Below are 56,378 nucleotides of genomic sequence, written 5' to 3' on the forward strand. Positions count from 1 at the left end.
CCCCTCGACAACCCCCGCCACGTCACCGTCCAGCACCCCAGCCGGCCCCGCGCCAACGACGCTGCGTGAACCAGGACTTCAAGCTCGTCACCGCCACCCTCGCCGTTTCGACGCTCAGCATCTGCGCCGCCGCACTCCTCTGCTGGCCGATCCATGACGGGCCCCTCGGGCCCCAACTCCTCATCTCCGGAGTGGTCCTCGCGACCGGCGTCGTCGCCGGCCTGCCCGCCTGCTTCACCTGGCTGTCGAAGCTCACCCCCGGCCGGTGACCCCCGAACTCCCGCGTGCGGTGTGGTGCGCCACGCGGGACGACGCCCGGTCCGGCTCGCGACCCCAGCCGCGAGCCGGGCGGGCACTCATCGACTCCCACCGAAAGGAACCCCGCGATGCTCTACCCCCTGCCCGAGATCCTCACCGACCCGCCCCGCCGACGCCTCGGCCACCAGGCCCTCGTCCTCAACACCGACGGCGCCGTCCTGCTCGTCGAGACCACCTACAAGACCGGCTGCACCCTCCCCGGCGGCAGCGCCGAACGCAACGAACTCCCCCACCTCGCCGCCCGCCGTCACACCGAGACCGAAACCGGCCTCGTCCTCCCCCTGCGCAGCATCCTCGCCACCGACTACGTCGACGCCCGCCTCCTCCCCGAAGGCGTCAACTTCGTCTACTGGGGCGGCCGCCTCACCCGCGCCCAGGAAACCACCGTCACCCGCCACCGACCCCCCGAGCGGATCATCGCCCTCCACTGGGTCCAACCCGACCGACTCGCCGACACCATGGCCACCGACCAGCACCGCCGCGTCACCCAGGCCCTCACCGCCCTCGCCCGCGGCGCCCACCTCCCCTTCCTCCTCCGCGGCATCCCCGCCGAGTAGCCGTCCGGCGACGTAGGCGTCCGGCGACGTAGGCGTCCGGCGGCGGAGGCGTCCGGCGGCGGAGACCCCGTTGGACGGACTCCCGCACCCACGGCCCCCCTGTCGCGAGGATGCTCGCCCCACGGCCCCGTCCGGGCCGCCACCGACCGGCGCTCAGGCCGGGGGCAGGGGCGCCGGATTGTCGAGGAGGAGGTCGTGGCCGACGTCGGTGAGGCTGTGGCGGACCTGCTTGCCCTCGCGGCGGGTGGCGATCAGGCCGGCCGTGCGCAGGGCGCCGGCATGGGCGGAGGCGGAGGGCGGGGTGACGCCGAGCCGCTGGGCGAGCTCGGTGGTCGAGCAGGCGCCGTCGGCGACGGCGCGCAGGACGCGGGCGCGCGCGGGGCCGAGCACAGCAGCGAGGCCGTCGGCGGCCGGTGTCCGGGCCGCGGGATCGGCGGTCGGGGCGGCGATCGGGTGCAGCAGCAGGCTCTGACGGCCCGGCTCGGCCAGCAGGCTGATGCTCCGCTGGACGAAGTAGTTGGGCCGCAGTTCCAGGCCCCGGCCGCCGAGTTCGAAGGAGCCCTCCAGGTCGCCGAGGGTGCACTCCAGCACTCCCTCGTCCCGCCAGACGGCGTTCGGGTGGAGCGAGTCGAGCATGTCGCCGATCCCGGAGCGGGCGGCGGTGCGGGCCCGGACGGCGATGTCGGCCTCCAGCGCGCGGCGGATGTCGGGCCAGTCCGGGGCGAGGCAGGACCGGAACAGCGCCCAGGCACCGTCGCTCACCTCGCGCAGACCCCGGCTGCCGTCCTCGCGCAACCGGGCCAGGGCGGCCGGGAGTTCCGGGCCGCTGCCGAACACCGCGACCCCCTCCTCCACGGCCTGCTGCGGGACGGAGAGGAGCGCGTCGAGCTCGTCGGTCAACTGCCGGCGGACGGCGTCGAGGTCCGCCACCATGAAGTCGGGGACGCCGATCGGGGTGGCGTTGACCACCTCCAGGAAGCGCACGGCCCGCTGGGGCACGTGGCGGCGGACGTCCCGCCACCAGCGCTCGCTGCGCGACCCGTTGCCCTGGTGCACGCCCAACCGGGCCGAGCCGGCCAGCAGGTGGTCGAGCGGGGATATGACGAACCGGGTCCTCGCGAGGTCCGCGACCCCGAACTTCAGTGCGATCACGAACCTTCCTCCGGTTCCCCGCAGCCGTTCTGACCTGCCGCGTTGTTGACTATTAGGCCCAGAGGCTAATACATGGCCGTCCGGCCGTCCCCGTTGGCATGCTCTCTCTCGTCGGCGCGGCTGAGGCCCGCTCCGGCCCCCACCACGAGGGGAGTGGGGGCCGGAGCACGATCCTCGACCGGGCGTTCGTCGATTCGAACGCCCGGCGTCGCCCGGCGAACCCTGCGTCACATGAGCGACCGGAGGCCCCTGCTAGGGGACGAGGACGACCTTGCCGAGGTTGCGGCGCTGCTCGATGAGGGCGTGGGCGCGGGCGGCATCACGGAGGGGGATCTCCTCGTGCACGGCGGTGCGCAGGGTGCCCGCGTCGCGCAGCTGCCAGAGCTCGCGCCGCCAACGGTCGTAGAGTTCGGGCTTGCCGACGGCGACGGCCCGCATCTGGAAGCCGATCACCGAGGTGCCGCGGACCAGGAGTTCGTAGGCCTCCACCGTGCCGCCGCCGGAGCTGAAGGCCACCAGTCGGCCGCCCGTCGCCAGGGCCCGTACAGCGGGGCCGAGAAGGTCACCGCCGACGCCGTCGAGGATCACGTCGTACGGGGCGCCCCAGTCGGCGTCCTGGTAGAGGACGACCTCGTCGGCACCCAGCCCGCGGACGAAGTCGGCCTTGTCGGCGCTGCTGACGGCGGCGACGACGCGGGCCGCCCCGCCGGCCTTGGCGTACTGCAGGGCGAGCGTGCCCACCGCACTGGCCGCCGCCGTGACCAGGACCGACTCACCGGGCTCCGTGCGCGCGGCCTCGTAGGCACCGCGCGCAACCAGCCCGCTGCGGACCAGCGCGACCGCCTCCACGGCGGTCGCGCCGTCCGGGACCGGGGAGGTCATGGCGGTGTTCAGGATCGCGTACTCGGCGTAGGCATGGGCGAAGCACAGCCCGGTGACGCGGTCTCCGACACCGAAGGCGGTGACTCCCGCGCCCAGGGCGACGATCTCCCCGGCGACCTCGCCGCCGAACGGGACCGGCTCGCTGCCCTCCCGCACCTTGCGCACGGCGGGCAGCGTCACCCCGACCGCCTCGACCCGGATCAGCACCTCCCCGGCGCCCGCCACGGGCCGGTCGACCTCCTCGGCGAACAGCACGTCCGGTCCACCGTTGACCTCATGGCGAATGCGCAGCACAGGACCTCCCCGATCCAAATTCATTGGGCGCCCCAACGATAGGCCGAACATCGTTGGGAAGTCCAATGACTTTTGGATAGGCTGAGCACATGACCTCGGAGCTCCAGCGCATCCAGTCCCTGCCGACCTGGCTCGTCGGCCGTGTTGCGGCGCGCGGCCGGGGCCTGGTCGCCGACGCGATCGCCGCGGAGGGGCTGAAGCTCATGCAGCACGCGGTACTGGCCGCGACGGCCGAGTACGGGCCCGCCACCCAGGCCGACCTGAGCCGTCGGCTGGCCGTCGACCCCAAGGACATGGTCGGCATCCTCGACCACCTCCAGAAGGCGGGCCTCGTCCTGCGCGCCCCCCACCCCTCCGACCGCCGCAAGAACGCCGTCACCCTCACCCCGGAAGGCACGGCCGTCCTGACCCGCTGCGGAGCCCTGGCCGAAGCCGCCAATGCCGAACTACTGGCACCGCTCGCCCCGGACGAGCAGCGGCAGCTGTTGGCCCTGCTGGCCCGGATCCACGAAGCGCCGGAGCTCCCGGCCTGATCGCGCCCGGTCGACGCGGTCGACCCGCGCTCCCCGCACGACCCGGACGACACCCGGGGCCGGCCGAGTAGCAGCCGCTACGCCCGGCCGTACGGGCTCCGCATGGTCAGGAAGCGGATCTCCAGGTCGCCGGCCAGGTAGTCCAGCCGGCTCTCCCAGAACGCGGCGAGGTGCGGCAGGGCCAGGTGGGCGTCGAGGTCGGCCTGGCTGCGCCACACCTCGTAGAAGACGAAGACGCCGGGCTCGTCGCGGTCCTCGTGGAAGTGGTACTCCAGGCAGCCCGACTCCTGCCGGGTGGGCGCCACGAAGGAGAGCAGCAACTCCTTGAGCTCCTCGGCCCGTTCGGGCTTCGGGCGGGCGATTCCGACGAGCGTGACCAACTGATCCATCCGAGCTCTCCCTCGATCGAGGTACGACTCCAGTCGTACCTCGCGGACGGTACCGCGCTCGGGAGGTACGATTCAAGCCGTACCTGAGGGAGGTCACCATGCCCGACGAGGAAGGGCACCCGGCCGTCGAGGAGATCGAGCTCGGCAAGGTGCTGTCCGCGCTCGCCGACCCGCTGCGCCGCCGGGTGGTGCGCGAGCTGGCCGGCGCGCCCGACGGCACGGCCCGCACCTGCAGTTCCTTCGCGCTGCCGGTCTCGAAGGCGACGGTCACCCACCACTTCCGCACGCTGCGCGAGGCCGGGCTGATCAGGCAGGTCGACCGGGGGAACAGCCGGATGGCCGACCTCCGCCGGGCCGACCTCGACGCCCGCTTCCCCGGCCTGCTCGCCATCCTGGCCGCCGAGGCCGATCCTGAGGCCGAGCCCGAGCCCGAGCCCGAGGCCGCGACCGCGCCCCGGACCGACGCCGACGGCTAGGAGTGCGCGCGGCCCGGTACCGGGCCCCGGGGTTGTGGACTCCTGCGGACGCGCGAGACCGTCCGGGGCGACGCCCCCGTCGCCGCCTGTCGGAGGACCTCACCCCTGGGCGCAGAAGCGCTACTGGGCGGAGAGCGTCGCGTCGCCGAAGACCACCGTGCCGTACTCGGAGTTGCAGTCCGCGCCGTAGCTGACGGTCAACCGCAGGACACCGCGGACATCGAGGTCGAGCTTCTCCGACCGACCGAGGTGCAGGTCCCTGGTGACCAGCACCTTGCCGTCTCCGATGATCCTGATCTTTCCGTCCGGCTTGGACGAGTTGTCCTCGATCCCGGCGGTCAGGGTGAGTCGCGACCAGCGCTTGCCGAGGTTGTAGTCGGCGCCCTTGAAGTAGTTGCTGTACGGTCCGCACGTACTGGCGTTGCTCAGCAACGACGACGGGAAGTCGACGCCGTCGACGGAGCCCCCGCCCGACGTGAGCTCCTTGTCACCCGACAGCGGCGTCAGGTCGCCCAGGAACGTCCGGCCCGGAGTGGTGGCGGTGGGCCCCGCACCGGTCGCGGAGGTGGCCGGCGACGGCACCCCGGACGAGGGCACGGCCGGCGGACCGGACGAGGGCACCGCCGGCGAACCGGTCGAACCGCTCGGTGTGACCTCGCGGGTGACGGTGACCGTGGGCGCCGGCAGTGCGTCGCCGCCCCGATCGTCGACCAGCCTGGTCGTCCCGTAGACGACGGCACCGACAACGACACCGACACCGAGCCCGACCAGCACGGACGTGGTCCAACGGGACTTCCTGCGGGCGGGGTTCGCGCCGGACGCCCCGCCCGTCGTGGGCACGGTGGGCGCCGCGGAGGACGGCGCCGTGGTGGGAAGCGGCGGAATCAGTGGTGGAGCCGTCGGCGCGGGCCGCGGTTCGGTGACCGCGGTCGGCGGCCCCGGCGGGTGGGCGTGCTGGGCGGCGGAGAACACGGTGATCTCCGCCGCCAAGGCCGGGGACAGCCACTGTCCCGTGCGTCGGAGCTGGCTCTCCCGGGAGGCCCGCGCACAGCGCTCGACGATCTCGGCGGGCGACGGCCGCTGCCCGGGATCCTTGGCCAGGCAGGCCTGCAGGACGTCGAGCAACTGCGGCGGGCAGCCCGTGAGGTCCGGCTCCTGGTGGACCACGCGGTAGAGCATGACGGGAGCGTGTCCTTCGCCGAACGGGTGGCGGCCGGTCAGCGCCAGCTGCGCCAGCACGCCGAGCGAGAAGACGTCGGTGGCCGGCGAGACCGTGTCCCCGCGGGCCTGCTCGGGCGACATGAAGCCCGGCGAGCCGACCTGAACGTGGGTCTGGGTGATCACCGTGCCGTCGACCGCCCGGGCGATGCCGAAGTCGATGACCTTCGGCCCGTCGCCGGCGAGCAGCACGTTCGACGGCTTCAGGTCACGGTGGACGACACCCGCCCGGTGGATCGACTGGAGCGCCTCCGCGACCCCCGCCAGCAGCAGGATGCCGGGTTCGACGGCCAGCGGGCCGTGTGCGTGGAGCATGCGGGCCAGCGAGGGCGCGGGCACGTACGCGGTGGCCAACCAGGGCTGCGCACCGTCGGTCTCGCTGTCCACGACCGGAATGGTGTAGGCGCCCTGCACCTGTCTGGCCGCCGCCACCTCCTGGGTGAACCGCCGCCGGAACTCCGGATCCAGGGCGAACTCCGGGCGGATCACCTTGAGGGCGAGCGGCTGACCCGCCCGCGTGTACGTCAGGTAGACCACCCCCATGCCCCCGGCGCCCAGGCGCGCCCGCAGGCGGTAGCCGGCCACGTCGGCGGGGTCCCCCGGCTGGAGAGGCAGGAGCGGCCCGCCGATGCCCCCCGGCTCTGCCGCACCCGGTCCTGGCTGCCCGTACGATTCCGACACGTACGCCCCCTGCTGGTCGGCCCGGCCTCTTCCTGTTCCTGGTGCGCGATCGCGGTTCAGCGTAGTGGCGGTGGGGCTGCGTGTCTGCAGAACCGTCAAGCGCCGCCGGGGGGTTGCTCCGGCCGGGAAGGCCCGCCGGTGGCGGCCGCTGGTGCGGGGCGCGGAAATCCGTTTCGGGCATCGCCCCGGTGCCCCTACTGTGGCGCGGTGATGACTCAGGTGATCGTTCTCAACGGTGGTTCAAGCTCGGGGAAGTCCGGGATCGTGCGGTGTCTTCAGGCGGTCCTGCCGGACCCGTGGCTGGCCCTCGGGACGGACACGCTGGTCGAGGCGATGCCGGCGTCCATGCAGACGTCGGACGGCGGGATCGCGTTCGCCCCGGACGGCGGGGTGACCGTCGGGCCCGAGTTCCGGGCGCTGGAGGCGGCATGGCTGGAGGGGGTCGCCGCGATGGCCCGCGCGGGCGCCCGGATCGTCGTCGACGAGGTCTTCCTCGGCGGAGCGGACTCGCAGCGGCGATGGCAGAAGGTGCTGGGCGACCTGCGGGTGCTGTGGGTCGGCGTCCGGTGTGACGCCGCCGTTGCCGCGGGCCGTGAGGTCGCCCGAGGCGATCGGATCATCGGCATGGCCGCCTCCCAGGCGGAGGTGGTGCACCGGGGCGTGGCCTACGACCTGGAGGTGGACACCGCGCATGCCGAGTCGATGGAGTGCGCCCGCACCATCGCCGCCCATGTCGTGTGACGACCCCACCGCCGCCGGTCCCGGCGGACTTTCCTGGTCGCCGCTCCGGTCGCCGGCGGCCGGGCGGCTCCGCGCTGTGTGACACGGGGCCGGTCCCGGCCCGCCGTGTGACACGGGGCCAGGTCCCGGCCCCGATGCCCCTGCGGGCCCTCCTCCACCGCCCGGCGCCCCCGCACCGCCCCCCACGGCGGGCGCGGGCGTGCGGATGCGAGGGTAGGGCTCGTGAACGAGACGATCATGGTGGCCGCCCGCGAACGGGCCGCCGGACACCGACGCCGGTTCGACCTCCGCTTCGAGGCCTACTTCGCCGCCCTGCCGCAGCGCCTCGACACCCCGCCGCTCAGCCGCTTCACCCCGCGCTGCCTGGAGCTGCTGCGGGACCTCTCGCTGCGCGGCGGCAAGCGGCTCCGGGTCGCCCTGCTGTACGAGGCGGCCCGGCTGGTGACCACCGAGCCGGTACCCGGCCTGGCAGAGGCCGCGCTGAGCATCGAACTGCTCCAGACGCACGGGCTCGTCCACGACGACATCATCGACGACGCGCCCGTACGGCGCGGCGGCCCGTCCACCTACTACGCCTACCGCCGGGAGTTCCCGGCGGCGGACCGCACCGCGCTGGGCCTGGCCGTGCTGGCCGGGGACCTCGCCGCCTTCCTCTCGATGCGGGTCCTGCTGGAGGCGGACGTCCCCGCCGAGCTGCGCCAGGCCATGCTGGAGGTGCAGCTGGACGCCGGCGCGGAGACGGTCACCGGCCAGATCATCGACCTGGAGCGCGACTTCCTCGCCATCCCGGACGAGGAGTTCCTGCACACCGTCTGCGAGTACAAGTCCACCCGGTACTCCGTCCTCGCCCCGCTGCGGCTGGGGCTGCTGGCCGCTAGCGAGGACGTGGCCGGGCACGACGCGCGGCTGCGCCGGTACGCGACCCTGGTCGGCATCGGCGGCCAGCTGCGTGACGACTACCTCGACCTGTTCGGCGACGAGGCCGCCACCGGCAAGTCCACCGGCGCCGACCTGCGCGCGGGCCGCCGCAGCTACGCCGTGAGCGCCCTGCTCGCCGCCGCGAACGAGGCGCAGCGGGCCGTGGTGGAGTCCGCACTCGGTGATCCGCACTGCCCCGCCGGGACGGTCGAGCGGGTCCGCGAGCTGGCCCGGCACCTGGGCGTGGACGGCAGGCTCCGCGCCGACATGCGCCGCTGCGCCGAGGCCGCCGGGGCCGAAGCCGCCGGCTGGCGCCCGCACTGGCGCGACGAGGCGGTGGCCTTCTTCGAGGGCCTGCCGCTGTCCAACGTGGTGGCGGGCGGCTGAGGACGGTTCGGGCTCCGGCGGACACTCGGTGGCCGGGAGCTGACACCTCGCCCCCATCAAGGGCGACAATCGTGGCATAACGGTACAGATGTACCGGTCAGAACGTATCGTGCCAAGGACGGCGCGGGTGATCGCCGACCGGTGCGGCGGCGGCGCCGTCCACCGGGAGGGGAAGCCCGCGGACAGCGGTCCGGGGGCGCTCCGAGCGCGGCCCGGTCCGACGACGACCCGCCCGACGGCGCCCGGGTGCCCGAGCAGCACCGAGGGCGGCCGGACACCCGAGCGCCATACGACACAACACCGGACAAGGGGGCACCACGGGGTGGTCGAGCCGCAGCTGACACCCGAGGTCTTCGATCGGGCGATCGTGGCGATCGCCCTGACCGCGGGCCGGGAACACCGCCTGGTCTACCGCAACGACGCGTTCCGCGACCTCTTCGGGCCCCGATCGGTCGGCGTGCCCGTCCGGGAGCTGTTCAGCGAGCCCGGTGTGCAGCGGTTCTTCGACACGCTCGACCTCGTCCTCGCCGACGGCACCGCGCGCCAGGTGACCACGCCCCGGACGGTGGAGCGGCCGGGGGACGACGACCACGACGACCACCGGCACTTCGTCTACAGCTGCTCGCCGATCTCCTCCCGCTTCGGCCCCGGCATCCTGATCGCCGCGATCGACACCACCGCCGAGGTGCACGCCGCCCAGCAGGCCGAACAGCTCTCCACCGACCGCCTGCGCACCCTGGAGCGCTACGAGGCACTGATCTCCGCCGTCTCCCAGCTGGTCTGGATCGTCCGCGCGGACGGCACCATGGCCGAGCTCGTGCCCGGCTGGCAGCGGCTCACCGGGCAGCCCTGGCGGGACACCATGGACGCCGAGTGGTTCGACCTCATCCACCCCCGGGACCGCGCCGGGCTGGCCGAGCAGTGGACGAAGGCGTCGACCGGCGAGCCGTCCATGTTCGAGCACGCCTTCCGGGTGCGCACCACCTCCGGGGGGTACCGGCACATCGCCGCCCGCGCGGTGCCGATCGTCCGCGAGGGCAAACCGGTGGAGTGGGTCGGGGCCACGTCCGACATCGAGGACCGCTGGCGCAACCGGCTGCGCGAGCGGCTGCTCGCCGGCGCCCTCGCGGTGACCGAGACCGCCCGCCCCGACGACGCCTTCGCCGCCGTCGCGGACCTCGTCGTCCCGGAGCTCACCGACGCCTGCACGGTGTTCCTGCTCTCCAGCCGCGAGCACACCACCCGGCCCGACGAGATCCTCGGCACCCGGATCGCCTCCACCGCCCGGCCGGGCCTGCCGCCCCTGCCCGCGCTGCGCCAGCAGAGCTACCGGCTCGGACCGGCCGCCCTGCGGGTCGTCGCCCGCCAGAGCCCGGCCCTGCTCACCTTCCCGGTCGGCGGCGTCCCGCCCGGCGTCGTCCCCCGGGAGTCCGCCCAGTGGCTGACCAGGGCCCGCGCCACCAGCCTCACCCTGCTGCCCATCGTCATCGACGGCACCACCGTCGCCCTCGCCGCGGCGGCCAGCTGCGAGGACACCCCGCCACCCGGCCGGCCCGACATCGACCTGCTCCAGGAAGTCCTCCAGCGCGCCCAGGCGACCCTGCGCCAGACCCTCGAACTCCAGCGCACCCGGCAGGTGGCGCTCGTTCTCCAGCGGGCCCTGCTCACCGCCCCGCCCGCCGTCCCCGGCGCCGAGCTCGCCGCCCGCTACCAGCCCGGCAACCGGGCCGCCGAGGTCGGCGGCGACTGGTACGACGCCTTCCTGCTGCCCGACAGCTCGCTCGCCCTGACCATCGGCGACGTGGCCGGGCACGATCTGACCGCGGCCACCACCATGGGGCAGCTGCGCAGCATGCTGCGGTCCGTCGCCTACAACCGCACCCACCTGCACACCCCCGCCGACACGCTCACCGCGCTCGACACGGCCGCCGACGGGCTCGGCGTGGCCGCCTTCGCCACCGCCGTCCACCTGAACCTGACGTTCGGCGGCGACGGCTGGCGGGCGGCCTGGTCCAACGCCGGGCACCCGCCGCCGCTGCTGGTGCCCGCCGCGGGCGAGCCCCGGTTCCTGACCACCGAGGAGAACGACGTACCGCTCTGCGTCGCCCCCGCCGAGCCGCGGCACACGCACTACACCGACATCGGGCCCGGGGACACCCTGCTCCTCTACACCGACGGGCTGGTCGAGGTTCCCGGGGAGAACCTCGCCGTCGGCCTGGATCGGCTGGCACTGGCGGCGGGAGAGGCCGGCCACCAGCCGCTGGACGAGCTCTGCGACCACGTGCTCGCCCAGGTCGCCGACACCCGCGACGACATCGCCCTGCTGGCCTTCCGCGTGCTGCCGCCGGCCGACCGAGCCGACTGAGCCCGCGGAGGCGACCGGAACGCCCGGGCGGACCCTCGGGTGCCCGGCCGCGGGTGCTCAGGTACGGGTGCTCAGCCGCCGCGCGGGAAGGACCGCTTCACCGTGCCCTTGGTGTCGGCGGAGAGGTAGCCACCGCCGTACGCGCCCGAGAGGTAGACGCGGATGCTGGGCGCGCCGTCACTGCTGTCCGGGCCGATGATGAGGTAGCGGCTGGTCGGATTGGGGACGTTGAGGGTGTCCTGGGCCTTCTGGAGCAGCGCCGGAATGATCTCCCAGTCGAAGCTCCGCAGGTCGACCGTCTTGTCACGGGACGTCATGGTGCCGCCCGGGGTGCGGGTGACCTTGCCGTCGCGGTAGTCCAGCCGGTCGTACACCGTGGGGTCGGCCGCCGTGGGCCCCGAAGCGCTCGCGTAGCCGGGGTAGACGGTGAGCGTGGTGATCCTGGAGTCGGCCAGGTACGGGCGGACGGCGTCGACCGTGGTGCGGACGCCGGCCGGGGTGAGGAAGTCCGGTGCGGCGGACGGCGGCGCGGACTTCGTGGTCGCCGGCGTGGAGGGGGCGGACGGCGGAGCCGCCGGGGTCGACACGGTGCTGGTCGCGGTGGGGTCCGGGACGGCGGTCGCGGCCGGGTCGGACACCGCCGGGCCCGGGGCGGCGCCGTGGCCGCCGTCGTCACCCGCGTCGGGCCAGAGGTTCCAGGTGAGGACGCCGGTCAGCGCGAGGGCGACGACCGAGAACGTGACCGCCCGCACCCGCCTGCCGCGCGGCGCGGGCGCCGGCCGGCCGTGCGGCGTCGCGTCGGTCGGCCGGCCCGGGTGCACCGGCCCGGTGGGGCCCGCGTCGACCGGGCCGGTGTGGCCGACCGCGTCGGCCGGGCCGGGACCGTAGCCGGGGCCGTAGCCGGGGCCGAAGCCCGGGCCGTAGCCGGGGCCGTAGCCGGCGCCGGACGTCGAGGCGGGACCGGACCGTGCGAACGTCCCCGAATCGGCGCCCGGCCACGGGGGCGGCGTGGGCCGCGGGGTGTCGAAGCCCGCGGGCCGCGGGGTGTCGAGACCCGTGGGCGACCAGGTCACCGCACCGGCCGCCGCACCGGTGGCCGGCCCGGCGGCGGCCCCGGCCTCGGCGGCCGCGAGCGCCCGGTCGAGCTGCTCCGCGTCCGGTCGGGCCGCCGGGTCCCTGGCGAGCAGGGCGGCCAGCAGCGGGCCGAGCTGCCCCGACCGCACGGGCGGCGGCAGCGGCTCGTCGAGGACGGCCGCGAGGGTGGCGAGCGTGGTCGCGCGGCGCAGCGGGTGGTGACCCTCGACCGCGACGTACAGCATCATGCCGAGCGACCACAGGTCGGAGGACGGGTCGCCCTCCCTGCCGCGGATCCGCTCCGGGGCGATGTACTCGGGCGACCCGATCAGGGCTCCGGTGCTGGTGAGGGAGGTGGAGTCCTGCATGGCGGCGATGCCGAAGTCGGTGAGGACGGGCGTGCCGTCCGGCCGCAGCAGGACGTTCCCGGGTTTGACGTCGCGGTGCTGGATGCCGGCGGCGTGGGCGGCGCGCAGCGCCGCGAGCACACCGCGGCCGATCCCGGCCGCCTCGGGCACGGTGAGCGGGCCCCGGGCCAGCCGGTCGGCGAGGCTGCCGCCGGCGACCAGCTCCATGACGAGCCAGGGGTGGGGATGGTCGGCGGTGTCGACGATGTGATGGATGATCACCACATTGGGGTGCTGGAGCCGCGCCAGGGCCCGGGCCTCGCGGAGCACCCGCTCGCGCAGCTCCCGCGCGCCCTCGGGGTCGGCGGCCGCCATCGCCGGGTCGGGCGGGCGGACCTCCTTGAGCGCCACCTCGCGGTGCAGCGCGTTGTCCCGGGCGCGCCAGACGAGGCCCATGCCTCCACCGCCGAGCCGTTGCAGCAGTTGGAATCGGCCGTCGATGAGCCGTGCGTCCGACCCCTCAGCGTTCATGCCCGTCATCGTAGGAGACGCCGCCGACACACCGGTGGCCGGGGACCGCCCGCGCCCCGGACGCCCGGGCCCCGGACGCCCCGGCCCGGGGCGGTGGACCGCCGCCGGTGGCGGGTGCCGACCGGTCAGACCTTGGCCCGCACGCCGTCCAGGGCGATGGCCAGGACCCGGTCGCGCTGCTCCTCGTCGGGGAACGCGACCGAGCTGACGCCGGAGACGAGGCGCAGCAGGTCGTCGATGGAGATGTCCGCCCGCACCACTCCGGCGTCCTGCGCGCGCCCGAGCAGCGGCCCGGCCGCGTCGAACATCGACTGCCGGCAGGCCAGGAAGATGTCCGACTCCTCCCCTTCCAGCGCCTCGCGGATCGCCCGCTTGGTCAGGGTGTAGGCGACGAACCGGCGCAGCCAGCCGGCCAGCGCCTCCCAGGGCGACTCGTCGGACAGCTCCCGGGCCGCCAGGGCCAGTTCGTTGACCTCGTTGGCGTAGACCGTCTCGAAGAGGTGCCTGCGGGTGGGGAAGTTGCGGTAGAGGGTGCCGATGCCGACGCCGGCCCGGCGGGCGATGTCCTCCAGCGAGGCCTCGGCGCCGTGCTCGGCGAAGGCCTCGCGGGCGGCCACGAGCAGCGCGTCGAAGTTCCGCGCGGCATCGGCGCGGCGGGGGCGCTGGGCCGCGAGGAACTCGCCGACCACGACCTGTTCCGTCACTGGGGATCTCTTTTCGGACACCGGGTTGAAGCGGAGGTGTGCCTCCGCTAATCTGGAGGCATGCCTCAACTTTAGCAGTGAGGCCCCGGCCCTGCTCCTGCCGCAGTATCCGGCAGGGCCATCAGCACCTCCGTCGATCCGGCACCGGATCCCGCGCACCGCCGGCCCGCTCCCCCTACATCCGTCCAGCACCCAGCGCTTCTCGACGCACCCGCCGCACGCGCACCCGGCACGCACCCGGCCCTGTCCGAAACCGGCCGTGTCGGCGGTCCGCTCCGTACGCACCCGCGCCGTACACACCCGTCTCCGTGCACTCCTGTGCACTCCCGTACACACCCGTGCACTCCCGTTCCGCATGCCTCCCGAAGGCACGCGCCCTTGCGTGCCCCCATGCCCCGAGAAGGTCTGATGAGCCGCCCGTCCAATCGCCTCACCTTCGGCGTCCTCGCGACCGGTGCGGGCGTGTTCGCCCTGCTCCAGTCGCTGATCACGCCCGCCCTGCCGACCGTCCAGACCGCGATGCACACCGACCAGGCCACCGTCACCTGGGTGATGACCGCCTATCTGCTCTCCGCCTCGATCTTCACGCCGATCCTCGGCCGGGTGGGCGACCTGGTCGGCAAGAAGCGCACCCTGGTCGCGGCGCTCGGCGCCCTCCTGGTGGGCTGCCTGGTCGCCGCCGTGGCGCCCAACATCACCGTCCTGATCATCGCCCGGGTCATCCAGGGCATCGCGGGCGCGCTCTTCCCGCTCTCCTTCGGCATCATCCGCGACGAGTTCCCCGCCTCGCGGGTGGCCACCGGCATCAGCAACCTGTCCGCCGTCATCGCGGTGGGCAGCGGCCTCGGCATGGTCCTGGCCGGACCGATCGTGGGCGCGCTGGACTACCGCTGGCTGTTCTGGTTCCCGGTGATCATCGTCGCGATCACCGCCGTGATCGCCCACCGCTACATCCCGGAGTCGCCCGCGCGCGCCGGGGGTGCCGACGGGGGCCGCGTCAACTGGCTCGGCGCCGTCCTGCTCTCCGGCTGGCTGGTGGCGCTGCTGCTGCCCATCAGCCAGGCCTCGAAGTGGGGTTGGGGCTCCTTCGGCGTGCTCGGCCTGCTGGGGGCGGCCGTCGTCCTGTTCGCCCTCTGGGCCCTGGTCGAGGCCCGCTCGCGCAACCCGCTGATCGACCTGCGCATCATGCGCCTCCCGGCGGTCTGGACGACCAACACCGCCGCCCTGCTCTTCGGCGGCGGCATGTACGCGGTCTGGGCCTTCCTCCCCGGTTTCGCGCAGACGCCCTCCTCGGCCGGCTACGGCTTCGGGGCGAGCATCACCGGCGCGGGACTGCTGATGCTGCCCATGCTGGTCACCATGTTCGTGGCCGGCGTCCTCAGCGGCCGGCTGGCCGGCCGGTTCCCCGCCAAGGCCCAGCTCACCACGGGCGCCGTGCTCGGCTCGGTCGCCTGCGCGATGCTCGCCGCGTGGCACGACCGGCCGTGGCAGGTCGCCCTGGCGGCGGGCGTCTTCGGGCTCGGCATCGGCCTGGCCTTCGCCTCGATGAGCAACCTCATCGTCCAGAGCGTGCCCGCGGCGCAGACCGGTGCGGCCACCGGCATGAACGCCAACATCCGCACCATCGGCGGCTCCCTCGGCGCCGCGCTGATGACCAGCCTGGTCACCGGCCACCTCCAGCCCTCCGGCCGCCCCTACGTCGCGGGCTACACCGACGGCTTCACCCTGCTCGCCGTGTTCTGCCTGGCGGCCGCCTTCGCCGCCCTCCTCGTCCCGGCCCGCCGCCCCGCCCCCGTCCTGGCCGGCGGCCCGGCGATCGCCGATTCCGTCGCGGGCGCGCCTTCGGCCCCCGGCACCGCGGCGCGGCCGGAGGCGGTCCGGAACTGAGCCGCCGATGTCGCCCCCGGACCGTGCCGGGGGCGACATCGGCGCGCCCGGACCGCGTCGGGCAGGACCGGCCACCGGCCGATCAACGCCGCGCAGGCGACCTCCCGGCCGGTCACGGCCGCCACCGGGAGGACGCCCGGGCGCAGGACGTCCACGACGGTGCCCGCCTTTCCGGCAGACCACCGGCCGCCCGGTCCACCCGGCGCCGGGCACGCGTGCAGGAAATTGGATTTCAGGATTCGCATTAGCTAGCCTCTCGAACGTGAGGCTGACCAAGAGCACCGACATCGCCCTCCGCGTCGCCATGCGGCTGGCGGTCCTCGACGAGGACGCGAACCCGACCACCCGGGAGGTGGCCGAGTCGGTGGGCGTGCCCTACACGCACGCCGCCAAGGTGGTCAGCCGGCTGCAGCACCTCGGCGTGGTCGAGGCGAGACGCGGGCGGGGCGGGGGCCTGGCCCTCACCTTCGCCGGCCGGACCGGCTCGCTCGGGCTGCTGCTGCGCGAGCTGGAGGGCATCGGCGACGTGGTCGGCTGCGAGGACGAGCCGCCCTGCCCGCTGCGGGCCGCCTGCCGCTTGCGCGGGGCCCTGCGGACCGCGCAGGAGGCGTTCTTCGCCTCGCTCGATCCGCTCTCGATCGACGACCTCGTCGCCCCGCCCACCGGTCCCGTCCTGCTGAGCCTCACCGGCAGACCCACCGGCTGATCCACCGGCCGAGCCGGGCGGCCGGCCACCGCGGCCGGTCGGAACGGGCCCGACACTCGCCCCTCGCCACACCCCTCGCCCCACCCTTCGTCCCGCCCCCGGGCCGCGCCCCCGCACGGCCTTTAATACGCATCTCAGATACCAGTTTGGAGCCAGCACATGCTGTCCGCCAAGTCCGCCGAGATCGTCGAAGCCACCCTGCCCGCCGTGGGCGCTGCGATCGGCGAGATCACGCCGCTCTTCTACGACAAGCTGTTCGCCGACCACCCGGAGCTGCTGCGCGACCTCTTCAACCGGGGCAACCAGGCCAACCGCACCCAGTCCCAGGCACTGGCCGGCTCGATGGCCGCGTTCGCGTCCGCCCTGCTCGCCCACCCCGACCGGCGGCCGGACGCCATGCTCGCCCGGATCGCGCAGAAGCACGTCTCGGTGGGCATCGACAACGACCAGTACCGGGTCGTCCACACGTACCTGTTCGCCGCGATCGCCGAGGTGCTCGGCGAGGCCGTCACGCCGGAGGTCGCCGCCGCCTGGGACGAGGTGTACTGGCTGATGGCGAACGCGCTGATCGCGATAGAGGACCGGCTGCGCGCCGAGGCCGCCGCCGGGGCACCGGGCGGTGCGGCCGACCTCTGGCGCCGCTACACCGTCGTCGACCGGCACCGGGAGACCGACGACGTGACCAGCTACCTGGTCCGCCCCGCCGACGGCGGCCCCGTCCCGCCCGCCCGGCCCGGCCAGTACGTCTCGGTGCGCGCCACGATGGCGGACGGCGCCCGGCAGATCCGCCAGTACAGCCTCTCCGGGGGCGCCGACGGCGCGCTGCGGTTCACCGTCAAGCGGATCGGCGCCGGGGCCGACGGGACGCCGGCCGGCGAGGTCTCCAACCACCTGCACGACCACCTGCGCACCGGCGACGCCCTCGAACTCGCCCCGCCGCTCGGCGACCTCACCCTCGCCGACGGCGCCGGCCCGGTCCTGCTCGCCTCGGCCGGGATCGGCAACACCCCGATGACGGCCATGCTGGACCACCTCGCCGCCACCGGCTCGCCCCGCACGGTGATCTCCGTCCACGGCGACCGGGACCAGCTCTCGCACGCCTTCCGCGCCGACCTCGACCGGCTCACCGCCGAGCTGCCGGGCGCCGTCGCCCATGTCTTCTACGAGCGCCCGCTCGGCGACTGGCCGCAGGAGCGCACCGGCCTGGTCGACCTCTCGACGGTGCCGGTCCCGGCCGGGACCGTCGCGTACCTGTGCGGCCCGCTGCCGTTCCTGCGCTCGGTGCGGGCGCAGCTGCTCGCGGCGGGCGTACCGGCCGCGGACATCCACTACGAGGTGTTCGGCCCCGACCTCTGGCTGGGCCGCGACGCCTGAGCCACACCCCGCCCGGCCGGCCCGCCCGGGACGACCACCGGCGGGCCGGCCTCGCCGGGGAACTCGTGACGCGCGTCCACGAGGTGACCTGGTCCTGACCGACGTCCTGGCCGTCGAGGACGTCGGCGCCCGGCTCCCCACACGCCCGCCTGCCCCCGCCCTGCCACGGGCTGCGGCTCCTGGGCCTCGGCGGGCGGCTGCGCCGCCGGGGCGGGGTCCGGGCCCTTCGACGGTGACGACGGCGGGTGGCGGCCGTGGCCGCCGGGGCGGACTCAGCCGGGCCGCAGCTCCAAGGTGCAGCACTTGGCGCCGCCCCCGCCCTTGAGCAGTTCGGAGACGTCCACCGGCACCGGCTCGTAGCCGTGCTCGGCCAGCCGGCCGGCCAGCGCCTTGGCGGCCTCCGGCAGCAGGACCCGCCGCCCGTCCGAGACCGCGTTGAGGCCGAACACCTCGGCGTCCGCGCGGTCGGCGATGATCGCGTCGGGGTAGAGGCTGCGCAGCAGCGCCTGGCTGTCGGGCGAGAAGGCCGCCGGGTAGTACATGACGTGGTCGTCGTCGAGGACGGCGAGCGCGGTGTCCAGGTGGTAGAAGCGCGGGTCGACCAGGGTCAGGCTGAGCACCTGGACGCCGAACAGGGCCCTGGCCTCGGCGTGCGCCGCCGGGTCGGTGCGGAACCCGGTGCCGGCCAGCACCCGGCGGCCCGCCACCAGGTGGTCGCCCTCCCCCTCGTTGACGTGCCCGGCCCGGTGGACCTCGCGGTAGCCGGCCGCCCGGAACCAGGCCTGGTGGGCGTCGGACTCGCCGGCCCGCTCGGGGTGCCGGAAGGTGGCGACCAGCGCGCGGCCGTCCAGGACGGTGGCTCCGTTGGCGGTGTAGACCATGTCGGGCAGACCGGGCAGCGGTTCGATCAGCTCGACGGTGTGGCCCAGCCGCCGGTACGTGGTGCACAACCGCTCCCACTGGCGGACGGCGAGATCGGTGTCGGTCGGCCGTTCCGGGTCCATCCAGGGGTTGATCGTGTAGTCGACCGTGAAGAACGTCGGCCGGCACATCAGGTAGCGCCGCGGCCTCGCGGTACGCTCCGGGATTCGGTTCGGCATGCGGCTACCTCCGCCGTCCGGGAAGTACAGGGTTCGGAGTACAGGGTTCGGGCGTGCTGGCGTACCGGGGCGCCGGCGTACCGGGGGTGCTCGGGTGTCCGGCGCCGGAGCACGGGGGCGTGCCGGGGTGCGCGAGCGCGCCCCAGAGGGCGGCTGCCCAGACAGCGCCGTTCGCACACCTGAGCGGACGCCCCCGTCGGGCGCAGCCCCCCGCGCACCCGGCGCGCACACCGGCGCACGGGGACACTCCGCCACGTGGAGACGGCGCCGCCGCCGCACGGCCGCGCCCTACCAGCGCATCGAGGTGAAGTCGATCGGCCTCGGCCGCAGGTCACGGCTCCGCTCGGCCAGGGCGCTCAGCCGCCGGGCCGCCTCGTCGACCGGCATCCGCCGCCGGTCGCCGTGCCCCGGCAGCAGCCACTCGAAGCGGAGCCGCCCGACGGCACGGGCCAGCGAGGCGGCGAGCTCCTCGATCGAGTACCAGGTGACCCCGGCGGCCACCTCCAGGTCGCCGGTGGTGCGCGACCAGTAGAAGCTGTCGCCGGAGAAGCAGTACCGGTCGTCGGCCAGGTGGACGACGCTGCCGAGGGTGTGCCCGGGGAACGGGTGGGCCACGAACCCGGCCGCGATCTCCACGGGCTCCCGGCCGCGCAGCACCCGGTCGGCACCGGGCGCGGCGTCGAGGTCGCCCTCGTGGATCCAGAGCCGCGCGCCGAACCGGTCGGCGTACGCGCGGCCGTGGGCCGCGTGGTCGCGGTGGGTGAGCAGCACGTCGGTGACCGGGCCGAGCGCCTCGAACCGGGCGGCCAGCGGTTCGGCGAACCGGGGCGTGTCCACCATCAGGTACCCGTCGGGCCGGCGCAGCAGGTAGGAGTTGGCACCCGCGGTGTGCCGGGAGGTGTGGCCGCAGAGCAGCAGGCCGTCGTCGAGCGCCAGCGGGAACGGGTCCCGGGCCGGATCGAGCGGCCGGCCGGCGAGGCGGACGGAGCGGGTGGGGCAGGCGTGGGCGGCGGCGTACAGCTGCCGCAGCTCGGCCTCGTCGCGGGGCGGGCGGACCACCTCGGAGCGTCCGCCGCGTTCGTGGATCAGATCGGGGGCGAGCTGGCGGGCGACGTCGCAGTTGAAACAGCGGTCGTCGACGTACCAGCCCTCGTCGGAGGTCCGGGACGCGGTGGTCGGGTCGGGCTCGGTCATGCTTCCGCTCCCCTGGGTGGGTGGGCGCCCCGCCGAGCGGCCGGGCCCCTCCAGGGTGGGCGGCGCCGAGCCGGAACCGGAAGGGGGTCGCGATCTTGTTCTTTCCCCGGCCGGCCTATCTACAGGCAGTTTCTGAGTCATCGTCAGCCGCGCGCGACGGTCCGGCGCGGCCCGGCGCGGCACCCTGCCGGGTTATTCCCGAGACCCGCACGAATCGCACGTGGCCCATCTCACGTACCCGCACGGGCCACCTACGGTGGCGTAGGTCACTTGAGACAGTGAACTATCTCCTTCATGCCGAACCTCCAGGAGACCCTTGACCTCAGTTCGTACGCGGCCCTCGGGGACAGCTTCACCGAAGGCCTGAACGACCCCGGCGTCGGCGGCGCCTTCGCCGGCTGGGCCGACCGGCTCGCCGGACTGCTCGCCGACGGGTGCCCGCCGGGCGAGTTCCGCTACGCCAACCTCGCGGTGCGGGGCCGGCTGCTCGACCAGGTCATGGCCGAGCAGGTGCCCGAGGTGCGGCGCATCCAGCCGGACCTGGTCACCTTCTGTGCCGGCGGCAACGACATCCTGCGCCCGGGCAGCGACCCGGACGAGGTGGCCGAGCGCTTCGAGAACGCCATCGTCCAACTCACCGAATCCGCCGGGACGGTGCTCATCTGCACCGGTTTCGACACCCGGGGCGTGCCGCTGCTGAAGCACCTGCGCGGCAAGATCGCCACGTACAACGGCCACATGCGGGCCGTCGCCGACCGCAACGGCTGCAAGGTCGCGGACCTCTGGTCGCTGCGCGCGGTGCAGGACCGCCGGGCGTGGAGCGAGGACCGCCTGCACCTCTCGCCGGAGGGTCACCAGCGGGTCGCCCTGCTGGCCGCCCGCTCGCTGGGCCTGCGCACCGAGCAGGACCCGGAGGCGCCGTGGCCGGTCCTGCCGGTCCAGACCCCCGCCGAGCAGCGCCGGGAGAACCTGCAGTGGGCGCGCGAGTTCCTGCTGCCCTGGGTCGGCCGCCGGCTGCGCGGCGAGTCCTCCGGCGACCACGTCGAGGCGAAGCGGCCGGAGCTGCTCCCGCTCTGACCCACCTGAGCAACCGTCAGACCCGGTCGGGCGCGCCCTGCTTCGCCACGGCGGAGGGGAGCGCCCGGCCGGCGCGCACCAGCCGGACCGACCCCGCGTGCAGCAGGGCGGCCGACGCGGCGCCGACCAGGTACCACCCGAGGTCCGGCGCGTTGAAGGTGGAGCCGAACACCAACCGGGCCGCCGCACTCCGCCGGCCCAGGTCGTCGGGGACGCCGGTGAGCTGGAACAGCTCGACCGCCCAGCTCAGCCCGGCGGCCACCGCCGCGGCCGCCACCGGGCGCAGCCGCGGGGCGGCGAACAGCACCAGGGCGTACACCAGGACGGTGTACAGCGCGTCGCCGGCGTACTTGGCGACATCGCCACCCGCCACCGCCCGCACCCCGAGCCCGGCCCCCACCGTCAGCACCGCCACCACGCCGGCCGCCACCCGCGCACGGCCACTCCCCCGAAGATCGTCCACGCCGGCCAGCGTATCCCGCGCGTTCCACCCGGGACCGGCCAGGACAGCGGGCGGGAACGCGGGCACGCCTTCCGCTCGGGGACGCCGGGACCAGCCCAGGGGCTCGGCCGGACCGGCGGGAGGCCTCCTCCGCACGCACCTCTCCCCCGCCCCGCGCCGACGGGTGCGCGGCACCCCCCGAGCAGGCCGGCCGGTCCCGCGACGGCCCCGGCGGGTCCCCGACCGGTTCGGCCGGGGACCCGCCGGGGCTGGGCTGCGTGGCCCCCGGGGGATCAGCCGGTGACGCGCAGTTCGACCAGGACCGAGCGCTTCCCCCCGGGCAGGCTCTCCCCGACGGGCTCGACCGAGTTCGGGCCGACGTTCACCTGAGTCGTCTGGCCGGCCGCGACGAGCTTGGCACTGACGGAGCGGTCCTCGGTCCAGATGCCGTAGACGTCCGGCAGCTCCATGGCGAGGTAACCGCTCGTGCCGGACACGGTGAAGCAGTAGCCGCGCTTGTCGAGGCGGGACTCGATGAAGATCTCGTTCGAGGCCTGGCAGTCCGTCGGCACGGTGTGCCCCGGGCCCTCCTTGAGCCAGATGTGCCCGTCGCCCTGCTTCAAGGTGATCTGCCGCTCCGCGAGGATGCGGTCGGCACCGGGGTGCTGGAAGTCCTCGACGGCGACCGGCATGGCGGAATCGTCCGAGGTCGTACCGGGCGCGGCGTGCGCGACCGCGAGCGATGCGAATCCGATGCCTGCCGTCAGAACGCCGGCGGAGCAGGCCAGGAGAGTCTTCCGGGAACGGGATATGGGCGGCATGGCGATTCCTTCATTCATGAGTATCCATCAAACATGGTGACTCGGTGCAGAGATCATGATCGCGAGGTGCTGATGGTGCGTAAGATATCAGCAGTTGTCGCCCCGAGGGATCTTGTCCGGTCATAAAAGAACCGGCCCCCAACGGACGGTGACGTTTCGTCATTCATGACCGGATTCCTCGGCCACTTATGCCCGATATGCCGTCGATGGTCGCTTTCGATTATTTGCCGGGGGATTCCGTTCACATGACCTACGCATGCCCCGGATGAGAGGAATGTAGTGTGAAGCACGTCTTGCACTCGTCGGGAGTACCGGACGCCGCCCGGAGGAAGCGACGGGCGCGGAGTCGAATACCGGGTCTGCGCGCTGCGGGTGCCGTCCTGCTGCCGGTGGCCCTCGCGGCCGGCCTGCTCGGCCCGGCACCCGCTTTCGCCGCCGGCCCGTCCCCCGTGTACAACCCGCCCGTCATCACGGACCGCGAACTCGTCCTCAACCTGTGGACGAACGGCGGGACCGGGGTCAAGGCGGCCGCGGAGGCCGCGCTCATCGGTTCGGACGAGGATGTCAAACGATTTCTGGAGGTCGGCAGGGACCTCGCGGAATACCACGACGACCGGGTCACGGCGTTTCAGATGTTCGGCCTCGGCGGGCCCGGTGTGCGGGACGCCGCGACCAAGGCGCTGAAGGGGTCGACGAGCGACCTGCGCGCCTTCCTCAATGACGGCTGGCAGACCCCCCTGGAGCAGGACCGGCGGGTCCAGGCGTTCCAGCTGGTCGCCACCGGCGGCCCGAGTGTCAAGGAGCAGGCCACGGCCGCGCTCAGGGGCACGCCCGAGGACGTGAGGAAGTTCCTCGAACAGGGCCGGTACGACGCCCTGGAGACGGACAACCGGGTACGGGTCATGCAACTCCTCGCGGCCGGGGGCCCGGCCATGAAGGAGGCCGCCAAGGTCGCGCTGCGCGGCACGCCCGCCGACGTTGTCGAGTTCCTGGACGTCGGTCAGTTCGTGGCCCTCGCCCGGGACCAGGAACGCGCCACGATCTCGCAACTGGCCGACCAGGCCGAGCAGGCCGGCGCGCAGGCACTGGCCGCGAAGGACGCCGCCAAGGAAGCCTCCGCACGCGCGGTGGACACCTCCCGCCTGGCCAAGGAGGCCGCCGAGACCGCGGCCCGGGAGACCGAGGCGGCCGGCCAGGACCTGGCCCGTGCCTCGGAGGCCGCCGCCCGAGCGGCCGACGCCGCCCAGGGCGCGGCCGCCGCCGCCCAGCAGGCGGTCTCCGCCGCCGGCGCGGCCAACCAGGCCTCCCGCATCGCCTCCAGCGCCGCGGCCCAGGCCGCCTCGGCGGCCAGTGGCGCCGCGCTCGCGGCGGGCAACGCCCGCCGGGCCGCCAACGCCGCGTCCTCCGACGCGGGCAAGGCCTCCGAAGCCCGCCAGCGGGCACAGGAAGCACGCGACGCGGCCAGGGACGCCGAGCGCGCCGCGCAGGCCGCGGACCACGCCGGCGCCTCCTCCCAGGCCGCCGGCGAGGCCTCGACCGACGCCAGGAGTGCCAGCGCGAACGCGAACGCGGCCGCCGGCTCCGCGGAGAAGGCCGGCCGGCTGGCGAACGCCGCCGGCGCCGGCTCCGGCAAGGCACAGGCCGCGGCCGACCAGGCCCGCCGCCAGGCGAACGAGGCCGACCGCGCCGCGACCGCCTCCGCGGCGCTGGCCACCCAGGCCGCCCAGGCCGCCTTCCAGGCCCGCGACGCCGCGCACTCCGCCGCCACCCACGCCCAGAACGCGGCGACCGCCGCGGACGAGGCCGCCCAGCACGCGGGCGAATCCGCGACCTCCGCGGCCGAGGCCGCCCGCCAGGCCGAGGAGGCGCGCAAGGCCGCGAACACCGCGAGCGAGGCGGTGCAGACCGCGAGCACCGTCTACGCAGTCGCCCGCAGGACCGAGGCCGAGGACCTCACCGCCCGCACCGCCGCCGCCGTCGAGACCGCCCGGGCCCTGAAGTCGGCCGACGACGAGAACAGCGCCGGCATCGGGACCCTGCTCGCCGACTGGAAGGCCCAGGACCAGGAGGCCGCCGGGCTGGCCGCCGAGGCCGCCCGCCCCGACGCCGACCCGAAGGCACTCGCGGCCAAGGGCCGCAAGGTCGCGCTCCAGACCGTCAAGTCCGGCGGCCCCTGGAGCCAGGAGGCCGCCGCCACCGCCCTGGCCGGCACCGATGCGACCGTCCTGGACTGGGTGCGCAGCGGTCGGAGCAAGGCCGAGCAGGACGACACGCGCCAGAGCGTGCAGGAGATCGCCCAGGACAGCCCCGACGAGGCCGTCCGCACCGCCGCCACCGCCGCGCTCAAGGGCGACGCGCAGCAGATCGAGGCCTTCTACACCAGCGGCCGGAACGACGCGGCGATCACCGACAACCGGGTCCGCGCCTACCAGGTGATCGCCACCGGCGGCACCAGTGTCAAGGAGGCCGGTGAGAAGGCCCTGAAGGACGGCTCGCCCAGGGCCGTCGCCGCCTTCCTGATGACCGGCCAGTACACCGCCCGTCAGATCGACGAACGCGTCCAGGCCACCCAGCTGCTCGCCGTCGGCGGCCCCGAGGTCCAGGCCGCGGCCAAGTACGCCCTCGCCGGGACGCCCGACCTCGTGCACGACTTCCTGCAGACCGGCCGGTACATGGCCGACCGCAAGGACCAGCTCGCCACCACCCACGCGGCGCAGATGAGCCGCCTGATCGCCGAGGCCTCGCAGACCGCGGCCAAGGCCCAGCAGGACGCCTGGGAGGCCACCGAGGCCGCCGCCGTGGCGAACGCGGCCGCCGGCGAGGCCGACAACGCCCGCGTCCAGGCCCACGCCGCGGCCGAGCAGGCCGACCGGTACCGCTCCGACGCCAAGGCGTCCGCCCAGGCCGCCGAAACCTCCGCCACCCAGGCCGCCCGGTCCGCCACCACCGCCCGCACCGCCTCCCAGGCCGCCGCACGCGACGCCGGCGACGCGAGTGCCTCCGCCGCCCGCGCGCAGGCCTCCGCGTCCCAGGCCCGTTGGTCCGCGGACCTGGCGCGCAAGGCCGCGACCCGGGCCCGCGCCGCCGCGGTCGCGGCGGGCAAGGACGCCGGTCAGGCCCAGCAGGCCGCCGACGAGGCCTGGGGCTTCGTCGCGGAGAAGGAGATCCAGGAACGCCAGGCCGAACTCAAGGCCGAGGAAGCCGGGATCCAGGCCCAGGCCAAGGAGATCGCCGACGAACTGAACAAGGAACTGGAGGCACGGATCCGGGACGAGATCGCCCGGGCCGAGTACGAACGCCTGACCGCCGGCCGCCCGGTCTGCAACGCCGTCACGCTGGCGGAGGTCTGGAAGTGCACGCTTCCCCAGCCGCACAGGGCCCCCCTGCTCAGCGGCGTACCGGGGCTCCTCAGTGAATGGGGGTCCTACTTCGAGAACCTCCAGGACGAGGCGGAGCTCGTCAAGAAGGTCGTCAAGGCCATCCTCGGCGTGGACAGCGCCGAGGAGTGCGTCAAGCAGAAGAGCGCCAGTGCCTGTGCGGAACTGGCCGTCGGTTTCTTCCCGGCCGGAAAGGCGGTGAAGCTCGCGCAACTCGCGAAGAAGGCCAAGACCATCGACGAGGTCGCGGAGGCCGCGCGCATCAGGAGGCTCGCGGACGCCGTCACCAGCTGCCTGACGGAGAACAGCTTCCCGGCCGGCACCGGCGTCCTGATGGCGGACGGGTCGACCCTCCCGATTGAGCGGATCCGCGTCGGCGACCAGGTGCGGGCGACCGACCCCGAGTCCGGCCGGACCGGCTCCCACCGCGTCGACGCCACCATCTACACGCCCGACGACCGCGACTTCACCGACCTCGGCGTCACGGCGCCGGACGGCACCACCGCGACGATCACCTCGACCGACGAGCACCCGTTCTGGGCCGACAACCAGCACGCCTGGGTCGACGCCGCCGACCTCACGAGCGGCGACACCCTCAGGACGGACACCGGCCGGACCGCACGGATCACCAGCACCGGGCACTGGAAGACCGTCCAGCCCGCCTACAACCTCACCGTGGAATCCGCCCACACGTACTATGTACTCGCGGGCGGTACGCCGGTACTCGTCCACAACAGCGGCCCGAGTTGCGGCTCGGTCTGGGTCCGCTGGAACAAGGTCGCCCATCATTTCGAGCACGCCGCCGACTTCGGTATCACCGCCACGAACAGCGAGCCGGCCAGGCGGGCATTCTTGAAGGTGCTGGATGAATTGATCAGGAATCCCGGGACCACGGTGATCGACGGGACGTTCCGTAAGATTCCCGCCCGCCACTACGTGGATCTCGCGACGGGCAAGCACGTCTCGGTCGACATCCAAACGGGCGAGCTGCTCGGGGCGTGGAAATCCAGGGTCGACACCGACCAGTACCGTTACCTCGTCGAGCAGGGGGTCCTCTAGATGGCCGCCCTGGAGCCCTTCCTCGTCCTGGCGGAGGCCGTTTCCGAGGGCAGGCTCTCCGCCGCCGAGTTCTCCCGGGTCTGCCTCCCGCTGTACAAGCAGTACGGCGGGCCCTATCCGTCCACCGACCACTACCAGGCGGCGACGGACCTGTTCTACCTGGCGTTCGACTACGACGCGGCGGGAACGGGCGCGTCCGACCTGCTGGACGGTGATCAGGTCCGCGCGAAGGCGGCCGAGATCGCGGAGCGCATGCGTCTCCTCCTCCGATAGCCGGATCGGTCGGCTCGATCCCGAAGGAACCGGTGGGCCCCCGCCCGACAGCGGGGGCCCACCGGCCTCGCCGGTCCCCGTGCCGGACCGCGACCGCCTTTGGTCGGTCGCGGTCCGGCCCCGACCCGGGCGCCGCCGGAGTGGCGGCCGGGCGCCGGCGGGCGGAGAATCCCCGTGAGTCCTGGAGAGCCGGGGTCGCCCCACGCGGACGACGGCGCCCCGCGCGCGTCGGCGATCCCCCTCCGCCCCTCAGTCCTGTCCGCCGACCGGCGGTGGCGGCACGAACCGGAGCCGGCATGATCGATTCGCGCACCATCCTCTGGCAGGCCCGGCAGGGCCCCGTCCCGGCGAATTGGCGGGTCTTCACCAAGGCGCGCGGCAAGCTGTCCGGCCTCCTGCACGGGACGTCGCACGACGCGGACCCGCTGCTGGTCATCACCCCGGACGGCGCCGTCGAATACACGGACGAGCGCAAGCCGCTGACCGTCGTCGACTTCTACGAACTGGCCGCGATGACGCTGCGGGCGAGCGGCCAGAGCTTCTCGGACAGCTCCCGGGTGAATCTCGCCGTCTGGGTCGATCTCGACTACCGCGACGGCCGCAAGGCGAAATGGCGGTCCGCCTCCTTCGCCGGCGACCTCCGGACGATTCAGGGCCTCATCGAGGCGTACGGCGCCCACAAGGCCCTTCTCGGAGGGTGAGCTCCGCTTCCCCGCTCCGGGCGGGGCGGGCCCGGCGGAACCGGCGCCTCCCCGCGCACGTCCCTCCCTGTCGACGGGCTGTCCGAGCGGCCCGGTAACCTGCTCCCCGGCCCGCCGAAGGGCCGGATCCGCGCAGGTCGCGGGCGGGAACGACAGAGGGACGGGGCGGGGCACGATGACGCAGCTCACCGAAGCGGTGGAGGAGTCCGGGGCACGGGCGGAAGCGGCCGGCCGGGGGCGGCGGTTCGCCGTCGACGGGTTCGCACCGCGTCACGACGGCCGCTCCCGCGAGCGCGGCAAGGCCCTGCGCGAGCGCATCCCGCGCGAGCGGCACGCCGAGTTCGCCACCGCCGACGACCGCCCGACCGCCGTCGAGGCGATCGAGGCGTCCAACGCGGGCCGGCTCACCGAGCTGGTGCCGATCCGGCTGGGCCGGATGGCGGCCACCCCGTTCGCGTTCCTGCGCGGCTCGGCCGGCCTGATGGCCGCCGACCTCGCCGGCACGCCCACCGCCGGGATCACCGCCCAGCTCTGCGGCGACGCGCACGCCGCCAACTTCGGCCTGTACGGCGACGCCCGCGGCCAACTCGTGATGGACATAAACGACTTCGACGAGACCGTGCCCGGCCCGTGGGAGTGGGACCTCAAGCGGCTCGCCGCCAGCCTGGTGCTGGCCGGCCGCGAGGTCGGGGCCGACGAGACCACCGCGCGCCGGGCCGCGTTCGACGCCGCCGGCTCGTACCGCCGCACCATGCGCACGCTGGCCAAGCTGCCCGTCCTGGACGCCTGGAACGCCGTCGCCGACGACCAGTTGGTCTCGTTCGCGCAGGCGCACGACCTGGCCGAGGCCCTGCAGAAGGTCGGTGCCAAGGCGCTGGGCAACACCAGCGCCCGGTTCGCCGCCAAGTCCACCGTCCGGGCGGCCGACGGCGGGCTGCGGTTCACCGCGGCGCCCCCGGTGCTCAGCGAGGTGCCGGACGCGACGGCCGACGCGGTGGCCACCGCGCTCGGCGCCTACGTCGCCACCGTGCCCGCGGAGCTGCACCCGCTGCTCGCCCGCTACCGGGTGCAGGACGTGGCCTTCCGCGTGGTGGGCACCGGCAGCGTCGGCACCCGCTCGTACGTCGTCCTGCTGACCGACCACCGCGAGCAGCCGCTGGTGCTCCAGGTGAAGGAGGCGCGCCCCTCGGTGCTGCTGCCGCACCTGGCCCGCGCCGGCCACCCGGTGACCGCACCGGACGGCCACGAGGGCCGCCGGGTGGTCCTCGGCCAGAAGCGCATGCAGGTGGTCAGCGACACCCTGCTCGGCTGGACCACGGTGGACGGACTGCCCTACCAGGTACGGCAGTTCCGCAACCGCAAGGGCAGCGTGGACCCGGCGGCGCTGCTGCCCGCACAGCTCGACGACTACGCCCGGATCACCGGCGCGCTGCTCGCCCGGGCCCATGCGCACACCGCCGACCCGGGCCTGATCAGCGGCTACTGCGGGAAGAACGAGGCACTGGACGAGGCGGTCGCCACCTTCGCGGTGGCGTACGCGGACCGGACCGAGGCGGACCACGCCGACCTGGTCACGGCCGTCCGGGCGGGCCGGCTCGCGGCCGAGCACGGCGTCTGACCTCCGCCGCCCGCCGGGGCGGCCCGCCCCGGCGGGCCGCCAGCCGGGGTCGGCTAGCGGGGGTCGGCTAGCGGGGGTCGGCTACCGCGGGGGTCCGCCGGTCCGGTCGGCGAGGTCCAGGAACGGCGCGACCACCGCGACGAACTCCGCCGGCCGGGCGTGGTGCACCAGGTGGCCGGCCTCGACGGTGACCACCCGGCAGTCGGGGATCCGCTCGGCCAGCTCGGCGAGCCGGTCCTGCGGGACGTGGCTGGCCCCACCACCGGCCACCACCAGGGTCGGCGCGGCGATCGCGGCCAGCCGCTCCAGCCAGACCGGCTCGGGGGTGTCGATCTGCCCCTTGACCGCCGCCACCACCGCCCAGTCGAAGTCCACCGGCTCGGCGGGCGCGGCGGCCACCGGGGACGCCGGGCGCGGGTGGGGCGCGGGGACGTCCTCCAGCACCAGCCGGCCGACCCGCTCGGGGTGCTCCTGCGCCAGCAGGTACGCCACCACGCCGCCCATCGAGTGACCGACGACGTCGACCCGGTCCAGCCCGAGCGCGTCCAGGAAGCCGAGCACGTCGTCCCGCATCAGCTCCAGGCCGTACCGGCCGGGGCGCCCGCTGTCCCCGTGGCCGCGCAGGTCGAGCGCGAGGACGCGATGGTGGGGGGCGAGGTCCGGCAGGACGCCGTCCCAGTCGGTGGCCCGCTCCCCGAGGGCGTGCAGCAGGAGCAGCGGCGGGGCGCCCGGCGTGCCGGACTCCCGGTAGGCGAGGGTGACCTCCGGCAGTTCGACGGTCCGATGCTCAGTCATGCCGATCACCGTACGCCGTGACTCCCACCCGCCGGCCGCCCGTTCGCCCACCGCTCAATCCGGTCGGCGGCGGGCCGGCCGACCCGGCGCCGACCGCGCCGCTCCCCGCTCCTACCGCCGCGCCCGCACGTCCCCGGCCCGACCGGGCCGGTCGGCCCGACCCGGCACACCGGCCCGCCCAGCACCGTCCTGCACAGCACCGCCCTGCCCGGCACCGGCCTCCCCCGCCCGAGCGGGCAGCGGGACCGCCACCGGCCCCTCGTCCTCCCGCGCCGCCGCTCGGCTCGCCAGCACCGAGGCCAGCACCGCCAGCGCGGCCACCGCCGCGCAGACGGCACTGGCACAGGTGTACGCGGCCCGGTGGCCGCCCCCACCACCCGTGGCACGCAGGTAGACCCCGGAGAGCGCCGAGACGCAGACCGCCGCGGCGATCCGCTGCGCCATCTGCAGGATCGCCCCGCTCACCCCGGCCGCCTCGGCGGGCGCATGGCGCAGCACGTACGCCTGGTTGGTGGCGCTCATCACCCCGGCGGCCGCGCCGCCGACCAGTTGCAACGCCGCCAACACCCAGGGCAGCGCGCCGGTGGGCCCCCAGTGCACGACCAGGCCGCCGGTCAGCATCACCAGTGCCGAGACCGCCAGGGCCACGGTGACGCTCCGCCGGCCGAAGCGCTGCACCACCCGCCAGGCGAGCGCCGAGGCGACCCCCATGGAGACCGCCGAGGGCAGCGCGACCAGCGCCGCGATCATCGGGGAGAGCCCGAGCCCGTCCTGCAGGAACATCGCCAGCACCAGCCCGGCCGCCACGACCGAGCCGAACTGGGCCATCGCCACCGCCGTACCGAGGGCGTAGGGCGCGGACCGGGTGAGCGCCGGGTGGATCAACGGGTGCCCGCCGGCCCGGGCTCGGCGCCGCTGCCAGCGGACCAGCGCGGCGAGCAGCAGGGCGGCGCCGGCGGCGAAGGCCAGCCAGCCGGTCCAGCCGGTCCAGCCGGGCGGCTGGACGAAGGGCAGCATCAGCACCAGGGTCAACGCACCGACCAGCAGCAGGCCGACCAGGTCGAGGTTGGCGTTCCGGGCGCTGGGGCGTGGGCGGGGCAGACAGCGGGCCGCCAGGACGACGGTCGCCAGCCCGAACGGCACGTTGAGCAGGAAGGTCAGCCGCCAGCCGGTCTCCGGTCCGACGGCGGCCAGCACCGCGCCGCCGACCGGCGGGCCCAGCGCGAAGGCCAGGCCGCCCGTGACGGCGTACATCCCGAGCGCCCGGGCCCGCAGCTGACCGTGGAACACGTCCTGGATGGTGCCGATCATCTGGGAGTTGACGAGGCCGGCCCCGGCTCCCTGGAGCAACCGGGCGGCCACCAGCACCCAGGGCTCGGTGGCGGTCGCGGAGAGCACGCTGACGGCGGTGAACACGGCCAGGCCGGTGACGAAGAACCACTTGCGGCCCCGGACGTCCCCGAGCCGCCCACCCGGTATCAGGGCCAGGCCGAAGGCGAGCGAGTAGCCGGCCACGATCCACTGCAGATGGGCGGGCTGGGCGTGCAGGCTCTCCCGCAGGGCCGGTATCGAGGTGTTGAGGACGGACTGGTCGATCAGGGTGGTGAAGCCACCCGCGACGCAGACCAGCAGGACGCGGCGGCCGGCGGCGTCGAACCGCTCGCGGGCCACCGCCGGGCCTATCGGGGCCGTCACGGCTCCACCACCACCAGCACGTACCGGGCGGCGTCCGGCCCGGGGCTGCGGAAGCGGGTGCTGTCGGCGACGAACCGCAGGCAGTCGCCGGCCGCGAGCTGCTGCGGCTCGCCGTCCACGGTCAGCTCCAACCGGCCCTCCAGCAGCCAGAGATGGTGCTCCAGACCGGGGACGGACGGCCGGTCGTAGGCGATGTCGGCACCCGCCGGCAGCCGGCCCTCGATGATCTCGCCCCGCAGCGAGCCGTCCGGCGGGGACACCGAACGCCGTACGAACCCGGTGGCCTCGTCCCGCCAGATCCGCTGCTCGCCGGCCCGGACCAGCCGGGCCGGGGCCGACTCGACCTCGGCGAGCAGCCGCGACATCGTGCGCCCGTAGACGGCGCAGAGCCGGCCGAGCAGGGCGGCCGTCGGGCTGACCTCCGCCCGCTCGACCCGCGACAGCGTCGACCGGCTCACCTCCGCCCGCCGCGCCAACTCCTCCAGCGTCCATCCGCGTTCGACGCGAAGCTCGGCCAGCCGGATGGCCAGCCGTTCGTCGGCGGCCGTATCGATTCCCATATTCGCGATGCTATCCCGGATATGAGATCACCTGCAGAGCGCCTGCGGGCCCCGTCGGGGACGACGGCCTCCACCCCGGCCGTGGCGGCCCGACCTGGCCGGATAGGGTCGGTGGGCCGGGCGGGTGCGAAACGCACACCACGACGGGGGACGCCGCAGAACGCGGCGGGCCCGGCCCGATCACCACCGCAACACCGTGTCAGGGGAAGAAGTGCGTCGTTCCACAGGTCTCGTCGGTACCGTGCTCGCGCTGGCGTGCGCCGCCGGGTGCGCGTCCACCACTGCCGGGACGACGGCCGGGCCGTCGGCGAGCAGCCCGGCGGCGGCCGGCGCCACGACGGGTGCGGGCACCCCGACGTCGTCGACCACCGCGACCGCCTCGATCACCCCGACGGCGCCGACCACGGTCCCGACCCCGGCCCCGACCGCGTCGGCGGCGGCGTCGATCGCCGAGCACGCCGGCGCCGTCCGCGAGGCCGCTGCCGCCACCGGCCGCACCAGCGCCCGGATCGGCGAGACCGTGGAACTCAGCGACGGGGAGACCACGTACAACCTGACGGTTGCCGGAGACTTCGACCTCGCGGCGGACCGGGGCCGGCTGGACGTCGACTTCCCCGGCGGCGGCATCAGCCACATCGACGAGATCTTCGCGGACGGCCAGGTGTACGTCCGCGGCTCGGCGGGGGTGCCGGCCGGGTCCTGGGCGGCGATGGACCGGGAGCGGACCGTCGCGCACGCCCTCCTCCGGGCGCCGGTCAACGACCCGGAGCACGTGCTGCAGCAGATCTCCACCCTGACCCGGGTCACCCGGAGCGGTGAGGAGGAACTGAACGGGGTCCGCACGACGCGCTACGGCGGGATCCTGGCCGACGACGCCGTCACCCTGCGCCTGACGCCGCAGGTGCAGAGCAAGGTCGACACGTACCGGAGCATGAGCGCCGCCGGCCTCCAGGTCCCCGCCGAGGTCTGGATCGACCCCGAGGGCCGGGTGGCGAAGGTCCGGATGGTCCTGACCATGGACCCCGTCCGTTCCGTCACCACGGTGACCTTCACCGAGCTGGGCAAGGCGGTGAAGGTGACGGCCCCTCCGGCGAAGAACACCGCCGCGGTCACCGAGCTCTCCGGCGCCCTCGTGGGTTGACCGGTCCGGGTCCGGACCGGGACCCGGACCGGTCCCGGTGCCCGGGTTCGCGTCCCGGGCACCGCTGTTTCCGACGGCACCGCCGGTGTTACCCACCTGGTTCACGACCCTTCCGAAGTCGTGAACTGCCGGTCATATGATGTCCGCGATCGGGGGCCCGCCATGGCCCGCGCACCAAGGGGGATCATGTTCGGCATCATCAGGCCGTGTCGCCACCGGCTCTCGGAGCGGTTGCAGACCTCGTGGATGGCCCACCTGTGCGGGCTCTGCCTGGCACTGCGGGACGAGCACGGCCAGCTGGCCAGGACGGCCACCAACTACGACGGTCTGATCATCTCGGTGCTGGTCGAGGCGCAGAGCGCGAAGGACGACGCCTCCTGGCGCCGCACGGCCGGGCCCTGCCCGCTGCGCGGCATGCGCACCGCCTCGGTCGCCAAGGGCGAGGGTGCCCGCCTGGCGGCCGCCGTCTCGCTCGCGCTCGCCTCGGTGAAGATCCGCGACCACGTCGAGGACCGGGACGGCGTGTTCGCCCGACGGCCGGTCGCCGCCGGGGCCCGCGCGGTCACCCGGCGCTGGGACCGCAAGAGCGCGGGCGGCGCCTCGGCGGTCGGCTTCGACACCGCCGTACTGCTCGACGCGGCCTCCCGCCAGGGCGAGTTGGAGCGCGGGCTGCCACCGGGCGGGTCCGTCCTGCTGGTCACGGAGCCCACCGAGAGCGCCACGTCGGCGGCGTTCGCGCACACCGCGACGCTGGCCGGCCGGCCCGGCAACGCCGCACCGCTGGCGGAGGCCGGGCGGCTGTTCGGACGCCTCGCCCACCTGCTGGACGCCGCCGAGGACCAGGCCGAGGACGCCGCGAGCGGTGCCTGGAACCCGCTCACGGCGACCGGCACCGACCGGGCCGAGGCCGAACGCCTCTGCCGGGACGCCGTCCACGGCATCCGGCTCGCGCTGCGCGAGGTGGAGCTGTCCGACCGGGCCCTGGTGCACGTCCTGCTCGCGCACGAGACCGAACAGGCCGTGGAGCGCGTCTTCGGCCCGGCCGGGCACTCCGCCTCCTGCCGCACCCGCACGGCGACCGCGGCCGCCGGAGCAGACCCGCACGGGCCCTCCGGGCACGGCGGGCACGGCGGCGCGGGACACCTCCCGCTCGGAGCCGACCCGTCCCAGTCGCCGCCCCGACAGGATCCGGGCCAGGCACCGCCGACCGGCCCGGGAGCACCGATCCCGCCCTGGGTGCCGCAGGGCCCCGGGTTCACCCCGCCCGGCGGCAAGCCCCCGCAGCGCCGCAACCTGCTGGCCGGCTGCGCGGTCTGGGCACTGATGGCCTGCACCTGCCAGCTGATGTGCTGCTCGCACGACGACCCCTTCTCGCGCGAGCGCAAGGACGGGTGGTGCGCGCAGCAGGACTGCAGCTGCGACGACTGCAGCAACTGCGGTGACTGCGGCGACTGCTGTCAGTGCTGCGGGGACAACGGGTGCTGCGACGGCTGCGGGTGCGACGGGTGCGACTGCGGCTGCGACTGCTGAGCACACGGCGCGGGTGCGGGGGCAACTCCGCGCCCGCACCGGGCTCCTGACAGCGCCGGAGGCGGCGACGGGTCATCCGCCGGGCCGTACCGCCGGGCGTGGCGACTCCGACCTGCGGCGTACGGCGGCTCCGCCGCACGCAGGACGCCCAGCCGACCGCACACGACCTAACGTGGCGTCATGTCGAAGCTTCCCCGGCGCCGCGCGGCCGCACCACCGCTGCCACTCGCCCTCACCCTCCTGCTGCCGTTCGCCCTGCTGCTCACCCTGGTCGGCCCGCAGTCCGCGACGGCCGCGCCCGCCCCGGCCGGGCCTCCCACCGCCGCCGCCCCGAACGCACCACGGGTACCGGCGCCCACCAGCCACCGACCGGTCGGCACGGCCTCGGTGCGCCTGGTGGACGCGAGCCGCCACGACCCGTGGCGCCCCGACGCGGCGACGCGTGAACTGATGGCGACGTTCTGGTACCCGGCCCTCTCCGCACACGGTGCGCGGGCGCCGTACATGTCCGCGGAGCTGTCCACCGCGCTGTTCGGCACTCCGGACCTCGCCGTCGTGCGCACCGGCGCGGCGGCCGACGCGACGCCCGCCCCGGGGCGGCACCCGCTGATCGTGCTCTCCCCCGGCTTCGGCTACAGCCGCACCTCGCTCACCGCCCTGGCCGAGGACCTCGCGGCTCGCGGCTACGCGGTGGCGGCCCTCGACCACACCTACGAGACGGCCGTGCAGTTCCCCGACGGCCGGGTGGAGGCGTGCCTGATCTGCAGTCGGACGGACGACCGGCTGGGCAACGACGTCACCCTCAGCCGGGCGAAGGACATCCGCTTCCTGCTCGACCGGCTGACCGCCCCCGGGCCGGGGCCGGTGCGCGGCCTCCGGATCGACCCCTCCCGGATCGGCGCGGCCGGGCACTCGCTCGGCGGGGCGAGCGCCGTCGAGGCGATGCGGGAGGACGGCCGCATCCGCGCCGCCGCCAACCTGGACGGCGACTTCTTCACCCCCCTGCCCGCCGACGGCCTCGCCGGCCCGGTGCTCCTGCTCAGCGCCCGGCGCAGCAGCGACGCCCACGGGGCGGCGGCCAACTGGGAGGAGACCTGGAAGCACCTGACGGGCTGGAAGCGCTGGCTGGACCTGCCCGAGGGCGGTCACCTCTCCTTCTGCGACATGCCCTGGCTGCTGGACGCCTTCGGGGTGCGCGACCAGGTCCCGCCGGAGACCGCCCACGGGCAGTACGGCAGCCTCGGCGGCGAGCGCGCGCTCGCCGCCTCCCGGACGTACCTGGGCGCCTTCTTCGACCGGCACCTGCTCGGCCGCCCGAGCCCGGAGCTGAACCGCCCCTCGCCGAACTACCCGGAGGTCCGCTTCGTGAAGTAGCCCGCGCCCGGGCCGGCGCCCTCACCCGGGCCCGCTCCCCCGCCGTGAACCGGTCCGGCCGGGTCCGGCCCCGCCACCGGGCCCGCCACCGGACCGGGCACCGGCCCGCGCTGCCAGAGCGGCAGCACCGCGACCGGTCCGCAGCCACCGGCACCGACCGTCACCGACCCGGCCTCACACATCGGACCCCGCCTCGGCGGCCGCCCGGCGGTCCGCCGTCAGCGAGTCCCCCAGGCGGGCCAGCAGCACCCGGAACCGCTCCGCGTCCTGCTCCGTCATCCGCCCCTCGGGCAGAGCCCGCCCGCCCTGCTCCTCGACCGTTCCCTCGTTCATGTCCCCGACGCTAGGCGCCGGCGATCAACGACCGATAAACACCCGCATCACGGAGGCACCACGAGCACCGGCTCCGGCCCGAGCGCCGGCGCCGGGCGCGCCTACGCCCGGCCGAGCACCCGGTCCACGGTGATCTCGACGACCACCCGGTCCGGGTTCACCCGGGGCTCGCGATACCGCTCGGTGTACCGCCGGACGGCGTCGGCCACCGCGTCCGGCTCGTCCCGCACCACGGCCACGCCCTCCAGCGTCGACCAGCGCGCGCCGTCCACCTGGCAGACCGCCACCCGCATGCCCTCGGGCCCGGCCGCCTGCACGTTGCGCACCTTGCGGCTGGTCCGGCTGCTGATCACCCGTGCCGTCCCCGTCTCCGGCTGGTACGTCACCCCCACCGGCACCACGTGCGGCGAGCCGTCCGGGCGCCGCGTGGTCAGCGTGGAGATGTGCCGCTCCCGCCAGAAGGCGAGGAAGGCTTCGTCGAGCTCGCGCGGATCATGGGCCATACCCGCGATCGTACGACGCCCGGCCCGGTGCGGAGGGCACCGGGCCGGGCGTCGTAACGGTCGGACGGCAGGAGCCGGGACCGAAGGCGGTCAGTGGCCGCGGGCGATCCAGTCGGGGAGCGCGGGGGCCTCGGCGGCGATCGTGGTGGGGTCGCCGTGGCCAGTGCGGACCACCGTCTCCGGAGGCAGCGGGAGCAGCCGGTCGCGGATCGAGTCGATGATCGTCGGGAAGTGCGAGAACGACCGGCCGGTGGCGCCCGGGCCGCCGTGGAAGAGCGTGTCGCCGGTGAAGACCGTACCGAGCCCGGGGGCGTGGAGGCAGACCGCGCCGGGCGCGTGGCCGGGGGTGTGCAGCACGGTCAGCGTGGTGCCCGCCACCTCGATCCGCTGGCCGTCGGCGAGTTCGCCGTCCGGCAGGCGGTCGGGGTGGGTGAGCTTCCACAACGGCAGGTCGTCCGGGTGCAGCAGGATCGGTGCGCCGGTGCGGGCCGCGAGGGCCGGGGCCGCATCGATGTGGTCGTTGTGCGCGTGGGTGGAGACGATCGCCAGCAGGCGTCGCCCGCCGAGGGCCGCCTCGATCGCCTCGGCGTCATGGGCCGCGTCGATCACCACGGCCTCCTCGTCGTCACCGACGATCCAGACGTTGTTCTCCACCTCCCAGCTGCCGCCGTCGAGGTCGAAGGTGCCGGCGGTGACCAGCCGGTCGATCCGGGCCCCGCTCACAGGATCACCACCGAACGGAGCACGTCGCCCTCGTGCATGCGCGCGAACGCCTGCTCCACCTGGTCGAGTTCGATGGTCTCGGTGACGAAGGCGCCGAGGTCCAGGCGGCCCTGGAGGTAGAGGTCGATCAGCATCGGGAAGTCCCGCGAGGGCAGGCAGTCGCCGTACCAGGACGACTTCAGCGCACCACCCCGGCCGAACACGTCCAGCAGCGGCAGCTCCAGCGTCATCTCCGGCGTCGGGACGCCGACCAGCACGACCGTGCCGGCCAGATCACGGGCGTAGAACGCCTGCTTGTACGTCTCCGGGCGGCCGACCGCCTCGACCACGACGTCCGCGCCGTTTCCGCCGGTCAGCTCGCGGATCGCCTCGACGGGGTCGGTGGTGCGGGAGTTGACGGTGTGGGTCGCGCCGAGCTTCCGCGCGGTGGCGAGCTTGCGGTCGTCGATGTCCACCGCGATGATCTTCGCCGCGCCGGCCAGCCGCGAGCCGAGCACGGCCGCGCCGCCGACACCGCCGCAGCCGATCACCGCGACCGAGTCGCCCCGGCCGACGTTGCCGGTGTTGATCGCGGCACCGATGCCCGCCATCACACCGCAGCCCAGCAGGCCCGCGACGGCCGGCTCGGCCGCCGGGTCGACCTTGGTGCACTGGCCGGCCGCGACCAGGGTCTTCTCCGCGAACGCGCCGATGCCCAGCGCCGGGGAGAGCTCGGTGCCGTCCAGCAGCGTCATCCGCTGCTTGGCGTTGTGCGTGTCGAAGCAGTACTGCGGGCGCCCGCGCTTGCAGGCGCGGCACTGGCCGCAGACCGCACGCCAGTTGAGGACGACGAAGTCACCGGGGACGACCTCGGTCACGCCCTCGCCCACCGACTCCACGATGCCCGCCGCCTCGTGGCCCAGCAGGAACGGGAAGTCGTCGTTGATGCCGCCCTCCCGGTAGTGGAGGTCCGTGTGGCAGACGCCGCAGGCCTGGATCCGCACCACCGCCTCGCCGGGCCCGGGGTCGGGTACGACGATCGTCGTCACCTCCACGGGCGCGCCCTTGGCACGCGCGATGACTGCCTTCACCTGCTGGGCCATCCGATTCCACCTCCGTCGGCCGGTGCGGCTCTGCACCGGCGTGACCTGCGTCAAACGACTTGCCCACGAAGCGTATCGTCCGGGCCGGGCCGCGCCCGGCGAACGGCCCCGGTGATCCCGCTCACCGCCGCCCGGGCGGCAGGGGCGCGCGGGCGGGACCGAGCGCCCGTCATCGGCCCCCCAACCACCCCGCGTTGGCTGGAATCGTTGCTGACTGTGGCTCGGCGCCCACGTACGGTCGTAACGACCCGTCCGACTCACCCGCCCCGCCCGCCCACGCCCCCGGCGGACCGGCCCGGCCCTCCCGACCGGCCCGGCCGACCTGTCCTCCCGACCGGCCCTCCCGACCTGTCCGACCTGTCCGACCGCTACGACCTCGCTCCGCCCCGACCGCTCGCCCGACCGTCCCCGCGCACCTCCCCGGATCCACCCCCCGTCGGGCCGCCCCCTGCGGCCCACCGCCCTGGAGTCTGGAGTACGGATGTCCGCCGAGAACAGTGCCACCCGTGCCACCACCGGCCCGGCCGAGACCCAAGCGCCCGGCCCGCCCCACCCGACCGTGCCGGCCGCGCCGGCCGCGCTGCCCCTGCTGCCGCCGCTGCACTGCCTGCGCCGCCTCGAACCCGGCCCGCCGCGCCTCGGCTCGCTGCCCACCGGCACCCCGGTCTGGCTGGTCAGCCGCCACGCCGATGTGCGGCAGGTGCTCGCCGATCCGCGCCTCGGCCGCGCCCCGCTGTACGCACCCGACGCGCCCCCGCTCTCGCTCGCCCCGAACCTCCTGGACGACCCGCAGGGCATCCTGAACCTCGACGGCGCCGACCACCAGCGGCTGCGCCGCACCGTGCAGCGGGCGTTCACCCCGCGCGCGATCGCCCGCTGGCGGCCCTGGGTGGCCTCGGTGGTCGAGGCCCTGCTGGACGAGCTGATCGACCAGGGCTCCCCCGCCGACATCATCGCCGCCTACACCCGCCCGCTGCCGGTCGCCGTGATCAGCCGGCTGATGGGGCTCGACGGCCTGGACGGCAAGCGCCTCGCGCACTGGAGCGACCATGCGCTCTCCACCACCGCGCACTCCACCCGGGCGGTCCGGGGGGCGATGGACGAGTTCGCCGACTTCGGTGCCGACCTGATCGCCGAACGCCGGGCCGCTCCCGGTGACGACCTGGTCAGCAGCCTGCTGGAAGCGGCCCGGGAGAGCGACGGCATCACCGAGGCGCAGTTGGTGTCGCTGGTGATCGGCCTGGTGGTGGCGGGGCACGAGACGACCATGACCATGCTCGGCAACGCCCTGGTCTATCTGCTGAGCGACGGCCGCGACGCCTGGCACCGGCTCGCCTCCGACGAGCAGAGCGCGGCCGCCGCCACGGAGCAGCTGCTGCGGGCTGTCCCGCTCGGGGACGGCGATGTGCTCCCCGGCCTGTTCCGGCGCACCGTCGAGGACGTGGAGATCGGTGGCGTGGTCATCCCGGCCGGCAGCGTGGTCGCCGCCGACACCCGCACCGCCAACCACGACCCCGCGGTCTTCACCGGCGATCTGCTGACCGAGCTGTTCTCGCCGCTGGCCGCACCGATGTACACCTTCGGTGCCGGGCCGCACCACTGCCTGGGCGCCTGGCTGGCCCGGATGGAGCTGGAGTTGGCCCTGCACCGGCTGGCCCGCCGGCTGCCCTCGCTCCGGCTCGCCGGTCCCGCCGGGTCCATCGACTGGCGGCGCGGCCTGCTGACGCGCAGCCCGAACACGCTCCAGGTCACCTGGTGACGCCGGACGCCGGCCCGGACGTGGCGGACGCGGCGGGACCGGCGGGACCGGCGGGACCGGCAGGACCGGCGGACGGCCCGGTGGTGGTGCGGGTCGACCGGGACCGCTGCATCGGCTCGGGCATGTGCGCGCTCACCGCCCCCGCTTCGCTGGCGCTCGGCGCCGACGGCCTCGCCCACCCGGTGCGGGAGTCCACGCCCCACGGCACCCCGGCCGACGAGCGGCTGACGGAGGAGCTCCTGGAGGCGGTCGACTTCTGCCCGGTCGAGGCGATCGCCCTCCACTCGGCCCGCGACGGCCGCCTGATCGCCCCGTCCGGGTGAGGCCGTCGGCGCCGCCGCTCCGCAGGGCGGAGGGCAGCGCCGACGGCCCACCGGGCGCCGCTCAGGCCCGTGCCGTGTCCTCCGCGGCCGCGCCCGTACCCGTCCCCGTCCCCGTAGCCGTCCCCGTCCAGGCCAGCGCGGCGCGGATCTCGTTCTCCGGATCCTCCTCGTGGTACGGGCGCTCGCTGGTCTCGATGTGGTCCAGGAACTCCTGGTACCGCACCGCGTAGGCCAGGTGGTACAGCGGCTCGACCAGCCTCAGCGCGCGCTCCGGGTCGGAGCCGGGGGCGTGCTCCCGCCAAGCGCGCGCCCACACGTCGACGAGCTGTGTCCAGCGCTCCTCGGACACGTACTGCCGGGGGCGCAGCCCGTCCAGCGCCGGGTGCCCGAAGCAGGAGTCGGCGTAGTCGACGACCACCGACCGGCTGCCGTCGGACCGCCAGTTGCCGGGGTGGAAGTCCCCGTGCACCAGCGTCTCCGGCAGCCCGCAGGCGGCCAGCTCCTCGACCAGCGCGGGCAGCCGGCCCGCGAGCACCCGGGCGGCGGCGATTTCCTCGGCCGTCAGCGACGTACCGGGCGCCCCCGGGCCGGCTCCGGCCGGACGCTCCGAGCTCGTGCCTACCCACTCCGCCGCCCGCTCCAGCCGGTCGAGCAGCGCGTCCACCTGCGCGATCAGCGTGCGCGGGGTGCGGTCCCGCAGGCCGGCCGCGGCCGCCCGGCCGTCGGCGGCGAGCGCCGCCTGGGCGGCGACCAGGCGCGGCACCACGTCGGCGACCTCCTCGGCGGAAGGGCTCCAGCAGTCCTCACCGGGCACATGGTCGAGCAGCAGCAGCCCGTGGACGGGATCGGCGCCGAGCACCGGCGGCACCAGCGTGGGATCGACACTGCCGAGCAGAGCGATCGCCTCGCCCTCGGCGGCGTTGAACGCCGGGTTGACCGCCTTCAGCCAGGCGTCGACGCCGGTCGCCGTCCGGTAGCGGAAGAGACCGGACAGGTTCCACGTCCGGACCTGCTCGACCGGGCCGGCCGCCGGACGGCCCGCCCGGTGCAGCGTCCGCTCCGCCCAGGCGAGCGCGGCCCGCAGGCCGGGCGGGGTGGCCCAGCCGGCCCGCCGCTCGGCCGGCCCGAGCAGGGCGACGGTGTCGGCGCCCGCCTGACGCGGCACCAGACCGGCGGGGCGCTCCAACGCCTCGACGTGGTAGACCACGTGCCCGCCGCGGCCGCCGCCCCCGGCCGCCACCTCGGCGAGCCGCAGCACCAGGACGGGCACCCCCAGCTCCTGCGACACCCGCTCCACCACCGGCGCGGCGGCGGACCACCACGCCCCGTCCACCTCGAACGGGCCCACCGGCCCGAGGTATTCACCGCCGTGGGTGACGTGGATGCTGACGGTCCGACCGTTGTCCTGTCCCATCCGGGCAGGCTCGCCCATCCCGCTCCACCGGCACAATCGGTTTTCCCGCGCCCCGCGCCGCGACCGGGCGCCCAGCTGCGCGCATCCGACCGCCCGGGCTGCCCGGGACAGCCCCGGCCCGCCGGCGCGACAGGCGGGGGCGGGCCGCGAAGCCGAGCCCCGGAGCCGCTACGGGATCGCCACCGCCGTCCCCGAAACCCGGACCCGGGTGTCGCCCTCGCGGAGCTCGACGCCGAGCACGCCCGGGCGCCCGAGGTCCTCGCCCTGGTGGAGCGTCAGGGTGGCCGGTGCCGTCACCGCGCCCCGCTCGCGCAGGTAGGCGCCGAAGGCCGCGGCCGCCGCGCCGGTGGCCGGGTCCTCCACGACGCCGCCGACCGGGAACGGGTCGCGGGCGTGGAAGACGTGCTCGCTCTCGCGCCAGACCAGCTGGAGGGTGGTGAGCCCGCGGGCCGTCATATAGGCGGCGAGGCCGTCGAAGTCGTAGTCCAGCCGGGCCAGCCGGTCACGGGTGGCGGCGGCCAGCACCAGGTGGCGGGCGCCGGCGTAGGCGATCCGGGGCGGCAGCGCCGCGTCCAGCTCGTCGGCCGACCAGCCGAGCAGGGCGAGCGCCTCGGTGACGTCCGCCTCGCTCACCTCCTCGACGTGCGGCTCGACACTGGTCAGGGTGGCGCGCAGCGCGCCGTCCGCGCCCTTGTCCACCTCGATCGCCACCTCGCCGGCCGCGGTGGCGAAGACGTAGCGGCCGGGGCCCGTCCGGTCGGCGATCGCGACGGCGGAGGCGACGGTGGCGTGGCCGCAGAACGGCACCTCCAGCAGCGGGCTGAAGTACCGCACGGTGTACCCGGCTTCGGCCCGGCCCTCGGCGACGGCGGCGGCCGCCGCGTCCGGTATCAGGAACGCCGTCTCGGAGTAGCCGACCTCGGCGGCGATGGCGAGCATCCGCTCCGCGGAGAGGCCCGAGGCGTCGAGCACCACGCCGGCCGGGTTCCCACCACCCGGGTCGGTGGCGAAGGCGGCGTAGCGCAGGATGTCGGTCTCGGAAGCGGTCAGGGGCACATCGTCACTGGTCATGATCGCTCGAACACCGCCCCCCGGTTCCCTGTTCCCGTCCACCGGCCCCGTCCGGTGGTGCGCCCCGCGCCGCACGCCCCGTCGCCCGTGCACGCGCCCCGCGACGCCGTCCGCGACCTCACACCGTCACCGCAGCACCGTCGGCGCAGGACCGCCAGCGCCGCACCGCCAGCGCCGTACCGTCACCGCAGCACCGCCTCCAGCAGGTCCGAGCCCAGCCGGGCGCTGCCCGCCAGGTCGAGCTGGTACAGCATGTACCGCCCGCGCCGCCGGGTGGTGAGCAGCCCGGCCCGGCGCAGCACCGCCAGGTGCCGCGACACCTCCGGCGCGCTGAGCTGCCAGGCCGCCGCCAACTCGCCCGTGGTGTGCGGACCGCGCGCCATGGTGCGGGCGAGCCGGAGCCGGACCGGATGGGCCAGCGCCTCCAGCCGCTGCTGCACCACGGCGAGCGAGACCGGCTCGGGCAGCCCGCCCCCGGCGACCGGGTACTGCACCACCGGCCGCCACCCGGGCGCGTGCACCACCAGCAGGTGCGGGTGCCCGAAGGCGGTCGGGACGAACGTCACTCCCCCGGCGCCGGCCCCGGTGGCGTTGTCCTGCAGCTTGTCGACGACGATCCGCCGCTGCCCGTCCGGGCCGTCCTCCAGCGTGACCGCGGAGGACACCGCCGCGAGCGCCTCACCGGGGCCGTGCCGGACCAGCACGTCCGTCTTGTGCCGGGCGTCGGCCGCGAGGTCCGGCAGCACACGCCGCCAGGCGTCCGCGAAGAACGCCTCCCGGCAGTCCTCCAGCATCCGCCGGACCATCGTCCGGACCGCCGGCGGGTCGGCGAACAGCCGGTCGGCGAAGGCGGCCTGCCGGGGGCCCCGGGCCAGCGCGAGCTCCCGGGCCCGCTCCTGCGCCGCCGGGTCGGTGAGCGGCGAGGCGAGCCGACGGGTGAGCCTGGACGACCCGCAGGTGGTGATGACGGCGGCCCGGACGTAGAGCTCGTCGTCGATCCGGTCGACGGCGTCCAGCTCCTCAGCCAGGGTGGCGCCCGGCAGACCGGGGACGAGGAAGTCGGCCCGCGAGGAGCGCCACAGGAAGTCGGCCTCCGACAGCCGCTCGGACAGCTCGGGAGCGATCGAGGCGGCCGTGCTCGCCGCCCAGCCGTGCAGCCCGGGGTGGTGCGCGGGCTCGGCGAGGACGTGCAGCATCGCGCTCAGCTCGGCCAGCGGCGAGGGGGTGAAGAGCAGGCGTTCGTCGGGCAGGGCGGTGATGTCGATGCTGAGGCTCACCCCGGTGATCCTGCCAGGCCGTCGCGGGGGCGCCGCCGCCGATTGACGGGACTCGTCAATCGGCGTGCGCGCGGGCGCCGCGCGGGCGGACGGTACCGGCCATGAGTCCGCTCCCGCAGAAGTCCCTCACCGAGTCCGCCACCGCCCGCGACGGCCACTACCCGTCGAACCCGCCCGCCGGACCGCCGCCCGCCGAACTCCGCGCCGAGCCGGCCGGGCCGCCGCGTACCGGGCCGCCGCGCACCGGGCCCGCCGCACTGCTCGCCGACCCCGCCGCCCTGCTCAGGCTGCTCACCGCCGCCGGCGGCCGCCGCTACGCGGTCGCCCTGCTGGTGGACGCGCTGGGCGCCGGTCTGCTCCGCCCGTTCCTGCTCCTCTACGGCATCTCGGTGCTGCGGCTCGACGCGGGCACGGTCGGTCTGGCGATGTCCGCCGGCATGGTGGCGGGCCTGCTGGTGCTCCCGCTGACCGGCCGCTGGATCGACCGCGGCGCGCGCAGCCTCCCGGCGGCGGTGACCCTGCTGGTCCGGGGGGCCGGTGCGGCGGCGCTGCTGTCGGCGGACGGCCTCGGCGGGTTCACGGCGGCGGCCGTCCTGCTCGGCGTCGGCAGCCAGTCCTGGCCGACCACGCACGCGGCCGTGGTCAGCACGCTGACCGAGGGGCGGACCCGGGACGCCGCCCTGGCCGCCGGCCGGACGCTGCGCAACGCGGGCCTGGGCGCGGGCGCGCTGCTCGCCACGCTCGCGGTGGCCGGCGGGGCGGGTGCGATCCGGTTGCTGGCCGGGGTGACGGGCGCCGCGTGCCTGGTCGCGGCGGGGCTGGTGCACTCGCTCCGGGTCACCGCGCCCGACCCCGGACCGGTCCCCGCGCCCGCGTCCGGCCCCGCGCCGGCGGCCGACCCGGCGGCCGGCCCGGTGCTGCGCCGGATCGGCCTGCTCAGCGCCGCCAACCTCCCCTACGCGTTCTGCTTCGACGTCCTGGAGGTGGCCCTGCCCGCGCTGCTGGTCCTCCACCTGCACGCCTCCCCGGCCTGGTCCTCGGGCGTGTTCGTGGGCAACACCGTGCTGGTGATCACGCTTCAGCTCGCGGTCGTGCTCCGGCTCGCCGACCGCTCCCGGCGGGCCGTGCTCGCCGTGTCCGGAGCCGCCCTCGCCGTCTCCTACCTGGGTTTCTGGGCGGCGGGGACGATCGGCGGCACGGCCGGTGCGGCCGCCGTGGCGGCCGTCTCGGTGCTCTTCACGCTCGGCGAGATCCTCTACAGCGGCTCGGGGACGGCCCTGGTCGCCGCCACCGCGCCGCCCCGGCTGCTCGGACGGGCGCTCGCCCGCTGGGAGCTGTCGATGGGCGTCGGCCGCGCGCTGGCCCCGGCGGTGCTGACCTCGCTGCTGGCCGTCGGGCCGGGCGCGCTCTGGCCCGCGCTGGCGGCCGCCACCCTGCTCGCGGCCGCGGCGGTGACCAGGCTGGCCCCGGAGGGGTGACCGACCGGAGCGGTGGGATGATCGCCGCCATGGCCGTCACCGTCTTCCAGCAGCAGCTCCGCGACCGCTTCCTCGCCGCGACCGTGACGGCACCGCCGTCGCCGTGGCAGCCGGTCGGGCCCGGCATGATCCCGGTCGGCGGACTGCTCGGGATCGGTTTCGCCACCGACCCGGCCACCGGCGGCGACCTCGTCCTGGTGGTCTCCGGCAGCGGACACGGCCTGTTCGACGCGACGACCGGTGAGCGGCTCGCCCGCGAGTACGACCCGGACGAGGAGCCGGACGGCCCCGATCTCGCCTGCCCCGGCATCGGTCCGGTCGCGGACGTCCGCGTCCCGGTGGCCGGCCTCCACGGCGGCGGTCTCCACACCGGTACCGACGACGGCTGGCACGTCGAGGTCGTGGTCCCCGAGTGGCCGAACGAACGGGTGCTGCTCTGCACCGGCCGCGGACCGTACGAGGGCGCGCACGGCGAGACCTGGTGGCAGGTGTTCCACTCCTCCTGGTCGACCTTCCGCGCCGCCGGCTTCTCGCCGTCGGGGCGGACCATGGCCGTGGCCACCAGCAGCGACCTCACGCTCTGGACCCGTCCCGGCCCGCCGGGCCGGTGAGCGGTTCGCGGCCCGGCCGGCTCCGTGCGGTGGGTGACCCCGCTGCGGAGCGGCCCTGCGGCGCTGGGCCGGCCGGACCCTCCCGCCGTCCCCCGGCGGCGCCGTCCGAGGTGCGGGCCGCCCTCGGGTCGCCGATGCTGGGCCGCGACGGCTGCCCGGCGTACGGCGGCCGGGCCGGCCCGAGGAAGGACACCCTGCATGAGCTCTCTCGACTTCGAGGTCGTCGACAGCCCCGACAGCTCGCTCAACAAGACCTCCGTGCTGGTGACCGGGCCCAACGACGCCCTGCTGGTGGACGCCGGGTTCACCCGCTCCGACGGGCGCCGGCTGGTCGAGCGGATCCGGGCCACCGGCAAGCGGCTGACCACGGTGTTCGTCAGCCACGGCGACCCGGACTTCTACTTCGGCGCGCAGGAGGTGCAGGACGCCTTCCCCCAGGCGCGGTTCCTGGCCACGGCGTCCACCGTCGAGCACATCCAGGAGTCGTACGAGGGCAAGCTCAAGGCCTGGGCGCACCTCGGCCCGGAGCTGCCGACCCGCCTGGTGCGGCCGGAGGTGCTGCACGGGGACGAGATCGTCTTCGAGGGCCACCGGTTCGAGCTGCGCGGCGCCGACTTCCACCTGCCGGACCGGCACTACCTCTGGCAGCACCACCACCGGACGCTGCTCGGCGGGGTACTGCTCTTCGAGGGCCTGCACGTCTGGACCGCCGACACCCCGACCCCGGCGCAGCGGGCCGCCTGGATCGACCTGCTGGACGGCATGGAGGCGCTGGAGCCGGAGTTCGTGGTGGCCGGCCACCGGACGGCCGACGCGCCCACCGACACCACCGCGATCGTGCACACCCGCGACTACCTGCGGGCCTTCGAGACCGAGATCGGCCAGGGCGTCGACGCGGCCGCCGCCAAGGAGGCGCTGGAGCGCCGCTACCCGGGGCTCGGCATGACGCTGGCGGTCGACCTCGGGACGAAGGTCGCCAAGGGCGAGATGGTCTGGGGCTGAGCGGCGATGATCGAGATTCCCAGGTCCGAGGTGTCGTTCGCCGAGTCCGACGCCCCCGCCGACGTGGTCCGCCGCCAGTACCTGGCCTCGGCCCGCGGCGACCTCGCCGCCCTGCGGGCCACCCTGGCCGAGGACGTCGAGTGGACGGAGATGGCCGGCTTCCCGCTGGGCGGCACGTACCGGACCCCGAAGGGCGTCACCGGCGGCGTCATGGAGCGGCTGGCGGCCGACTGGGACGAGTGGACGGCGCACGACGACAGCTACGTGGTGTCCGGCGAGGACGTGGTGGTGCTGGCCCGCTACACCGCGGTCAACCGGGCCACCCGCCGGCCGCTCGCCGTCCGGGTGGCGCACCACTTCACCGTGCGCGGGGGCCGGATCGTCCGCTTCGAGCAGTTCGTCGACACCGCGCTGGTCCGCGACGCCATGACCCACTGACCCCGCGCACCCCCGCACCCGGGAGGCCGCGCCCGCAAACCCCGGGACACTCGCTTCACCCGTTCGGGGGAGCCTGTCGCGGCGCGCCTGGCGTGGCCTCGACAGGCTCCCCGACCGGCGGCAGGCTGTCCGTGATTCCGGCCGGAGAGCGAGGAGTTCAGCCATGAGCACGGACACAGCGGGAACGGCCGACGGCACCGGGCGCGAGCGTCCGTACGTCATCGTCGGCGCCTCCCTGGGCGGGGCGAAGGCCGCCGAGGCCCTGCGCGAGGCCGGCTACCGGGGCGGCATCGTCCTGATCGGCGCCGAGCACGAGCGCCCGTACGAGCGGCCGCCGCTCTCCAAGGGCTACCTGCTCGGCGAGACGCCGCGCGAGAAGATCTACGTCCACCCGCCGCAGTGGTACGCCGACCACGACGTCACGCTGCGCCTCGGCACCGCCGTCACCTCGGTCGACCCGGCCGCGCGCACCGTCACGCTCGCCGACGACGGCCGGGTCGAGTACGCGAAGCTGCTGCTCACCACCGGTTCGGTGCCGCGCCGGCTGCCCGTCCCCGGCGCGGACCAGGACGGCGTGCACTACCTGCGCCGGGTGGAGGACAGCGACCGGATCAGGGCGGCGCTGAAGCCGGGCGCCCGGGTCGCGGTGATCGGGGCTGGCTGGATCGGCCTGGAGACGGCGGCCGCGGCCCGGACGGCGGGCGCCGAGGTCACCGTGCTGGAGGCGGCCGAACTCCCGCTGCTGCGCGTGCTCGGCCGCGAGGTCGCCCAGGTCTTCGCCGACCTGCACCGCGCGCACGGCGTGGACCTGCGGTTCGGCGTCGAGGTCGAGGAGCTGACCGGCAAGGACGGCACGGTCACCGGCGTCCGGCTCGCGGACGGCACGACGGTCGCGGCGGACGCGGTGATCGTCGGCATCGGCATCTCCCCCGACACGGCGCTCGCCGAGTCGGCCGGGCTGGAGCTCGACAACGGCGTGAGGACCGACGAGCACCTCCGCACCTCCGACCCGGACATCTACGCGGCGGGCGACGTCGCCAACGCCTTCCACCCGCTGCTCGGCCGCCACATCCGGGTGGAGCACTGGGCCAACGCGGTGAACCAGCCGCAGACCGCCGCCCGGGCGATGCTCGGGCAGGACGCGGCCTACGACCGGGTGCCCTACTTCTTCACCGACCAGTACGACCTGGGCATGGAGTACACCGGCTACGTCGAGCCCGGCGGCTACGACCGGGTGGTCTTCCGCGGCGACCCGGCCACCCGCGAGTTCATCGCCTTCTGGCTCGCCGACGGCAAGGTCCTGGCGGGCATGAACGTGAACGTCTGGGACGTCACCGACCCGATCCGGGACCTCGTCCGGTCACAGCGGGTGGTGGACGTGGACCGGCTGACGAACCCGGACGTCCCGCTCGGCGACATCTGACACGAGACCGGCGCCCCGAGACGGCGGACGCCAGTAACACAGCAGAGGTCCCCGGACTCACATCGCCAGATGCAAGCCGGGGGCTCTGCTCGCCCTCCGCCGGCGTGCCGGGGGCGAATCCGTCAGTGCTACGAGGGCGTCCAGGGGCGCCCGACCGCCCCGCGGGGGACGAATGGCGGCCGGGCCGGCTTCAGGGGCACGGTTCAGCGGCGGGCGGGGATGATGAACCCTCGCGTCGGGCCGGTCCCGTCAGCCCGAGAGCGGCCCGCAATGACCGTCAGCACCTCGTCAGTGATGTCCCGCCGGGTAGCGGCATCGGCACTGTCGTACACCCGCCAGCGCCCGCCCGGGTTCTCCGGGTCCTCGGGGAAGACAAATCCCCGAAGCTCAAGCCTGCGCAGGGTGTTGGCCACTTGCTGGGCTTCGAGCTCGTCCATGGGTCCGCCCTTTCCGTGTTGGTGCGCCCAGGCTAGTGGGCGCCGCCGCCCCCACCCCCGCCTCCGCCGCCACCGTTGCAGTGCGACGCGCACCCACCGGGATTGATCGGTCCGCACCCGCCGGGGATGGGGGTGTGGGAGCAGTTCGCGGCCACGGACACCAGGGCGCGGATCGGCCCGGTCCACAGCTCGTGGTCCGGGTCCGGGACCCTGACGGGCGTCCCATTGATCTCGCGGACGGGCGGATGCGGCGGCATCGTGGAGAGCCGCGCGGAGATGATCGCGCCCACTGGTCTCCGTGGCCGACCGGCTCAATGGCCGACCACGCAAGACGCTCGGCCGGGAAACCCGGCCGAGCGTCTGCATACACTGCTCACGACTTGAGGACCTATCTGCCCGCTGCACAAATCCGAGGCCCGCTGGGGCTGTTCGGAGCCCGCCTCGTCTCAGGTGTCGGCCCTGTGTGCCGCGTGGGTCGAGCCTCCTGTCGGCCAGACCCGCAGGTCGGCGTGCACCCCGCCGGTCAGGCCTCGACCCGGCGCAGGGCGCCCTCGGCGCGCAGGTCCGCGAGCGTCGGGTAGCCGTCCACCGCCATGACCAGGTCCGCCTCGGCGAGCAGCGAGCGCAGCACGTGCACCACACCGTCCACCCCGCCGAGGGCCAGCCCGTAGGCGTACGGGCGGCCGACGCCCACGGCCGTGGCGCCGAGGGCGAGCGCCTTGATCACGTCCGCGCCGCTGCGCACACCGGAGTCGAAGAGCACCGGCAGACCGTCGGCGGCCTCGACCACGCCGGGGAGCGCGTCCAGCGCCGGCAGGCCGCCGTTGGCCTGCCGGCCGCCGTGGTTGGAGCAGTAGACGCCGTCGACGCCGCCGTCCCGGGCGCGGCGGACGTCCTCGGGGTGGCAGAGGCCCTTGAGGATCAGCGGCAGGTCGGTGAGCGAGCGCAGCCAGGGCAGGTCGTCCCAGGTGAGCGGGTTGCCGAAGACGCCCGCCCACTCCAGCACGGCGGCGCCCCGGTCCTCCTCCGGAGTCTTGGCGAGGCGGGCCCGGAAGACCGGGTCGGAGGTGTAGTTGGCCAGGCAGTGGCCGCGCAGCTGGGGGAAGTTGGCGGTGGCGAGGTCGCGCGGGCGCCAGCCGGTGACCCAGGTGTCCAGGGTGACCACGATGCCCCGGTAGCCGGCGGCCTCGGCGCGGTCCACCAGGCTCTCGGCGAGCGCCCGGTCGGTGGGGGTGTAGAGCTGGAACAGGCCCGGGGTGTCGCCGAGTTCGGCGGCGACCTGCTCCAGCGGGTCGACCGACAGGGTGGAGGCGACCATCGGCACCCCGGTGCGTGCGGCGGCCCGGGCGGTGGCGAGGTCGCCGTGGCCGTCCTGGGCGCAGAGGCCGATCACCCCGATCGGTGCCAGGAACAGCGGCGCGGGCAGCCGCAGCCCGAAGACGTCCACGCCCAGCTCCCGGCGCGCGGCGCCGACCATCATCCGGGGCACCAGGCCCCACCGGTCGAAGGCGGCCACGTTGGCGCGCTGGGTCCGCTCGTCACCGGCGCCGCCGGCCACGTAGGACCGGACCGACGCCGGCAGCGCGGCCTCGGCCCGGGCCTCCAGCTCCGCGAAGGTCATCGGCAGCTTCGGCTGGTTGCCGAACAGCCCGTCGAAGTAGATCTCGTTCTGGTAGTCGCCGAACTGCTGCCCCGTCATGGCCGGTCGCCGTCCTCTCCTGGGCCGCCGCCCGGGCTCGTCCCGGGTGGCGGCCTGCCCGCCCCACCCTGCCAAATCCGCGGTCGCCCGGGGAGTCCCGGCTCGCCACGAGCGGCCCCGGCAGCCGCAACTCGGCCGGCCCGGCTGCTTCAGCCGGTTCAGCCGGTGACCAGTGCGAGCACGAAGCCGTCGTACCCCTTCTCCCCCACGGTCTGAACGGCGGTGGCGGTCAGCCGGGGGTGCGCGGCGATCTGCTCGGTGAAGCGGCGGACGCCCTGGACCCGCGGGTCGGTGCTCGCCCCGTCGGTGACGGCGCCGTCGCGGACCACGTTGTCGCCGATGATCAGGCTGCCGGGCCGGGTGAGGCGCAGCGCCCACTCCAGGTAGGCGGGGTTGCTGGGCTTGTCGGCGTCGATGAAGACCAGGTCGAAGGGCTCGCCGCCCTCCTTCTCCAGCTCCGGCAGGGTGTCCAGCGCCCGGCCGGTGCGCAGCTCCACGACCGCCGCGAGCCCGGCCCGTTCGATGGTGCGGGTGGCGACGGCGGCGCACCGCTCGTCGGCCTCCAGGGTGACCACCCGGCCGCCCTCGGGCAGTGCGCGGGCGAGCCAGATGGTGCTGTAGCCGCCGAGGGTGCCGATCTCCAGCACCCGGCGGGCGCCGTGCACGCGGGCCAGCAGCGCGAGCAGCTTGCCCTGGTTGGGCGCCACCTGGTGCGGGGGCAGGCCGGCCGCCTCGCTGTCGGCGACGGCGGCGAGCAGGGCGGCGTCCTCCTCGACCAGCAGGCCGTTGAAGTACGTGTCGACGGCGGTCCAGGTCTGCTGCGGGGCCGGCCGGCCGGTCTCCTGGGTCATCTGCGGGTTCCCTCCCGGTGCTGAGTCAGTTCCGAAGAGAAACTTACTCGACGCCCGCGCCGGACGCACCACCGGCCCCCCGCCCGGGAGGACGGGGGGCCGGTGTCGATCGGGCCGGCTCGGGGTCAGGCCACCGGCGGGAAGGCGTCGGCGTCCGGCTTGAGGAGCTGGCCGGGGGCCGGCACGGCCTGGTCCACCAGGTAGGAGGTGACCAGCTTGTTCAGCTCCTTGCTCCGGCCGACCGCGCAGTGCTCGATCACGTCGACGCTGACCAGCACGGCGCTGCCGAGCTGGCGCTGCATGCGCTTGGCGAAGGTGTACTGGGTGGCCGGGTCGTAGAGGTTGCCGATCACCATGACCGGGGTCGCGGTCCGCCGGTTCCAGGGGCCGGTGTACCGCTCGACGTCGCGCGCCGGGGCCGGCCAGGTCGCGCAGGCGGGCGCGTCGAAGGCCTGGTAGCGGCCGAAGGTGGGCGCGTCGCGCTCCCAGGAGCGGGCCAGGTTGGCGAAGACCCGCGGGTTGGACGGGTACGGCTTGTCCTGGCAGTTGACGCCGTAGTACGAGTCGTCGGCGGAGTACGGGGTCTCCGCCGGGGCCTCGCGCAGGGCGGCGGGCACGGTCACGGCCAGCACGTTGGCGTCGTCCGCGTTCTTCGGGGCCGTCAGCGCCGGGGCCTTCTGCTGCCGGAGCACGTCGTCCAGCGCCTGCAGCGAGGCGGCCAGCGGCGCCTGCCGGCTCTGCGCGTACAGCGCGTTGGCGACCTGGCTGGTGAAGCTGGACAGCGTCACCTGGGTGCCGTTCGGCAGGGTGACCGGGGAGGTCCGCAGGTGGTCGCGGATCGCGTCGAACTTCGCGCGGGTGTCGCCCGCGCCGAAGGCGCAGCGCGGCGCGCCGGCCGCCTCGCACCGCTTCAGGTACTCGTCCAGGGCGAGTTCGAAGCCGTCCGCGCGCTGCTTGTCGTACTCCAGGCCGTTGTGCAGGCGCAGGTTCGGGTCGACGTTGCCGTCGATGATCAGCGCGCGGACCTTGTCGGGGTACATGTTGGCGTAGGTGGCGCCGATCAGGGTGCCGTAGGAGAAGCCGGCGAAGGAGAGGCGGCTGTCACCGACCCCCCGGCGCATCCGGTCGAGGTCGCGGACCACGTTCTCGGTCGACATGTGCTCGATCAGCGGGCCGGCGTTGCGGTCGCAGGCGTCGGTGTAGTCCCTGGTGGCGGCCAGTGTGCCGTCGACCTCGGCCTTGGTGACCGGCACCCCGGTCATCCGGTCGAAGACGGCGCCGGCCTCCTCGTCGGTGGTGAAGCACTTCAGCGGGTTGCTCCGGCCGACGCCGCGCGGGTCGAAGCCGACCATGTCGAAGCGGGCCTGGACCTCGGGGTCGAAGCGGGCGGTGGTCGCCCAGAGGTAGCCGCTGCCGCCCGGGCCACCGGGGTTGAGGAACAGCGAGCCGATCCGCTTGGCCGGGTCGCCGGCGCGGCGGCGCATCATGGCGATGCCGATCTTCTCGCCGGACGGGTGCGCGTAGTCCAGCGGCACCGGGTAGACGGCGCAGTCGTATATCCCCGGGTCCGGCTTCGACGGGTCGGGGTTGCACGGCGTCCAGGCGACCGGGTCGACCCGGGCCTCGGCGACCGCCACGCCCGGATCCGGGGCCGCCGACGCGGCGACGGCGGTACCGGCGACGAGCGCGAACGCGCTGGCGACCGCCAACGTCAGACTGGTGATGCGGGACACGTAACCTCCTCCGGTTCAGCAAACCCGGTCAGCCTGGCAGCCGCTACTCGGGAGGGGAAGACCACGTACGGTCGTAGATTCTTCTGGCGTGACGTCATCTGTCCGACATTTTCCCGGTATCGGAGCAGGATCTGGCGCAAAATCCACCGTGGCGTGACCGTACATCGCCACCTTCTGATCGGCGCGTCCGGCGGGCCGGCGGGCGGAGCGGTGACGGCTGGTCAGGCCCGCGCGGCGGCCGCGGCCGGAGCCGCCCGCCCCGCCAGGACGTCCGGTACGACAGCCGGCCCGTCGTCCGGCCCGTCGTCCAGTACGACAGCCGGCACGACGCCCACCGCCCCCGGGCGCCGGCGCTCCGCCCAACGCACCGCCGGCCCCATCGCCCAGCCGGCCGCCGCGAAGAGCCCGCCCAGCAGCAGCCAGCCGGGCACCCCCCAGCCCAGCAGCAGCGTGGTGAGCAGCAGCGGACCGACCGTGCGCGCCACCGCCACGCCCGAACCGAAGAAGCCCTGGTACTGACCGGTCTGATGGGCCGGCGCCAGGTCGAAGGCGATCTGCCAGGAGCCGGCGGACTGCCGCAGCTCACCGGCGACCTGGAGCGCCGCCGCGGCGACCAGCAGCCCGCCCAGCGCCCAGAGCGGCAGGCCCCCGGCCGCCGCCAGTGCGAACACCCCGCAGGAGGCGAGCAGGACGACGCCCGCCTCGCGCACGGCCCGCGAGGCCGTGCGCAGCCCGCTGACCCGGCGGGCCACCCGGACCTGGAAGAGCATCACCCCGGCGGTGTTGAGCACGAACAGGGCCGAGCCCAGCCAGCCGAGCCCGGGCGCCCGGTCGGCGATCCAGAGCGGAATCACCAGGCTGAGCAGCGGCATGCGCAGCAGCAGGACGGTGTTGAGGAGCGTCACGACGGCGAACGGCCGGTCGGAGAGCACCTCCAGCCTGGGCGCGGCACCCGTCCCGTCGCGCCCGGGCGCCACCTCGGGCAGGCGCAGCAGCAACAGCCCGGCGGCCACGAAGCCCAGCGCGGTGACCAGGAAGGCGGCGAGGAAGGCCGGCTTCGTGCCGACCGTCAGGACGACGCCGCCGAGGGCCGCACCGAGCGCCAGGCCCGCGTTGAGCGTCGACTGCAGCCGGGCGAGCAGCCCCGTGCGCTCCGCCCGCGCGACGAGGCCGCCGACCAGCGCCTGGCGCGCGGCGGTGAGCCCGGACTGCGCGGTGGCGTACAGCGAGGCCGCGAACAGGAACGCCACGAAGGAGTGGACGAACAGGAAGGAGGCGACGGCCGCACCGGTGGCGAACGCCAGCAGCACCGCAGTGCCCCGGGGGCCGCGCCGGTCGGCGAGGTGGCCGAGCGGGACGCCCGCCAGCGACCCCACCGCCCAGGCCACGGCGAGGCCCAGACCGAGGCGGGCGGGAGAGAGTCCGACGACGCGGGTGAAGTACAGCGCCGAGCAGGTGAAGTACGCGCCGTCGCCGATCGAGCTGATCAACTGGGCGGTGGCGAGGGTCCGTCGGGCCCCGGCCGGCGGGATGGATCGCATCGACACAGCTCTCCCGGGTCGGGCGGCCTTCGGCCGCTCGTTCGCACTGACAGGATCCATGCTAGGGAGCAAGTGTGCCGACCGACAGGGCCAGTGACGCACCACCGGAGTGGGCCACTTCCGCCCCGGGAGGGCCCGGGGCGACCCCGGTCCGGAGGGTGCGGGACCGGCCCCGGGGCCGGTCCCGCGCCCGGGTGCTCACCGGTAGACGCGGGCCTGCAGGCGGTAGAGCTCGGCGTACAGGCCCTCCGCGGCGGCGAGTTCGGCATGGCTGCCGACCTGCGACACCCGGCCGCCCTCCAGCACCACGATCAGGTCCGCCATCCGCACCGTGGAGAAGCGGTGCGACACCAGCAGGGTGATCGCACCGGTGTCGGCCCGGGCCTGGG

51 protein-coding genes (1 of these 51 running past the window's edge) are annotated in these 56,378 nt (G+C 74.9%); 25 read left to right on the forward strand and 26 right to left on the reverse strand.

Going from position 1 to position 56,378, the window contains the following annotated elements; genetic code table 11:
• The first annotated feature begins 65 nt into the window (after positions 1–65).
• Positions 66–269, forward strand: coding sequence for a hypothetical protein (locus tag ACWDRR_RS27720; protein WP_449774961.1), 204 nt, complete (start codon positions 66–68; stop codon positions 267–269).
• A gap of 117 nt (positions 270–386) precedes the next feature.
• The gene (locus ACWDRR_RS27725; RefSeq protein ID WP_449774962.1) at positions 387–875 is read left to right on the forward strand and encodes an NUDIX domain-containing protein; all 489 of its coding nucleotides are present in this window, start codon (positions 387–389) and stop codon (positions 873–875) included.
• Positions 876–1,028: 153 nt separating this feature from the next.
• Here the strand turns inward: ACWDRR_RS27725 and ACWDRR_RS27730 are convergent, their stop codons facing one another.
• Both ACWDRR_RS27730 and ACWDRR_RS27735 read right to left on the reverse strand, forming a co-directional pair.
• Positions 1,029–2,027, reverse strand: a complete 999-nt coding sequence (locus ACWDRR_RS27730; protein ID WP_449774963.1) for an ArsR/SmtB family transcription factor — start codon at positions 2,025–2,027, stop codon at positions 1,029–1,031.
• Positions 2,028–2,279: 252 nt separating this feature from the next.
• Complete coding sequence (locus tag ACWDRR_RS27735; protein ID WP_449774964.1) at positions 2,280–3,203, reverse strand: quinone oxidoreductase family protein; 924 nt, start codon at positions 3,201–3,203, stop codon at positions 2,280–2,282.
• 89 nt (positions 3,204–3,292) lie between these two features.
• Between ACWDRR_RS27735 and ACWDRR_RS27740 the strand changes: the two genes are divergently transcribed.
• Positions 3,293–3,736: a MarR family winged helix-turn-helix transcriptional regulator gene (locus ACWDRR_RS27740; RefSeq protein WP_449774965.1), complete on the forward strand. Its 444-nt coding sequence runs from the start codon at positions 3,293–3,295 to the stop codon at positions 3,734–3,736.
• A 77-nt stretch (positions 3,737–3,813) separates the two neighbouring features.
• On the opposite strand, the gene ACWDRR_RS27745 is transcribed toward ACWDRR_RS27740, so the two are convergent.
• Positions 3,814–4,125, reverse strand: coding sequence for a putative quinol monooxygenase (locus tag ACWDRR_RS27745; RefSeq protein WP_449774966.1), 312 nt, complete (start codon positions 4,123–4,125; stop codon positions 3,814–3,816).
• Between the two features lie 98 nt (positions 4,126–4,223).
• Here ACWDRR_RS27745 and ACWDRR_RS27750 point away from each other — a divergent pair, with 98 nt between their 5' ends.
• Positions 4,224–4,601, forward strand: a complete 378-nt coding sequence (locus ACWDRR_RS27750; protein WP_449774967.1) for an ArsR/SmtB family transcription factor — start codon at positions 4,224–4,226, stop codon at positions 4,599–4,601.
• Positions 4,602–4,721: 120 nt separating this feature from the next.
• Here ACWDRR_RS27750 and ACWDRR_RS27755 read toward each other — a convergent pair whose 3' ends face one another.
• Positions 4,722–6,404, reverse strand: a complete 1,683-nt coding sequence (locus ACWDRR_RS27755) for a protein kinase domain-containing protein (RefSeq protein WP_449774968.1) — start codon at positions 6,402–6,404, stop codon at positions 4,722–4,724.
• Between the two features lie 306 nt (positions 6,405–6,710).
• Here ACWDRR_RS27755 and cpt point away from each other — a divergent pair, with 306 nt between their 5' ends.
• From cpt to ACWDRR_RS27770, 3 genes are all read left to right on the forward strand, one after another.
• Positions 6,711–7,241 carry a chloramphenicol phosphotransferase CPT gene (gene cpt, locus ACWDRR_RS27760; RefSeq protein ID WP_449775042.1) on the forward strand — a complete coding sequence of 177 codons (531 nt, stop codon included), beginning with the start codon at positions 6,711–6,713 and terminating at the stop codon, positions 7,239–7,241.
• Between the two features lie 237 nt (positions 7,242–7,478).
• A complete protein-coding gene (locus ACWDRR_RS27765; protein ID WP_449775043.1) occupies positions 7,479–8,546 on the forward strand; it encodes a polyprenyl synthetase family protein in 1,068 nt (355 codons plus the stop codon).
• Between the two features lie 322 nt (positions 8,547–8,868).
• Positions 8,869–10,911: a SpoIIE family protein phosphatase gene (locus ACWDRR_RS27770; RefSeq protein ID WP_449774969.1), complete on the forward strand. Its 2,043-nt coding sequence runs from the start codon at positions 8,869–8,871 to the stop codon at positions 10,909–10,911.
• Positions 10,912–10,982: 71 nt separating this feature from the next.
• On the opposite strand, the gene ACWDRR_RS27775 is transcribed toward ACWDRR_RS27770, so the two are convergent.
• Both ACWDRR_RS27775 and ACWDRR_RS27780 read right to left on the reverse strand, forming a co-directional pair.
• Complete coding sequence (locus tag ACWDRR_RS27775) at positions 10,983–12,863, reverse strand: protein kinase domain-containing protein (RefSeq protein ID WP_449774970.1); 1,881 nt, start codon at positions 12,861–12,863, stop codon at positions 10,983–10,985.
• 125 nt (positions 12,864–12,988) lie between these two features.
• Positions 12,989–13,567 carry a TetR/AcrR family transcriptional regulator gene (locus ACWDRR_RS27780; RefSeq protein ID WP_449774971.1) on the reverse strand — a complete coding sequence of 193 codons (579 nt, stop codon included), beginning with the start codon at positions 13,565–13,567 and terminating at the stop codon, positions 12,989–12,991.
• 408 nt (positions 13,568–13,975) lie between these two features.
• Between ACWDRR_RS27780 and ACWDRR_RS27785 the strand changes: the two genes are divergently transcribed.
• From ACWDRR_RS27785 to ACWDRR_RS27795, 3 genes are all read left to right on the forward strand, one after another.
• A complete protein-coding gene (locus ACWDRR_RS27785; protein WP_449774972.1) occupies positions 13,976–15,454 on the forward strand; it encodes an MFS transporter in 1,479 nt (492 codons plus the stop codon).
• 262 nt (positions 15,455–15,716) lie between these two features.
• Positions 15,717–16,160, forward strand: a complete 444-nt coding sequence (locus ACWDRR_RS27790; protein ID WP_449774973.1) for an RrF2 family transcriptional regulator — start codon at positions 15,717–15,719, stop codon at positions 16,158–16,160.
• Between the two features lie 159 nt (positions 16,161–16,319).
• Positions 16,320–17,534 (forward strand): globin domain-containing protein, encoded by a 1,215-nt coding sequence (locus ACWDRR_RS27795; protein ID WP_449774974.1) that lies wholly within the window; start codon positions 16,320–16,322, stop codon positions 17,532–17,534.
• A 272-nt stretch (positions 17,535–17,806) separates the two neighbouring features.
• Here ACWDRR_RS27795 and ddaH read toward each other — a convergent pair whose 3' ends face one another.
• Both ddaH and ACWDRR_RS27805 read right to left on the reverse strand, forming a co-directional pair.
• Entirely contained in the window at positions 17,807–18,634 is an 828-nt protein-coding gene (gene ddaH, locus ACWDRR_RS27800) for a dimethylargininase (protein WP_449774975.1), read from the reverse strand.
• 288 nt (positions 18,635–18,922) lie between these two features.
• Positions 18,923–19,828: an MBL fold metallo-hydrolase gene (locus ACWDRR_RS27805; RefSeq protein WP_449774976.1), complete on the reverse strand. Its 906-nt coding sequence runs from the start codon at positions 19,826–19,828 to the stop codon at positions 18,923–18,925.
• Between the two features lie 294 nt (positions 19,829–20,122).
• On the opposite strand from ACWDRR_RS27805, the gene ACWDRR_RS27810 reads away from it, so the two are divergent.
• Complete coding sequence (locus tag ACWDRR_RS27810; protein ID WP_449774977.1) at positions 20,123–20,905, forward strand: SGNH/GDSL hydrolase family protein; 783 nt, start codon at positions 20,123–20,125, stop codon at positions 20,903–20,905.
• Positions 20,906–20,921: 16 nt separating this feature from the next.
• On the opposite strand, the gene ACWDRR_RS27815 is transcribed toward ACWDRR_RS27810, so the two are convergent.
• The gene (locus ACWDRR_RS27815; protein WP_449774978.1) at positions 20,922–21,368 is read right to left on the reverse strand and encodes a ribosomal maturation YjgA family protein; all 447 of its coding nucleotides are present in this window, start codon (positions 21,366–21,368) and stop codon (positions 20,922–20,924) included.
• A gap of 272 nt (positions 21,369–21,640) precedes the next feature.
• Positions 21,641–22,039, reverse strand: a complete 399-nt coding sequence (locus tag ACWDRR_RS27820) for a hypothetical protein (protein WP_449774979.1) — start codon at positions 22,037–22,039, stop codon at positions 21,641–21,643.
• Between the two features lie 410 nt (positions 22,040–22,449).
• Here ACWDRR_RS27820 and ACWDRR_RS27825 point away from each other — a divergent pair, with 410 nt between their 5' ends.
• From ACWDRR_RS27825 to ACWDRR_RS27840, 4 genes are all read left to right on the forward strand, one after another.
• Positions 22,450–26,604 (forward strand): polymorphic toxin-type HINT domain-containing protein, encoded by a 4,155-nt coding sequence (locus tag ACWDRR_RS27825; RefSeq protein ID WP_449774980.1) that lies wholly within the window; start codon positions 22,450–22,452, stop codon positions 26,602–26,604.
• Entirely contained in the window at positions 26,605–26,877 is a 273-nt protein-coding gene (locus tag ACWDRR_RS27830) for a hypothetical protein (protein ID WP_449774981.1), read from the forward strand.
• 296 nt (positions 26,878–27,173) lie between these two features.
• Positions 27,174–27,578 (forward strand): hypothetical protein, encoded by a 405-nt coding sequence (locus ACWDRR_RS27835; RefSeq protein WP_449774982.1) that lies wholly within the window; start codon positions 27,174–27,176, stop codon positions 27,576–27,578.
• A 175-nt stretch (positions 27,579–27,753) separates the two neighbouring features.
• Complete coding sequence (locus tag ACWDRR_RS27840; RefSeq protein ID WP_449774983.1) at positions 27,754–29,196, forward strand: DUF2252 domain-containing protein; 1,443 nt, start codon at positions 27,754–27,756, stop codon at positions 29,194–29,196.
• An 81-nt stretch (positions 29,197–29,277) separates the two neighbouring features.
• Here the strand turns inward: ACWDRR_RS27840 and ACWDRR_RS27845 are convergent, their stop codons facing one another.
• From ACWDRR_RS27845 to ACWDRR_RS27855, 3 genes are all read right to left on the reverse strand, one after another.
• Positions 29,278–29,991, reverse strand: a complete 714-nt coding sequence (locus ACWDRR_RS27845) for an alpha/beta fold hydrolase (RefSeq protein ID WP_449774984.1) — start codon at positions 29,989–29,991, stop codon at positions 29,278–29,280.
• A gap of 111 nt (positions 29,992–30,102) precedes the next feature.
• Positions 30,103–31,686, reverse strand: a complete 1,584-nt coding sequence (locus tag ACWDRR_RS27850; protein WP_449774985.1) for an MFS transporter — start codon at positions 31,684–31,686, stop codon at positions 30,103–30,105.
• Entirely contained in the window at positions 31,683–32,246 is a 564-nt protein-coding gene (locus ACWDRR_RS27855; protein ID WP_449774986.1) for a helix-turn-helix domain-containing protein, read from the reverse strand. Before ACWDRR_RS27855 ends, ACWDRR_RS27850 begins: the two co-directional genes overlap by 4 nt.
• A 211-nt stretch (positions 32,247–32,457) precedes the next feature.
• Between ACWDRR_RS27855 and ACWDRR_RS27860 the strand changes: the two genes are divergently transcribed.
• The 3 genes from ACWDRR_RS27860 to ACWDRR_RS27870 all read left to right on the forward strand — a co-directional run bounded on the left by ACWDRR_RS27860 (position 32,458) and on the right by ACWDRR_RS27870 (position 36,291).
• Complete coding sequence (locus ACWDRR_RS27860; RefSeq protein WP_449774987.1) at positions 32,458–33,387, forward strand: LppX_LprAFG lipoprotein; 930 nt, start codon at positions 32,458–32,460, stop codon at positions 33,385–33,387.
• A gap of 186 nt (positions 33,388–33,573) precedes the next feature.
• Complete coding sequence (locus ACWDRR_RS27865; protein WP_449774988.1) at positions 33,574–34,917, forward strand: DUF5685 family protein; 1,344 nt, start codon at positions 33,574–33,576, stop codon at positions 34,915–34,917.
• A gap of 180 nt (positions 34,918–35,097) precedes the next feature.
• Entirely contained in the window at positions 35,098–36,291 is a 1,194-nt protein-coding gene (locus ACWDRR_RS27870) for an alpha/beta hydrolase family protein (RefSeq protein ID WP_449774989.1), read from the forward strand.
• Between the two features lie 174 nt (positions 36,292–36,465).
• On the opposite strand, the gene ACWDRR_RS27875 is transcribed toward ACWDRR_RS27870, so the two are convergent.
• From ACWDRR_RS27875 to ACWDRR_RS27890, 4 genes are all read right to left on the reverse strand, one after another.
• Positions 36,466–36,624 carry a hypothetical protein gene (locus tag ACWDRR_RS27875; protein WP_449774990.1) on the reverse strand — a complete coding sequence of 53 codons (159 nt, stop codon included), beginning with the start codon at positions 36,622–36,624 and terminating at the stop codon, positions 36,466–36,468.
• A gap of 101 nt (positions 36,625–36,725) precedes the next feature.
• Positions 36,726–37,127, reverse strand: a complete 402-nt coding sequence (locus ACWDRR_RS27880) for a pyridoxamine 5'-phosphate oxidase family protein (protein WP_449774991.1) — start codon at positions 37,125–37,127, stop codon at positions 36,726–36,728.
• Positions 37,128–37,217: 90 nt separating this feature from the next.
• On the reverse strand, positions 37,218–37,850 hold the full coding sequence (locus ACWDRR_RS27885) for an MBL fold metallo-hydrolase (protein ID WP_449774992.1): 633 nt from the start codon (positions 37,848–37,850) through the stop codon (positions 37,218–37,220).
• Positions 37,847–38,932 carry an S-(hydroxymethyl)mycothiol dehydrogenase gene (locus tag ACWDRR_RS27890; RefSeq protein ID WP_449774993.1) on the reverse strand — a complete coding sequence of 362 codons (1,086 nt, stop codon included), beginning with the start codon at positions 38,930–38,932 and terminating at the stop codon, positions 37,847–37,849. The genes ACWDRR_RS27885 and ACWDRR_RS27890 overlap by 4 nt, the downstream gene beginning before the upstream one ends.
• 481 nt (positions 38,933–39,413) lie before the next feature.
• Between ACWDRR_RS27890 and ACWDRR_RS27895 the strand changes: the two genes are divergently transcribed.
• Both ACWDRR_RS27895 and ACWDRR_RS27900 read left to right on the forward strand, forming a co-directional pair.
• Complete coding sequence (locus tag ACWDRR_RS27895; RefSeq protein WP_449774994.1) at positions 39,414–40,691, forward strand: cytochrome P450; 1,278 nt, start codon at positions 39,414–39,416, stop codon at positions 40,689–40,691.
• Positions 40,688–41,014 (forward strand): ferredoxin, encoded by a 327-nt coding sequence (locus ACWDRR_RS27900; RefSeq protein WP_449774995.1) that lies wholly within the window; start codon positions 40,688–40,690, stop codon positions 41,012–41,014. Before ACWDRR_RS27895 ends, ACWDRR_RS27900 begins: the two co-directional genes overlap by 4 nt.
• A gap of 61 nt (positions 41,015–41,075) precedes the next feature.
• On the opposite strand, the gene ACWDRR_RS27905 is transcribed toward ACWDRR_RS27900, so the two are convergent.
• The 3 genes from ACWDRR_RS27905 to ACWDRR_RS27915 all read right to left on the reverse strand — a co-directional run bounded on the left by ACWDRR_RS27905 (position 41,076) and on the right by ACWDRR_RS27915 (position 44,776).
• Positions 41,076–42,428: a phosphotransferase family protein gene (locus tag ACWDRR_RS27905; RefSeq protein ID WP_449774996.1), complete on the reverse strand. Its 1,353-nt coding sequence runs from the start codon at positions 42,426–42,428 to the stop codon at positions 41,076–41,078.
• 168 nt (positions 42,429–42,596) lie between these two features.
• A complete protein-coding gene (locus tag ACWDRR_RS27910) occupies positions 42,597–43,499 on the reverse strand; it encodes a PhzF family phenazine biosynthesis protein (RefSeq protein WP_449774997.1) in 903 nt (300 codons plus the stop codon).
• 182 nt (positions 43,500–43,681) lie between these two features.
• Positions 43,682–44,776, reverse strand: a complete 1,095-nt coding sequence (locus ACWDRR_RS27915) for a DUF5937 family protein (protein WP_449774998.1) — start codon at positions 44,774–44,776, stop codon at positions 43,682–43,684.
• Between the two features lie 101 nt (positions 44,777–44,877).
• Here ACWDRR_RS27915 and ACWDRR_RS27920 point away from each other — a divergent pair, with 101 nt between their 5' ends.
• From ACWDRR_RS27920 to ACWDRR_RS27940, 5 genes are all read left to right on the forward strand, one after another.
• The gene (locus tag ACWDRR_RS27920) at positions 44,878–46,254 is read left to right on the forward strand and encodes an MFS transporter (RefSeq protein WP_449774999.1); all 1,377 of its coding nucleotides are present in this window, start codon (positions 44,878–44,880) and stop codon (positions 46,252–46,254) included.
• 29 nt (positions 46,255–46,283) lie between these two features.
• Positions 46,284–46,865, forward strand: coding sequence for a hypothetical protein (locus tag ACWDRR_RS27925; protein ID WP_449775000.1), 582 nt, complete (start codon positions 46,284–46,286; stop codon positions 46,863–46,865).
• Positions 46,866–47,063: 198 nt separating this feature from the next.
• The gene (locus ACWDRR_RS27930) at positions 47,064–47,867 is read left to right on the forward strand and encodes an MBL fold metallo-hydrolase (RefSeq protein ID WP_449775001.1); all 804 of its coding nucleotides are present in this window, start codon (positions 47,064–47,066) and stop codon (positions 47,865–47,867) included.
• A 6-nt stretch (positions 47,868–47,873) separates the two neighbouring features.
• A complete protein-coding gene (locus ACWDRR_RS27935; RefSeq protein WP_449775002.1) occupies positions 47,874–48,305 on the forward strand; it encodes a nuclear transport factor 2 family protein in 432 nt (143 codons plus the stop codon).
• Between the two features lie 163 nt (positions 48,306–48,468).
• Positions 48,469–49,728: an NAD(P)/FAD-dependent oxidoreductase gene (locus ACWDRR_RS27940; protein WP_449775003.1), complete on the forward strand. Its 1,260-nt coding sequence runs from the start codon at positions 48,469–48,471 to the stop codon at positions 49,726–49,728.
• A 203-nt stretch (positions 49,729–49,931) separates the two neighbouring features.
• On the opposite strand, the gene ACWDRR_RS27945 is transcribed toward ACWDRR_RS27940, so the two are convergent.
• The 6 genes from ACWDRR_RS27945 to ACWDRR_RS27970 form a co-directional block, all read right to left on the reverse strand.
• Positions 49,932–50,165, reverse strand: a complete 234-nt coding sequence (locus ACWDRR_RS27945; RefSeq protein WP_449775004.1) for a hypothetical protein — start codon at positions 50,163–50,165, stop codon at positions 49,932–49,934.
• Between the two features lie 523 nt (positions 50,166–50,688).
• Positions 50,689–51,864 (reverse strand): alpha-hydroxy-acid oxidizing protein, encoded by a 1,176-nt coding sequence (locus ACWDRR_RS27950; protein ID WP_449775005.1) that lies wholly within the window; start codon positions 51,862–51,864, stop codon positions 50,689–50,691.
• Positions 51,865–52,022: 158 nt separating this feature from the next.
• On the reverse strand, positions 52,023–52,715 hold the full coding sequence (locus ACWDRR_RS27955; protein WP_449775006.1) for an O-methyltransferase: 693 nt from the start codon (positions 52,713–52,715) through the stop codon (positions 52,023–52,025).
• A gap of 125 nt (positions 52,716–52,840) precedes the next feature.
• The gene (locus tag ACWDRR_RS27960) at positions 52,841–54,448 is read right to left on the reverse strand and encodes an alpha/beta hydrolase (RefSeq protein WP_449775007.1); all 1,608 of its coding nucleotides are present in this window, start codon (positions 54,446–54,448) and stop codon (positions 52,841–52,843) included.
• Positions 54,449–54,669: 221 nt separating this feature from the next.
• On the reverse strand, positions 54,670–55,989 hold the full coding sequence (locus ACWDRR_RS27965; RefSeq protein ID WP_449775008.1) for an MFS transporter: 1,320 nt from the start codon (positions 55,987–55,989) through the stop codon (positions 54,670–54,672).
• A gap of 198 nt (positions 55,990–56,187) precedes the next feature.
• Positions 56,188–56,378 carry the end of an ATP-binding cassette domain-containing protein gene (locus ACWDRR_RS27970; RefSeq protein WP_449775009.1) on the reverse strand. 1,591 nt of this gene lie beyond the right edge of the window, so 191 of the gene's 1,782 nt are visible here — the last part of the coding sequence; its start codon lies beyond the right edge, outside the window — the gene reads right to left on this strand; its stop codon occupies positions 56,188–56,190.

Source organism: Kitasatospora sp. NPDC003701, from assembly GCF_053587085.1.

What these genes read in the sequence shown, in the direction of transcription:
- ACWDRR_RS27880 (WP_449774991.1), bottom strand. Translation starts at nt 37,127, where the DNA reads ATGGCCCATGATCCGCGCGAGCTCGACGAAGCCTTCCTCGCCTTCTGG.
- ACWDRR_RS27845 (WP_449774984.1), bottom strand. Translation starts at nt 29,991, where the DNA reads ATGACTGAGCATCGGACCGTCGAACTGCCGGAGGTCACCCTCGCCTAC.
- ACWDRR_RS27930 (WP_449775001.1), top strand. Translation starts at nt 47,064, where the DNA reads ATGAGCTCTCTCGACTTCGAGGTCGTCGACAGCCCCGACAGCTCGCTC.
- ACWDRR_RS27905 (WP_449774996.1), bottom strand. Translation starts at nt 42,428, where the DNA reads ATGGGACAGGACAACGGTCGGACCGTCAGCATCCACGTCACCCACGGC.
- ACWDRR_RS27830 (WP_449774981.1), top strand. Translation starts at nt 26,605, where the DNA reads ATGGCCGCCCTGGAGCCCTTCCTCGTCCTGGCGGAGGCCGTTTCCGAG.
- ACWDRR_RS27840 (WP_449774983.1), top strand. Translation starts at nt 27,754, where the DNA reads ATGACGCAGCTCACCGAAGCGGTGGAGGAGTCCGGGGCACGGGCGGAA.
- ACWDRR_RS27795 (WP_449774974.1), top strand. Translation starts at nt 16,320, where the DNA reads ATGCTGTCCGCCAAGTCCGCCGAGATCGTCGAAGCCACCCTGCCCGCC.
- ACWDRR_RS27805 (WP_449774976.1), bottom strand. Translation starts at nt 19,828, where the DNA reads ATGACCGAGCCCGACCCGACCACCGCGTCCCGGACCTCCGACGAGGGC.
- ACWDRR_RS27745 (WP_449774966.1), bottom strand. Translation starts at nt 4,125, where the DNA reads ATGGATCAGTTGGTCACGCTCGTCGGAATCGCCCGCCCGAAGCCCGAA.
- ACWDRR_RS27740 (WP_449774965.1), top strand. Translation starts at nt 3,293, where the DNA reads ATGACCTCGGAGCTCCAGCGCATCCAGTCCCTGCCGACCTGGCTCGTC.
- ACWDRR_RS27895 (WP_449774994.1), top strand. Translation starts at nt 39,414, where the DNA reads ATGTCCGCCGAGAACAGTGCCACCCGTGCCACCACCGGCCCGGCCGAG.
- ACWDRR_RS27865 (WP_449774988.1), top strand. Translation starts at nt 33,574, where the DNA reads ATGTTCGGCATCATCAGGCCGTGTCGCCACCGGCTCTCGGAGCGGTTG.
- ACWDRR_RS27870 (WP_449774989.1), top strand. Translation starts at nt 35,098, where the DNA reads ATGTCGAAGCTTCCCCGGCGCCGCGCGGCCGCACCACCGCTGCCACTC.
- ACWDRR_RS27765 (WP_449775043.1), top strand. Translation starts at nt 7,479, where the DNA reads ATGGTGGCCGCCCGCGAACGGGCCGCCGGACACCGACGCCGGTTCGAC.
- ACWDRR_RS27820 (WP_449774979.1), bottom strand. Translation starts at nt 22,039, where the DNA reads ATGCCGGTCGCCGTCGAGGACTTCCAGCACCCCGGTGCCGACCGCATC.
- ACWDRR_RS27945 (WP_449775004.1), bottom strand. Translation starts at nt 50,165, where the DNA reads ATGGACGAGCTCGAAGCCCAGCAAGTGGCCAACACCCTGCGCAGGCTT.
- ACWDRR_RS27875 (WP_449774990.1), bottom strand. Translation starts at nt 36,624, where the DNA reads ATGAACGAGGGAACGGTCGAGGAGCAGGGCGGGCGGGCTCTGCCCGAG.
- ACWDRR_RS27775 (WP_449774970.1), bottom strand. Translation starts at nt 12,863, where the DNA reads ATGAACGCTGAGGGGTCGGACGCACGGCTCATCGACGGCCGATTCCAA.
- ACWDRR_RS27925 (WP_449775000.1), top strand. Translation starts at nt 46,284, where the DNA reads ATGGCCGTCACCGTCTTCCAGCAGCAGCTCCGCGACCGCTTCCTCGCC.
- ACWDRR_RS27855 (WP_449774986.1), bottom strand. Translation starts at nt 32,246, where the DNA reads ATGGGAATCGATACGGCCGCCGACGAACGGCTGGCCATCCGGCTGGCC.
- ACWDRR_RS27940 (WP_449775003.1), top strand. Translation starts at nt 48,469, where the DNA reads ATGAGCACGGACACAGCGGGAACGGCCGACGGCACCGGGCGCGAGCGT.
- ACWDRR_RS27750 (WP_449774967.1), top strand. Translation starts at nt 4,224, where the DNA reads ATGCCCGACGAGGAAGGGCACCCGGCCGTCGAGGAGATCGAGCTCGGC.
- ACWDRR_RS27835 (WP_449774982.1), top strand. Translation starts at nt 27,174, where the DNA reads ATGATCGATTCGCGCACCATCCTCTGGCAGGCCCGGCAGGGCCCCGTC.
- ACWDRR_RS27910 (WP_449774997.1), bottom strand. Translation starts at nt 43,499, where the DNA reads ATGACCAGTGACGATGTGCCCCTGACCGCTTCCGAGACCGACATCCTG.
- ACWDRR_RS27890 (WP_449774993.1), bottom strand. Translation starts at nt 38,932, where the DNA reads ATGGCCCAGCAGGTGAAGGCAGTCATCGCGCGTGCCAAGGGCGCGCCC.
- ACWDRR_RS27810 (WP_449774977.1), top strand. Translation starts at nt 20,123, where the DNA reads ATGCCGAACCTCCAGGAGACCCTTGACCTCAGTTCGTACGCGGCCCTC.
- ACWDRR_RS27950 (WP_449775005.1), bottom strand. Translation starts at nt 51,864, where the DNA reads ATGACGGGGCAGCAGTTCGGCGACTACCAGAACGAGATCTACTTCGAC.
- ACWDRR_RS27725 (WP_449774962.1), top strand. Translation starts at nt 387, where the DNA reads ATGCTCTACCCCCTGCCCGAGATCCTCACCGACCCGCCCCGCCGACGC.
- ACWDRR_RS27785 (WP_449774972.1), top strand. Translation starts at nt 13,976, where the DNA reads ATGAGCCGCCCGTCCAATCGCCTCACCTTCGGCGTCCTCGCGACCGGT.
- ACWDRR_RS27955 (WP_449775006.1), bottom strand. Translation starts at nt 52,715, where the DNA reads ATGACCCAGGAGACCGGCCGGCCGGCCCCGCAGCAGACCTGGACCGCC.
- ACWDRR_RS27935 (WP_449775002.1), top strand. Translation starts at nt 47,874, where the DNA reads ATGATCGAGATTCCCAGGTCCGAGGTGTCGTTCGCCGAGTCCGACGCC.
- cpt (WP_449775042.1), top strand. Translation starts at nt 6,711, where the DNA reads ATGACTCAGGTGATCGTTCTCAACGGTGGTTCAAGCTCGGGGAAGTCC.
- ACWDRR_RS27920 (WP_449774999.1), top strand. Translation starts at nt 44,878, where the DNA reads ATGAGTCCGCTCCCGCAGAAGTCCCTCACCGAGTCCGCCACCGCCCGC.
- ACWDRR_RS27965 (WP_449775008.1), bottom strand. Translation starts at nt 55,989, where the DNA reads ATGCGATCCATCCCGCCGGCCGGGGCCCGACGGACCCTCGCCACCGCC.
- ddaH (WP_449774975.1), bottom strand. Translation starts at nt 18,634, where the DNA reads ATGCCGAACCGAATCCCGGAGCGTACCGCGAGGCCGCGGCGCTACCTG.